This is a genomic window from Bacillus sp. LL01, from assembly GCF_001037965.1.
In genome coordinates, this window is the sequence record NZ_LFEL01000001.1 from 1,150,900 (window position 1) to 1,208,570 (window position 57,671).

Annotated in this window: 60 protein-coding genes (1 of these 60 running past the window's edge); 12 read left to right on the top strand and 48 right to left on the bottom strand. The window is 42.3% G+C overall.

What is annotated here, in order from left to right; all coding sequences use genetic code 11:
• Nucleotides 1-379: 379 nt before the first annotated feature.
• From AB685_RS05830 to AB685_RS05840, 3 genes are all read right to left on the bottom strand, one after another.
• Entirely contained in the window at nucleotides 380-1,864 is a 1,485-nt protein-coding gene (locus AB685_RS05830; protein WP_047969530.1) for a transposase, read from the bottom strand.
• Between the two features lie 17 nt (nucleotides 1,865-1,881).
• The gene (gene tnpA / locus AB685_RS05835) at nucleotides 1,882-2,280 is read right to left on the bottom strand and encodes an IS200/IS605 family transposase (RefSeq protein WP_047969531.1); all 399 of its coding nucleotides are present in this window, start codon (nucleotides 2,278-2,280) and stop codon (nucleotides 1,882-1,884) included.
• 171 nt (nucleotides 2,281-2,451) lie between these two features.
• Nucleotides 2,452-3,348, bottom strand: a complete 897-nt coding sequence (locus tag AB685_RS05840) for an NAD(P)/FAD-dependent oxidoreductase (protein WP_047969532.1) — start codon at nucleotides 3,346-3,348, stop codon at nucleotides 2,452-2,454.
• A gap of 160 nt (nucleotides 3,349-3,508) precedes the next feature.
• On the opposite strand from AB685_RS05840, the gene AB685_RS05845 reads away from it, so the two are divergent.
• Together AB685_RS05845 and AB685_RS05850 are read left to right on the top strand one after the other, a co-directional pair.
• Nucleotides 3,509-3,853 carry a general stress protein gene (locus AB685_RS05845; RefSeq protein ID WP_047969533.1) on the top strand — a complete coding sequence of 115 codons (345 nt, stop codon included), beginning with the start codon at nucleotides 3,509-3,511 and terminating at the stop codon, nucleotides 3,851-3,853.
• Between the two features lie 163 nt (nucleotides 3,854-4,016).
• Entirely contained in the window at nucleotides 4,017-5,411 is a 1,395-nt protein-coding gene (locus tag AB685_RS05850) for a hypothetical protein (protein WP_047969534.1), read from the top strand.
• 44 nt (nucleotides 5,412-5,455) lie between these two features.
• Here AB685_RS05850 and AB685_RS05855 read toward each other — a convergent pair whose 3' ends face one another.
• A complete protein-coding gene (locus AB685_RS05855) occupies nucleotides 5,456-7,183 on the bottom strand; it encodes a HAMP domain-containing sensor histidine kinase (RefSeq protein WP_047969535.1) in 1,728 nt (575 codons plus the stop codon).
• Nucleotides 7,180-7,890, bottom strand: coding sequence for a response regulator transcription factor (locus tag AB685_RS05860; RefSeq protein ID WP_047969536.1), 711 nt, complete (start codon nucleotides 7,888-7,890; stop codon nucleotides 7,180-7,182). Before AB685_RS05860 ends, AB685_RS05855 begins: the two co-directional genes overlap by 4 nt.
• A 92-nt stretch (nucleotides 7,891-7,982) precedes the next feature.
• Here AB685_RS05860 and AB685_RS05865 point away from each other — a divergent pair, with 92 nt between their 5' ends.
• Nucleotides 7,983-8,675, top strand: a complete 693-nt coding sequence (locus tag AB685_RS05865) for an ABC transporter permease subunit (RefSeq protein WP_047969537.1) — start codon at nucleotides 7,983-7,985, stop codon at nucleotides 8,673-8,675.
• Complete coding sequence (locus AB685_RS05870; protein ID WP_047969538.1) at nucleotides 8,675-9,598, top strand: ABC transporter ATP-binding protein; 924 nt, start codon at nucleotides 8,675-8,677, stop codon at nucleotides 9,596-9,598. The genes AB685_RS05865 and AB685_RS05870 overlap by 1 nt, the downstream gene beginning before the upstream one ends.
• Before the next feature lie 17 nt (nucleotides 9,599-9,615).
• On the opposite strand, the gene AB685_RS05875 is transcribed toward AB685_RS05870, so the two are convergent.
• From AB685_RS05875 to AB685_RS05890, 4 genes are all read right to left on the bottom strand, one after another.
• Nucleotides 9,616-10,812, bottom strand: a complete 1,197-nt coding sequence (locus AB685_RS05875; RefSeq protein ID WP_047969539.1) for a class I SAM-dependent rRNA methyltransferase — start codon at nucleotides 10,810-10,812, stop codon at nucleotides 9,616-9,618.
• A gap of 409 nt (nucleotides 10,813-11,221) precedes the next feature.
• Entirely contained in the window at nucleotides 11,222-11,452 is a 231-nt protein-coding gene (locus tag AB685_RS05880; RefSeq protein ID WP_047969540.1) for a hypothetical protein, read from the bottom strand.
• A gap of 18 nt (nucleotides 11,453-11,470) precedes the next feature.
• Nucleotides 11,471-11,746: a hypothetical protein gene (locus tag AB685_RS05885; RefSeq protein WP_047969541.1), complete on the bottom strand. Its 276-nt coding sequence runs from the start codon at nucleotides 11,744-11,746 to the stop codon at nucleotides 11,471-11,473.
• A gap of 159 nt (nucleotides 11,747-11,905) precedes the next feature.
• Nucleotides 11,906-14,644, bottom strand: a complete 2,739-nt coding sequence (locus AB685_RS05890) for a hypothetical protein (protein ID WP_047969542.1) — start codon at nucleotides 14,642-14,644, stop codon at nucleotides 11,906-11,908.
• A 334-nt stretch (nucleotides 14,645-14,978) separates the two neighbouring features.
• On the opposite strand from AB685_RS05890, the gene AB685_RS05895 reads away from it, so the two are divergent.
• On the top strand, nucleotides 14,979-15,356 hold the full coding sequence (locus tag AB685_RS05895) for a VOC family protein (RefSeq protein ID WP_047969543.1): 378 nt from the start codon (nucleotides 14,979-14,981) through the stop codon (nucleotides 15,354-15,356).
• A gap of 228 nt (nucleotides 15,357-15,584) precedes the next feature.
• Here AB685_RS05895 and AB685_RS05900 read toward each other — a convergent pair whose 3' ends face one another.
• The 12 genes from AB685_RS05900 to AB685_RS05950 form a co-directional block, all read right to left on the bottom strand.
• A complete protein-coding gene (locus AB685_RS05900) occupies nucleotides 15,585-16,100 on the bottom strand; it encodes a CBO0543 family protein (protein ID WP_047969544.1) in 516 nt (171 codons plus the stop codon).
• A 141-nt stretch (nucleotides 16,101-16,241) separates the two neighbouring features.
• Nucleotides 16,242-16,817 carry a hypothetical protein gene (locus tag AB685_RS05905; RefSeq protein ID WP_047969545.1) on the bottom strand — a complete coding sequence of 192 codons (576 nt, stop codon included), beginning with the start codon at nucleotides 16,815-16,817 and terminating at the stop codon, nucleotides 16,242-16,244.
• 13 nt (nucleotides 16,818-16,830) lie between these two features.
• Nucleotides 16,831-18,009 carry a ParM/StbA family protein gene (locus AB685_RS05910; protein WP_047969546.1) on the bottom strand — a complete coding sequence of 393 codons (1,179 nt, stop codon included), beginning with the start codon at nucleotides 18,007-18,009 and terminating at the stop codon, nucleotides 16,831-16,833.
• A 338-nt stretch (nucleotides 18,010-18,347) separates the two neighbouring features.
• A complete protein-coding gene (locus AB685_RS05915) occupies nucleotides 18,348-19,307 on the bottom strand; it encodes a PDR/VanB family oxidoreductase (protein ID WP_053073736.1) in 960 nt (319 codons plus the stop codon).
• Between the two features lie 21 nt (nucleotides 19,308-19,328).
• Nucleotides 19,329-19,802, bottom strand: a complete 474-nt coding sequence (locus tag AB685_RS05920) for a hypothetical protein (protein ID WP_047969547.1) — start codon at nucleotides 19,800-19,802, stop codon at nucleotides 19,329-19,331.
• Entirely contained in the window at nucleotides 19,799-20,788 is a 990-nt protein-coding gene (locus AB685_RS05925; RefSeq protein ID WP_047969548.1) for a DUF3445 domain-containing protein, read from the bottom strand. The genes AB685_RS05920 and AB685_RS05925 overlap by 4 nt, the downstream gene beginning before the upstream one ends.
• Before the next feature lie 71 nt (nucleotides 20,789-20,859).
• Nucleotides 20,860-21,663 (bottom strand): alpha/beta hydrolase, encoded by an 804-nt coding sequence (locus AB685_RS05930; protein WP_047969549.1) that lies wholly within the window; start codon nucleotides 21,661-21,663, stop codon nucleotides 20,860-20,862.
• Nucleotides 21,664-21,747: 84 nt separating this feature from the next.
• Entirely contained in the window at nucleotides 21,748-21,942 is a 195-nt protein-coding gene (locus AB685_RS05935; protein WP_047969783.1) for a helix-turn-helix transcriptional regulator, read from the bottom strand.
• Nucleotides 21,943-21,947: 5 nt separating this feature from the next.
• Nucleotides 21,948-22,472: a DUF6773 family protein gene (locus AB685_RS05940; protein WP_047969550.1), complete on the bottom strand. Its 525-nt coding sequence runs from the start codon at nucleotides 22,470-22,472 to the stop codon at nucleotides 21,948-21,950.
• A gap of 160 nt (nucleotides 22,473-22,632) precedes the next feature.
• Nucleotides 22,633-22,875 (bottom strand): hypothetical protein, encoded by a 243-nt coding sequence (locus AB685_RS32040; RefSeq protein WP_241773244.1) that lies wholly within the window; start codon nucleotides 22,873-22,875, stop codon nucleotides 22,633-22,635.
• Nucleotides 22,838-23,611: a zinc-binding dehydrogenase gene (locus AB685_RS05945; RefSeq protein WP_241773245.1), complete on the bottom strand. Its 774-nt coding sequence runs from the start codon at nucleotides 23,609-23,611 to the stop codon at nucleotides 22,838-22,840. Before AB685_RS05945 ends, AB685_RS32040 begins: the two co-directional genes overlap by 38 nt.
• 243 nt (nucleotides 23,612-23,854) lie before the next feature.
• A complete protein-coding gene (locus tag AB685_RS05950) occupies nucleotides 23,855-24,346 on the bottom strand; it encodes a lactoylglutathione lyase family protein (RefSeq protein WP_047969551.1) in 492 nt (163 codons plus the stop codon).
• A 120-nt stretch (nucleotides 24,347-24,466) separates the two neighbouring features.
• On the opposite strand from AB685_RS05950, the gene AB685_RS05955 reads away from it, so the two are divergent.
• On the top strand, nucleotides 24,467-24,781 hold the full coding sequence (locus tag AB685_RS05955) for a helix-turn-helix domain-containing protein (protein ID WP_047969552.1): 315 nt from the start codon (nucleotides 24,467-24,469) through the stop codon (nucleotides 24,779-24,781).
• Nucleotides 24,782-24,958: 177 nt separating this feature from the next.
• Here the strand turns inward: AB685_RS05955 and AB685_RS05960 are convergent, their stop codons facing one another.
• The 24 genes from AB685_RS05960 to AB685_RS06075 all read right to left on the bottom strand — a co-directional run bounded on the left by AB685_RS05960 (nucleotide 24,959) and on the right by AB685_RS06075 (nucleotide 47,367).
• Complete coding sequence (locus AB685_RS05960; protein WP_047969553.1) at nucleotides 24,959-27,001, bottom strand: catalase; 2,043 nt, start codon at nucleotides 26,999-27,001, stop codon at nucleotides 24,959-24,961.
• 363 nt (nucleotides 27,002-27,364) lie between these two features.
• Nucleotides 27,365-28,282 (bottom strand): N-acetylmuramic acid 6-phosphate etherase, encoded by a 918-nt coding sequence (gene murQ / locus AB685_RS05965; RefSeq protein ID WP_047969554.1) that lies wholly within the window; start codon nucleotides 28,280-28,282, stop codon nucleotides 27,365-27,367.
• A 32-nt stretch (nucleotides 28,283-28,314) separates the two neighbouring features.
• On the bottom strand, nucleotides 28,315-29,139 hold the full coding sequence (locus tag AB685_RS05970; RefSeq protein WP_047969784.1) for a carbohydrate ABC transporter permease: 825 nt from the start codon (nucleotides 29,137-29,139) through the stop codon (nucleotides 28,315-28,317).
• Nucleotides 29,140-29,148: 9 nt separating this feature from the next.
• Nucleotides 29,149-30,102 (bottom strand): sugar ABC transporter permease, encoded by a 954-nt coding sequence (locus AB685_RS05975; RefSeq protein ID WP_047969555.1) that lies wholly within the window; start codon nucleotides 30,100-30,102, stop codon nucleotides 29,149-29,151.
• 190 nt (nucleotides 30,103-30,292) lie between these two features.
• Nucleotides 30,293-31,537, bottom strand: coding sequence for a sugar ABC transporter substrate-binding protein (locus tag AB685_RS05980; protein WP_047969785.1), 1,245 nt, complete (start codon nucleotides 31,535-31,537; stop codon nucleotides 30,293-30,295).
• A 270-nt stretch (nucleotides 31,538-31,807) separates the two neighbouring features.
• Nucleotides 31,808-32,818 (bottom strand): serine hydrolase domain-containing protein, encoded by a 1,011-nt coding sequence (locus AB685_RS05985; RefSeq protein ID WP_047969556.1) that lies wholly within the window; start codon nucleotides 32,816-32,818, stop codon nucleotides 31,808-31,810.
• The gene (locus tag AB685_RS05990) at nucleotides 32,811-33,671 is read right to left on the bottom strand and encodes a MurR/RpiR family transcriptional regulator (protein ID WP_047969557.1); all 861 of its coding nucleotides are present in this window, start codon (nucleotides 33,669-33,671) and stop codon (nucleotides 32,811-32,813) included. Before AB685_RS05990 ends, AB685_RS05985 begins: the two co-directional genes overlap by 8 nt.
• 178 nt (nucleotides 33,672-33,849) lie before the next feature.
• Nucleotides 33,850-34,050 carry a helix-turn-helix transcriptional regulator gene (locus AB685_RS05995; RefSeq protein ID WP_047969558.1) on the bottom strand — a complete coding sequence of 67 codons (201 nt, stop codon included), beginning with the start codon at nucleotides 34,048-34,050 and terminating at the stop codon, nucleotides 33,850-33,852.
• Between the two features lie 296 nt (nucleotides 34,051-34,346).
• Entirely contained in the window at nucleotides 34,347-34,994 is a 648-nt protein-coding gene (gene deoC, locus AB685_RS06000; RefSeq protein WP_047969786.1) for a deoxyribose-phosphate aldolase, read from the bottom strand.
• A gap of 197 nt (nucleotides 34,995-35,191) precedes the next feature.
• Nucleotides 35,192-35,455, bottom strand: a complete 264-nt coding sequence (locus tag AB685_RS06005; RefSeq protein WP_047969559.1) for a EutN/CcmL family microcompartment protein — start codon at nucleotides 35,453-35,455, stop codon at nucleotides 35,192-35,194.
• Nucleotides 35,452-35,727 (bottom strand): BMC domain-containing protein, encoded by a 276-nt coding sequence (locus AB685_RS06010; protein ID WP_047969560.1) that lies wholly within the window; start codon nucleotides 35,725-35,727, stop codon nucleotides 35,452-35,454. Before AB685_RS06010 ends, AB685_RS06005 begins: the two co-directional genes overlap by 4 nt.
• The gene (locus AB685_RS06015; protein ID WP_047969561.1) at nucleotides 35,728-36,012 is read right to left on the bottom strand and encodes a EutN/CcmL family microcompartment protein; all 285 of its coding nucleotides are present in this window, start codon (nucleotides 36,010-36,012) and stop codon (nucleotides 35,728-35,730) included. It lies immediately after the preceding gene.
• Between the two features lie 15 nt (nucleotides 36,013-36,027).
• Nucleotides 36,028-36,483 (bottom strand): RpiB/LacA/LacB family sugar-phosphate isomerase, encoded by a 456-nt coding sequence (locus AB685_RS06020; protein WP_047969562.1) that lies wholly within the window; start codon nucleotides 36,481-36,483, stop codon nucleotides 36,028-36,030.
• Between the two features lie 3 nt (nucleotides 36,484-36,486).
• Nucleotides 36,487-37,320, bottom strand: a complete 834-nt coding sequence (tpiA, locus tag AB685_RS06025) for a triose-phosphate isomerase (protein WP_082153516.1) — start codon at nucleotides 37,318-37,320, stop codon at nucleotides 36,487-36,489.
• 10 nt (nucleotides 37,321-37,330) lie between these two features.
• Nucleotides 37,331-37,609: a BMC domain-containing protein gene (locus AB685_RS06030; protein WP_029326563.1), complete on the bottom strand. Its 279-nt coding sequence runs from the start codon at nucleotides 37,607-37,609 to the stop codon at nucleotides 37,331-37,333.
• A gap of 125 nt (nucleotides 37,610-37,734) precedes the next feature.
• A complete protein-coding gene (locus AB685_RS06035) occupies nucleotides 37,735-39,165 on the bottom strand; it encodes an aldehyde dehydrogenase family protein (RefSeq protein ID WP_047969563.1) in 1,431 nt (476 codons plus the stop codon).
• A 2-nt stretch (nucleotides 39,166-39,167) separates the two neighbouring features.
• Complete coding sequence (locus tag AB685_RS06040; RefSeq protein WP_047969564.1) at nucleotides 39,168-39,467, bottom strand: EutN/CcmL family microcompartment protein; 300 nt, start codon at nucleotides 39,465-39,467, stop codon at nucleotides 39,168-39,170.
• Nucleotides 39,468-39,553: 86 nt separating this feature from the next.
• Nucleotides 39,554-40,291, bottom strand: a complete 738-nt coding sequence (locus AB685_RS06045; RefSeq protein ID WP_128755802.1) for a hypothetical protein — start codon at nucleotides 40,289-40,291, stop codon at nucleotides 39,554-39,556.
• Nucleotides 40,263-40,952, bottom strand: a complete 690-nt coding sequence (locus tag AB685_RS06050; protein WP_047969566.1) for a phosphate propanoyltransferase — start codon at nucleotides 40,950-40,952, stop codon at nucleotides 40,263-40,265. Before AB685_RS06050 ends, AB685_RS06045 begins: the two co-directional genes overlap by 29 nt.
• Nucleotides 40,933-41,904: a sugar-binding transcriptional regulator gene (locus AB685_RS06055; protein ID WP_047969567.1), complete on the bottom strand. Its 972-nt coding sequence runs from the start codon at nucleotides 41,902-41,904 to the stop codon at nucleotides 40,933-40,935. The genes AB685_RS06050 and AB685_RS06055 overlap by 20 nt, the downstream gene beginning before the upstream one ends.
• Nucleotides 41,905-42,540: 636 nt before the next feature.
• Nucleotides 42,541-43,491, bottom strand: a complete 951-nt coding sequence (locus tag AB685_RS06060) for an ABC transporter permease (RefSeq protein ID WP_047969568.1) — start codon at nucleotides 43,489-43,491, stop codon at nucleotides 42,541-42,543.
• A 3-nt stretch (nucleotides 43,492-43,494) separates the two neighbouring features.
• Nucleotides 43,495-44,583, bottom strand: coding sequence for an ABC transporter permease (locus AB685_RS06065; protein WP_047969569.1), 1,089 nt, complete (start codon nucleotides 44,581-44,583; stop codon nucleotides 43,495-43,497).
• Complete coding sequence (locus AB685_RS06070; protein WP_047969570.1) at nucleotides 44,580-46,103, bottom strand: ABC transporter ATP-binding protein; 1,524 nt, start codon at nucleotides 46,101-46,103, stop codon at nucleotides 44,580-44,582. Before AB685_RS06070 ends, AB685_RS06065 begins: the two co-directional genes overlap by 4 nt.
• 157 nt (nucleotides 46,104-46,260) lie before the next feature.
• Nucleotides 46,261-47,367 carry a BMP family ABC transporter substrate-binding protein gene (locus tag AB685_RS06075; protein WP_047969571.1) on the bottom strand — a complete coding sequence of 369 codons (1,107 nt, stop codon included), beginning with the start codon at nucleotides 47,365-47,367 and terminating at the stop codon, nucleotides 46,261-46,263.
• A gap of 1,057 nt (nucleotides 47,368-48,424) precedes the next feature.
• Here AB685_RS06075 and AB685_RS06080 point away from each other — a divergent pair.
• The 5 genes from AB685_RS06080 (at nucleotide 48,425) to AB685_RS06100 (ending at nucleotide 53,164) form a co-directional block, all read left to right on the top strand.
• Nucleotides 48,425-49,132: a pseudouridine synthase gene (locus AB685_RS06080; RefSeq protein WP_047969572.1), complete on the top strand. Its 708-nt coding sequence runs from the start codon at nucleotides 48,425-48,427 to the stop codon at nucleotides 49,130-49,132.
• A 191-nt stretch (nucleotides 49,133-49,323) separates the two neighbouring features.
• Complete coding sequence (locus tag AB685_RS06085) at nucleotides 49,324-50,169, top strand: ABC transporter ATP-binding protein (RefSeq protein WP_047969573.1); 846 nt, start codon at nucleotides 49,324-49,326, stop codon at nucleotides 50,167-50,169.
• Nucleotides 50,120-51,061: an iron-hydroxamate ABC transporter substrate-binding protein gene (locus AB685_RS06090; protein ID WP_047969574.1), complete on the top strand. Its 942-nt coding sequence runs from the start codon at nucleotides 50,120-50,122 to the stop codon at nucleotides 51,059-51,061. The genes AB685_RS06085 and AB685_RS06090 overlap by 50 nt, the downstream gene beginning before the upstream one ends.
• Before the next feature lie 88 nt (nucleotides 51,062-51,149).
• Entirely contained in the window at nucleotides 51,150-52,163 is a 1,014-nt protein-coding gene (locus AB685_RS06095; RefSeq protein WP_047969575.1) for an iron ABC transporter permease, read from the top strand.
• A complete protein-coding gene (locus AB685_RS06100; protein WP_047969576.1) occupies nucleotides 52,160-53,164 on the top strand; it encodes an iron ABC transporter permease in 1,005 nt (334 codons plus the stop codon). The genes AB685_RS06095 and AB685_RS06100 overlap by 4 nt, the downstream gene beginning before the upstream one ends.
• Nucleotides 53,165-53,237: 73 nt before the next feature.
• Here the strand turns inward: AB685_RS06100 and AB685_RS06105 are convergent, their stop codons facing one another.
• From AB685_RS06105 to AB685_RS06115, 3 genes are all read right to left on the bottom strand, one after another.
• Nucleotides 53,238-53,915: an ABC transporter ATP-binding protein gene (locus tag AB685_RS06105; protein ID WP_047969577.1), complete on the bottom strand. Its 678-nt coding sequence runs from the start codon at nucleotides 53,913-53,915 to the stop codon at nucleotides 53,238-53,240.
• Nucleotides 53,915-55,555 (bottom strand): iron ABC transporter permease, encoded by a 1,641-nt coding sequence (locus AB685_RS06110; protein WP_047969578.1) that lies wholly within the window; start codon nucleotides 55,553-55,555, stop codon nucleotides 53,915-53,917. The genes AB685_RS06105 and AB685_RS06110 overlap by 1 nt, the downstream gene beginning before the upstream one ends.
• Before the next feature lie 338 nt (nucleotides 55,556-55,893).
• Nucleotides 55,894-57,000 (bottom strand): Fe(3+) ABC transporter substrate-binding protein, encoded by a 1,107-nt coding sequence (locus tag AB685_RS06115; RefSeq protein ID WP_047969579.1) that lies wholly within the window; start codon nucleotides 56,998-57,000, stop codon nucleotides 55,894-55,896.
• 224 nt (nucleotides 57,001-57,224) lie between these two features.
• Between AB685_RS06115 and AB685_RS06120 the strand changes: the two genes are divergently transcribed.
• On the top strand, nucleotides 57,225-57,671 hold the 5' portion of the coding sequence (locus tag AB685_RS06120; RefSeq protein ID WP_047969580.1) for a DUF421 domain-containing protein. It continues 267 nt past the right edge of the window; the window shows 447 of its 714 coding nt (coding positions 1-447); its start codon is at nucleotides 57,225-57,227; the stop codon falls past the right edge of the window.

Consider the following 57,671-nt stretch of genomic DNA (forward strand, 5'->3'; position numbering starts at 1 on the left):
ATTCTAACTTCAGAAGACCTGATAACCTATGTTTCGTATGTATGCTCGGAATTGCTCCTTATACATCCTATTCCCTGAAACCAACCTTCTATAAACATATTTTTCGAAATTTTTCAAAAGATTAAATTATGATTAATTGCTCCTGACAACTCCCACAGCTAAAGCAGTGGGGTTCTAGGGTACTTTTACGCTTCTCGATGGTGCCCTTATCTTTCCTTTCGAAAAGAGTTTCCACCAACGCACTGGCGTGCTTTCTCCTAAAACATTAACGGACGTATTGCGTATAGCAAGGCACCTCTCTCAACAAGCCTAGAAAGACTCTTGATATGCTTTTCGTTCCGACTTTTATTGGGCGTTGTCACGACCAATTCGATTTGTTTTATGCGATAAACCAACGCAACGTTTTGCTTTGAGATTGTTTTAGGTGTGCAACCTCAAGATTATGAAGTTTCACAAAATTATTCCACTGAGCATTGCATAATTTTATATCAACAGAATTAAGCGTTTCAGTTGTGTTACTTATTAAAAAGGCACTGTATAAATCCCGTTGGATAAGAATTTCTCCAAAAACATTCCAACGTTCTGAAAGTTGTTTTTTACTGCATTCTCCTGTTATATGGTTGAATTGACTTGCTTTTGTGGCGTGAGTATCTATTTTCTTTAAAGAACGCCCATGATATCCAAGTTTTCGGTCAATTATCGTTAACAACATTGCTGGAGCACGATTGGCGATTGATTTTCCAAACCTCTTTTTGCGATTGATTTTGCCATTTTTCTTATTGCGTGTGGTATTTTTCGTACGCTTTTGCAGAGATTGAAACCGCATGGTTTCCACTCGAACATCAGAACCAAGAGAAAGGATGTCATTAGCCATTTTTTCGTGTGACATTTTACGTTGAACAGTGATTTTACGATAAAGTTCTTTTCTTTTTTTGCGTAGTTTCTCGTATTTTTTTGAGTATATCCAAGTTTGCCTACCTTTTTTTATTGTTCCGTTTTCGTTGAAATTATTAGAATTTGTACTTCGTTTAGACCTATCCATTTTACGCTGAATTCGTTTTAGTTCTTTTTCGTTGGTTTTACATTCCGGTGCGAGTTCTTGCAGTTGGACCTTATCTTCGCTACATATCGCAATAGTAGACGTACCTATATCTATGCCTACTCGTTTAGTTTCATCGTTAGAAATCTCACGATTTCTTTTCGTTGGTGGATAACCTTCTTGAATAAGTTGAACAAAGTAGCGAACTTTCCCGCGCACTTCACGTTTTAATATACGAACGTACTTCGTCCTATCCATTAAAGCTAAATGTGCATATTCATCTTTAGGTTTCGGCGAAACAGGCATAGAGAGCCAATTTTTGGGTCTAGGATTATTCTTTGTTGGTTTATCTCCCCAAAGAATGTTGCCATCTACAAACCTTAATCCCGTTTTATTTGATTTATTTTCAACTGAAATATCATCAATGGATTTTTTAAAGTGACATTTTTTCGATTTCCTATAATGGAGTTTCTCCACCGTCTGAAATGCTCTGGTTGCAAGCTTTTGCGCTTCGAAACTTCCGATGTGTTCTTTGAACTTTCTTTGAACAGACTTCACAAAGCTATGTATTCCATATTCGGAAAAGCCATAATTTAGACGAATATCTAAAAGTTGACTATCACGTTCTTTAGACTTAGGTTCTTTAAGAAATTTACGATATTCTTTATCCGACTTTACAGCTTTGTGTCGTTTTAAAGCTTCACCTAGGCAAGAATTATATACCGTTTTAGCAATTTTGAATTTCTTTTCCAAACGGTCTTGTTGCCAAGTTGGAATATGTAGAGGAAATTCAATGGTATAAGTTGGTTTCGTTTTTCTTGCCATAGGATTTTCACTCCTCTCTAGTTACTTTTCTTTTGATTTTCAACGTATCGTTTAATAGTTTCGCTAGAAACATTACCAGCAGTGGACACGAAAAACGAACGTGTCCAAAGGCTAGGCAAGTGTTGAAGGTGAGGGAATTCATCTCTAAGTTTTTTTGAAGTGTATCCTTTAATTTTCGCCATGATGTCCGACGGACTTAGTTTGGGTAGTGCGTTAAGAAACATATGTGCGTGGTCCTTGTCACATTCAATAGCAACAATTTGTATTTCCACCTTTTCACAGATCTCTTGCACCAATTCTTTAAAACGTTTTTCTACCTCCTCCACAAGAAAAATTTTCCTTCTATAACGAGGGCAAAAAACGAAATGATAGTTTAATAACGAAACGGTTGTTTGAGTTCTTCTATATTCATTCATATATATAACTTTATCAGTTTAATAAACAAACTGCATGTGTAGATTAAAAAAGTAGCGAAATATTCAAATACTTGAAGATGTGGGCTTTCCCGTTCGGAAAATATGTAAACCCTTACATTTCATGTTACGCACTCGGACAATTAACTGTCAAGCTACAAATAAGCGGGGAGGTCAACTTTGGAGCAAGCTTTTATGAATCCAGATGGCAGACTGAATGCCGTCCCCCATTGCGATGGCCGCTTGTTCGGAGTGAACAACAATATCACCCGCAGCCCAAACATTTTCGACATTGGTCATTTTTGTCCGAGGATCTACCAATATGTGTTTATTTTTATCCAATCCCACTCCCAGTTGCAAGGCAAGTTCTGTTTTCGGAGAGTTGCCACCAAGCGCCAGGAAGGCATAAGAGGAATTGATGCGTTCCCCGCTTTCTAATGTCACACCAAGGAAGAGAGAATTATCAGCAAGTATTTCATTTATTGCGCTTGAAATGATGGGAATGCCTCTTTTTTCTAGTTTTTCCTTTGTGTTGGAATCAATTTCCCCTTTCCCATGGTTGATAAAAGTGAGGGCATCTGTCCAATGGGTGAGGGTAAGGGCCATGGATGCTCCTGCATTTCCTGAACCAATCACAAGGGATTGCCGTCCAAGGATTTCGTAGCCATCACAATCAGGGCATACGAATACACTTTTTCCAAGACACGGCATAAGGGCTGGAAACGGTGGAATATTGTCTTTGATACCTGTTGCGAGCAGAAGCCTTTTTCCGGTGAACTGCTGAGACGTTGTGGTGGTTGCGAAAAACAGTTCATCCAACATTCCCACTGTCTCCACACGTTGTTCTTCAAACTGGACTCCCATCCTCAGTGCATGTGCTTTCCCAAGACTCCGAAGTTTCTCGCCACTCACTCCCTCCGGCCACCCAAGAAGGTTGTGATAGCATTGGCAAATACTCGAACGCCCGTTATTGTCATCTAAAACCAGCACTTTATGTTGATACCTTCCCAATTGGATGGCTGCCTGCATTCCGGCAATTCCTCCCCCGATTATGATACAGTCATACACCAAATTAAGCTCCCCATTCTCTCATAATATGCTTTATAGTATTTGAAGTTTTCGGCGTATTATCAAATAAGTTATATTTGCAAATCAAAAAAAAATTTATAGAGCATGTTTCACTTTCTGTGAGCCGGGTATCTTAATTACATAACCAAGGAGGCGATAAAAAATGAAACCCACTTATAAAGAGTTTCAAAATGATGAACAAGTAGTAGGAGCAGTACAAGAGCTAAAGGTAAGAGGTGTTCACGAGAATGACATCTACGTCATTACTCATGATGATGACCGCACAAAACGTGTAGCTGATAACGCTGATGCTAATACTGTTAGCGCCGGTGAAGTTGGTTTGGATACGTACGTGAAAAATATTTTCCGCAGCAAAGGCGATGAGCTTCGTGCTCAATTCCAAGAGCTTGGATTCACAGCTCCGGAAGCGGAACAATTAGAAGAAAAGCTTGATCACGGTAAAGTGATTCTAGTGGTAAAAGATACAACTACCAGCACTACATTATAAGTGAAAAGACCCTGAACTAAGTTTGACCCCCCCTTAAATATATAGAGAAGAGGATGGCCATAGGTCGTCCTCTTCTTCGTTTTTTTCTTTTTTCCTATTTTCGTGTTACACTCTTACTAAGCAATCTCTCAAAAAGGTGTACGACCAAATAGGAGGGAATTACATGACAAATGAAACGATTATTACCATTCAGCACGAGAAAAAACAATTGCTCCTCAAGCCTGACAACGTGTATTTATACCAAGGATTTCAAGTTATAGAAGCTTTTGATGAAGATCACACAGAATGTTACTATTTATTTTTCTATAAGACTTCCTACCTCACCGGAAAATGCACAACCAAAATAAAGAGAAAATCCCAACTCAGCTCCATCTTGCAAAAAGGAATTCACTTTTCTTCAGATCATCCACTATTGACCTATTTACTCACTCACAACCGAATTCACACATTCCCTGCCTTGACCCCACTTTGGGAAAGAATACAAAAGAAATACACACCACTCGAAGCTTCCGTCATTCTTACCATTTTCGACTCCTATATGAAAAAAGACAAGATCATTAAAGTGATAAAAGAATTTGCGCTACAATACCGTAGAGAGGGCCAGCTCCTGCACACGTATCAACTTCTGCATTTTCTGACAGATATTTATCCGGCCAACAAATGGGCTCAAGAAATGTCCAAAAGCCTTCAATACCAGTCCTATCACACACTTTATACTTCCAATCCAGCTTCCCTGCTAACCAAAGATCCGCTTTATGTGGAAAGATACTGCTACGATCATATGGAACAGGAGGAATACCTCTCCCTCCTCCAGGAGAAATTGAAAAAGGAAGACAGGAAAATGGAACAACTCTGCCTATACACCTACTCCCTTATCACCAGTAAAAAGGATGACACTAACAGCTATAAACAAATGGTTGCAAGTTTTCCCCCGGACACCCTGAACGATGAAAAAGTGAATCTCCTCAGCTATATCCTAAGGAATAGAGGAGCTTATCATGAATTGTTGTACCGTGATCTACTAAGTTTACTGAAAGAATCCCAACGCTACGAAGACCTAGTAATCCTTCTGACAAAAAATAATGCTCCTATCTCTGCTCAAGACCTTCCCTACCTACATGAAGCAATGCTGCATGTAAAATGGACAGAGAGTTCCGATTGGCTTAATGACCTTTCCTTCCATTTCGACGACGACATATCACTTGCACAAGTTCAGTCACTCTTCCAAATCATTGTGCCGAACCTTCTTAACACGAAAGGGCTGGAATACACCGAGGAATGGATCTCACCCTACTGTTCAAGGTATCCAAGCATACCAATTTTAATGAAAATAAGAAGGATGGCTTCCCTGAAGGACGATCCGGACAAAATGTATGCGCTTGGAGAATTGTATTATGAATTTAAACAGCTATCAGAGGCAGTGGAATGCTTTAACTGGGAGCTGGAGCTGGATCCAACCAATATTCGCTCCATCAAGTGGTTATCGAAGCTCTATCTGGAGATGGGGATGGTGGAGGAATCCAAGTCGTATCAGTATATGTTGAGGGATAGTAGTTGAATAGTGCTAGGGTCTGCCATCTGTTATAGGCAGACCTTTTATTATTAATTTATTTTGTCTGAGGTGCTATCATCCAATCCGTTAGGTAAAGTTATGGTAATTGTGGTGCCTTTTCCTTTTTCGCTTTCTACAAAGACTTTTCCTCCGTGGGCCAAGACCAACTGGTGAGCGATGGCCATTCCAAGTCCGGTTCCGTTTGACTTATCTGTTGTGCTACCGCCTCTGTAATATCGGTCAAACAGTTTACTTTGGGTTTCTTCGTCCATCCCCACTCCGTTATCCTTAATCATAATAAAGGTATATTCCGGATTTCGTGAGACACTTAGTGTTATCTCTGTTCCTTTTGGATTATGCTTATGCGCATTTGCCAGTAGATTGGTGAGAATGCGAGTGAACCATTTGGAATCAACAGCCAGACGAACTTCCGTTTCCACGTTTTCCATGAGAATTATTGAGTCTGTGTTGTTCAGTGACTTGATGACATCCTTCATGAGTGGAACAATGTCTTGTACACTCTTTTCTATAGGCAAGGCGTTATTTTTTAGACGGTAGGTAAGATTCAGGTCCTCAATTAAATCGCTCATATAGGAAGCTTTTTCTGTCATGGTGCTCCCCATCACCTGTATTTCTTCCTCAGACCATTTGTATGATCCTGTTTCGAGTATTTTTGCATAGCCATATATGGAGCTTAAGGGAGTTTTAAGGTCATGGCTTAAGCCGGTAATCCACTCTTCCCTTGTCTGATCTACTCGCTTTTGGTATTGTTCATTCTTTTCGAGCGTGTTTGCAAGTTTTCGGATGGAGAAAAGTATATCCCGGAAGATTCGGAAGCGTTTGTGCAGCTTGCCCTTCTTGTTCCGGAAGGGGATTTTTCCCTTTTTGTTCCTTGGTACAGATAAGTCCCCTTTGGACATTCTTTTGATCCAGTCCATCATGTAAAGCAATGGCACCCCAAACGTCCTGCCGTACCATATAGAGAGCGCGATAATGATCACTAGAAGCACTACAATTACTAGTAGGAAGCTTTTGACCAAAGAGGCACCTACCAGACCATCCAGTACGTCATCCGGAGCATAATAGGCATTATCCATACCAACAACATAGACTTTGTCCCCTTCTAGTAAGGTGGATATGTCGTATGTGTAGTTCCACGGCCTTTCCTTAATGGATAGGAAGTCCCTGGCTGTAAGTGTAAGGTCTTCTGGGGCATTCCATTGCTCGACTTTTTCCCCAGTGGAATCATATACTTGTAGCCATGCTTTTTGGTTCTCAAGGAACTTTCTGCCTTCCTCTGTAATAGCGGATAGCTCACCTAGTTTTTGCAGCTCAGTAAGTATTTCTTCGCTCAGGTTCTTCTCCCCGTACAACACGACAAGGTCACTGTCGTTCTTGAACACCCTCCAATAAGAAGTCCGGTAACCGGGAACGTCAAAATCGGCGAGCTCTTGAAACGTGTATGCCTTCTTTAAACCTGCAGGAGCATTTACCTCTTTGACGACAATTCCATCTTTATTTATCAGTTGGAGCCAGCCGTCATTTTGGTGGACAGCTGTTTTTACAGTCTCACTAATTTGAATATTCTCTTCTGACTTGACATCCATTTCAAGCTCAAGAAAATATGGGTCCGTCCTTGTAAAACTTGCTTTCATTTCCGACTCTGTTAAGTGGGAGGCGAAGAATAATAACGCGGCGGTCAAAGCGATTATTATGATCACTAAGAGGACAAATAATTGCTTAACAAAATGAAAAGCCAGCTTTTTACTTACATTCATCGCTGATTACCTGCAGCAGGTACGAGTTTATACCCGATTCCTCTAACCGTTTTGATGTATTGAGGCTTGCTTGGATTTTCTTCTATCTTTTCTCTGAGCTTACGGATATGAACCATCACGGTGTTATCATCAACCAGGATATGACCTCCCCATACGTGGTAATAGAGCTGTTCTTTTGTAAAAATTCTATTTGGATTTTTACAGAAGAACACTAGTAAGTGATAAAGCTGACCGCTTAACACGACGCTCTCCCCTAGTACTGTAAGTTCTGCAGACTGGAGGTTTAGCTTAAATCTGCCAAATTCAAGGACGTCCTCTTCTTTGTTCGGAGTGGTCTTCAGATACCGATTTAGTTGCACCTTAATTCTGGCTACTACTTCTAACGGGTTGAACGGTTTGGTGATATAGTCATCTCCACCGTGTGCAAATCCCGTCAATTTATCCAGATCTGAGGTTTTTGCCGATAAGAAAAAGATTGGTGCCTCTGTCGTTTTTCTTATTGCCTGGCAAATTTCATAACCTGTCATATCAGGGAGCATGATGTCGAGTAATATCAGGTCATAGGAGTGATGCTTCAACTTATGTATGGCCATTTCACCCGTGCTGCATGTATCTACATGTTGAAACCCCTCTTTTGTTAGCACTAATTTCATCATATCTATAATGGATTGTTCATCATCGACCATTAATATCCTTGCGTGTTCCATTTGTAAACTCCTTTTTAAGGTAATGTTAAGGTTCCCTTAATTTTCTAATAAACTACCATTATTATACTAAACTATGAAGGGAGCGAGATGAAATGTGGGCAATTTGTTTAAATGAATTTAAAGGACATTTTAAGAGTTTTAAGTCGATTGTGGTCATTGCGATTATTTTTGGGGTAACCTATTTAACCGCCGATTTAATGAGTAACCTGATGGCAAACTTTCCAGAAGAAGCGGCAGAGTTAGGAAAGGATGGGTATGCTACCGGGATTATTATCTTAATCTTTGTGCTTGGTTTTTTCTTTATTACCGGTCTTTCTCACGACATCATCAACCGGGAAGTCAGCGAAAGAACCATGCGATTTCTAGTGACAAAGACTTCTAGATTAAATGTGCTGTTGGGAAAATACTTAGGAGTATGGTTCTTTTGGCTTTTCTGTATGGTTATCTGTTTTCTATTAATCACTATTAAATCAAAGGAATTTATGTGGCTGGGTTTGGTCGATACGATGTTGTTTCTTTCTGTAGCTTTGGCGTTAAATCTTGTGTTTTCCATTGTCATACCAAAGCCTGGCGTTACGATGTTTGTGGGGATTACCTTTGCTTTAGTATTTCCGGCTTTAAGCTTTTGGGCAATATTTTCAGGGAAGTTGTACATTTCATGGTTTAAATTTCTAACTCCTTATTATTATTCTTCACTAGCAGACTATTATATTTTGATAAATGGACTCTATACGTTCTTACTGCTTTTTATTGCATATTGGTTATTTAAAAGGAGGGATTTTTGATGAGTGTAATAGAGGCTGGACATTTAACCAAAGCATTTGGAGGAAAAACGGTAGTAAATAAGGTGGATCTAACCGTTGCTAAAGGGGAGATATACGGGTTTCTTGGTCGAAATGGGGCCGGTAAATCCACTTTTATCAATATGATTACTGGAATCATCCTACCAACTTCAGGAACGTTTCGGCTGTTAGGTGAGTCTGATCTACAGTTAGTGCGGAACAGGATTGGGGTGCTTCCTGATTATTCACAGTTCTATGATAGTATGACCGCCGTTGATCACATTAAATTTTTTGGTAAGATCAACGGATGCAAACTGTCTACCACTGAGACAAATGCTGTATTGGATCGAGTTGGCCTTTTGGAGCATGCAAAAAAGAAGGTAGGAAAGTTCTCTTTTGGTATGAAAAAGAAGCTGGGAATTGCACAGGCCATCGCTCATAATCCCGAATTAATTTTCCTAGACGAACCCACATCCGGCATCGATGCAGAGTCTGGGTTGAGCATACAGCAGTTGATACGGGATCTACAAGAAGAAGGAAAGACCATCTTCATGACATCTCATAACTTGAATGAGGTAGAGAAAATCTGTACTCGGATTGCGATTATGAAAGACGGTGTCATTATCAATGAAGGAACTCTGGAAGAATTGCGGGCTCATTATTCCTCTTCCATTGAGGTGAAGATAAAACATTCTGCTTTAAAAAACCCAAAAAGTGTGGGCCAAATGTTAAAGCGTTTTGCCACACAGGTTTCTGCAGAAGAGCAATATACGTCGTTTACGGTAGATTCTGATGATAAGATTGCTGCTGTCGTTAAAGCATTTACGAAAGAAAATATCGATGTTTATAGAATAAACGTGGAAGAGCCTTCCCTTGAAGAAATTTTTTTGGAGGAATCCAGTACGAAGATCAAAGGAGCCAGCTAAGAAGCTGACTCCTTTTCTTATCCTATTCTTTTTATAAACAATACCTTCAGATAGTTCCCTTCCTTAAACTCCTTGATGGTCGCGAAGTCGCTTGGTAGGGAGAACTCTTCTACGATTTTGTAGTCCACTTTGTTTTCTTTAAAAGCCTGGTCGATAAAGCCTTTGAACTTGTCCATGCCGAATGTAGCGGCGTTGGTGGAAGCGACAATCACGCCGTTCTTTTCTGTGATGGCAATGGCGTCTGTTACAAGACTTGTATAGTCCTTTTCAGCACGGAAAGTCACTTTCTTTGAGCGGGCAAAGCTTGGCGGATCCATAATGACTACATCGAATTTCAGGTTTTTCCTTTTCGCATATTTGAAGTAATGGAATACCTCTTCTACGAGAATGGATTGCGTATTTTCGTCAATATTATTAACGTTAAATTGTTCTGTTGTTTTGGGCAGACTGCGTTTAGCCAAGTCTACGCTTGTAGTTTTGACGGCACCGCCTAATGCTGCATAAACAGAGAAAGCTCCTGTATAGGAAAAGGTGTTAAGTACTGTTTTTCCTTTGGCATATTTATTCCGAATGGTTTTTCTTACTTCCCGTTGGTCAAGGAATATCCCTACCATAGCACCATCGTTCAAGTGCACGGCAAAATTGACTCCGTTTTCTTTGATGACAAGGGGTGATGGGGCTCGTTCTCCTTTTACAAAATCATCGTCCTCTACATATTGACCGTCCGTGTTAAATCGTTTCTTTTCGTAAATTCCTTTGTGCTCGATGACTCCTTCAATGGCGTCTAGAATTTCTTTACAGAAGGAATAGATCCCTTTGCTATACCAGTTGATTACCAAATAACCGTTGAAGTATTCGATGGTAAAGCCGCCGATTCCGTCGCCTTCTCCGTTAAAAAGGCGGAATGCGTTGGTGTCTTCTGCTTTTATAAGCGCTGTACGTTTGTTTACAGCTTTTTGGAGCGCACGTTTGAAGAAAGGGATGTCCATTTCTTCGTTAGGATCTTTGCTGACAATCCAGCCGTATCCTTTGTTCTGGTTCCCGTAGTAGCCTTTGCCGAGGAAGTTGTTCTGTTCGTCTACCAGCTTTACAAGTGTGCCTTCTTCTTTTAGGTCATTGCCGTTAAGGAGGGACTGCTTAGAGATAAGCGGGTATCCGTTTTTATAGGGTTTGGCGAATTTATTTTTCACTTTAAGGGTTAGTTGCTGTCGCATGCTTTCATCCAATCTTTTTGGGTTTTTAGTGTGGTTGTATTATAACGCAAATGAGAGTGGAAGACGAATGGATGCTTTTATTTAAATGGCTGTTTTCGTAAACTTTGTTGCTTTTTCGAAATGTTAAACCAACCGTTATATTCCTTACTGTCGTGCTCTTTTCCCGGCTGTACGGAAAAACTACATGCCTGTTTTAGAGTAGATATCCTGTAAAAGGTCCAATTGCCGACTTTTTACTAGTGAATAGCAACAATCTTTGAGAAAAGAGCCATTTAAATAGAATTATTCAGCTTAAAAGACTTCTGAAAAAAAGGATGATAGTCGCAATAATAGTTAGAAAATAAGAATGACCACAGATTAACTTTTTCATTCACTTAAAATACCCCTTTGTTAATATTTCTTATAAAAGTTATCCAAAGTGATTATGAAAAGACCAAATAATAAGGGTTATACTCACTATTCCCCAAGCTGTGGCACTCGCTATCCACCAAATGATGGATTTAGCTTTTTTTGAACTTTCCTCATCTTCCGTATTTGCTTTTATAAAAGCAAGTTTACTTTCCATACTTTTTTTCATAGAGGTGAGAACAACCAATCCGATTATGATGAATCCAATAGTTATCCAGAGTAATAAGTCCACTTTTTTTCACCTCTTTTTTTATAGTTTTTCTGATTTCAACTTATCAATATATTCTTTTCCTTCAAGTAGTGAGAGTCCCCACTCTTCTCTTACTTTTTTAATCGCTTTTACGTCTTTTCCCTCTTTTATTAGCTTCCGAAGCTCATCATTTAGTGGGTTTTCCGGTATTTCTGAATGTTTGGTTACGTGGTCTAAAATATATTGCATTTTTTTCATGCGCCCCTCTAATTTATTCACCTTAGCCGTTAAATTCACTACTATTAGTGAGATTAATAAAATTAGAATGTATTCCATTTCCTTTAACCTCCATATCAGTTGGTTCCTATACATTACATACGGATGATAAATGTATAGGTTTCAACATCAGACTAAAAGGTCAAATTTGGAATTTGCAAAATGGAGTCATATTAAAAAAATAACAGGTCTAATTCATGTGCGAATTAGACCTGCTATTTAGTGCGATGGGAGCATGGAGTTTTCTTCGCATGCTTTGACCATGAATTCGTATTGAAGTAGGCGTACTTCGAATAGTTTCAGTGGGTCGTAGTAGCGTTCTGGGCTTGCTTTCATTTGTTCGAGCTTTTTGTTGGCGTTGTGGATAGCAAGTTCTGTGTCTTCAACAGTTTGGTTTAGTTCTGTGAATGACGCTTCATAGAACATGTTGATGTCCGCTTTTAGTGCCTTTTCAAACAGGTCGAACTCCAGGAAGAACTTATCTACGACCGATTGGGAAACATCTGTGAAGCGCTCGTTTTCAATATATTTTTTATACTGTGAAAAGAGTAGCTGATTGCTCTGCTGCAAAGAGCCGAACAGGCGCCCCGCCCCTTTTAAAAGATATTGAGTTGTGCTCTGACGGTTCAGGATGTTTTCTTTTTCCACTTCGACTCTGCTTAGCATTCTGTTTATGTCACGGCGCCAGTCTTCCATGACCTTGAAGTCACAGTTAAGATGCATTTTTTCTTCCTTGTAAAGACCGTTGAACGTTTCACTCATTTCGTGAAGATATTCCTGGCTGTCTATCAGCTCACGGTTGGATGTATCCAGCCATAGCTGGAGCTCCTGACGCAATCTTGGAAGCAGGTCTGAGTGCATATAGGTACGAATTGTTTCGTTCATGCGCTCATTCAGTTCCTGGTGCAACGTTTTGAAGTTGCTATCTTCCTTCACGTAGCTTGAACACTCTCTTAATAAACGAGGAATTGCTTTACTTGCTTCCCGTTTCATCTCAATCGTTACAGCGCGATAGTTCTCTGTGATGCTGCGAATTTTTTCAGACTCTGCATCATGCAAGTGGTTGATGAAACCACTCAGCCTGCTTAGAATGTCTTCATTGAACGCTACCGTTCTAGTCAGGTTATCTTCCATTTCAATACGGCTATTAAGCAGCTCCGTTAACGTGGAACGGATTAGCTGAAGCAGCTTGGTCGTACGACGCTCCTCCACCGCTTTGGCACGAAGCTTGAAATTGGCTTCCATAAAGGTCGCCAACCCTTGATGCTGTTTACTTGCAGAACGAAGGGAAGAGTAAGGGAACACTCTCGCATCAGGGAAGAATTCATTGATGCGGTGCTTTGCCTCCTCCACAATCTGGGTAGCTTCCGCTTCATGGAAGGCTGTATCCATCTTATTGATGACAAAGTGTACCGGTACTTCCGGTGCTCGTTCTTTAATTTTTACCAACACCTTCAGTTCGTCCTCCGTGAATGGTGTTTGCGCATCTAAAATGTATAATAAGCCGTCTGCTAACGGTATATATTTCATTGTTTCATTGTTTTCTATCTCATCCGCACTGAATTCCGGCGTGCTGATCAAGGAATACTCCTCATCCTCGAGAAATTGGGAAGGCCACTTCAGATCAATCAAGGAACCCTGTTTATGCTCACTGATGTCTCCTAATGCGGAGGTACCTATGGTTGAGATTTCGTTCATTTCCGCAATATCTCCATTAGAAGAGACAAATACTGGAACCGTTTCATCTCCAAGAAGCTTCTCTCCAATAAGAGAATTGATAAAGGAGGTTTTTCCGTTTTGTACGGTACCTGTAACAACAAGGTGTTTTCTGTTCAGGTTGCTAAGTTGAGAGAAAAGCCACTTCTTCTGATGTGCCACTTCCAAATGGTTATCTTTTGCCCAATCAATAAGTGTTTTGAACAGTTCGACCGTGTAACTCAGCTGGATGCTGTCATGCTCGTAATGGAAAATTCTATTTTCTGCATCACCTAGGACATGGGCAGGCAGGGCTGTCGGAAAAACCTCATTCCAGGACATGACCGCTGCGGACGCGAATAAGGATTTGGATCTATTGGAGACCTTCAACCAGTTTCCTAGTAGTTCCGGAACAATACCTTGTAGTTCTTTAATCAAGTATTTTCCTTCGATGAGAGATAAGTAGGTATGTTGATGTAGCTGTTCCACTTTCGCCCATGAGACCTCTGCATCTCTGTCCAAGTTCATGAATAGGCTATTTGCCGTTTTCACCCACTCCAAGTAGAGCTGGTGACCCTCGTAGCTGTACCAAAGGGATGCGGTAAGGCTCTCGAATTTCTGTTGATTAATTTCCATCAACTGGAGTAAGACTTCTTGGAAATAGTCTGGAGCAAATTCTTTTGTATAGCCAGTATCTATATAATTTTTCAGGCAATCGTACCATGCTTCCGAACCGGTTCTAAGCGCTTCACTTACAGCTAACTCCACTGCATGTTGGCTGTCTTGTTGCTCTTCGTAGAATGTTCGGGCCGTCTGGGTGACGTGCGGATAGTCAGGGTTGATGGTAATCGCTTTTTTGATATTTTTATAGGCATGATCAAGCTTGCCTCGTTGGATGTATAGTGTAAACAATTGAAGTGCCACTTCAATTTTCAGGGTATTATTATCTGTTTTGATCTTGGAATATATATCTTCCGCCTCTACAAGCATTCCCAATTCATAGTAGGCATCTGCAATATTTTTCTTTGCCCAAGGCTCCAATTCATTGTGTACATTCTCCCATTTGAAAATGGCAGTTTCGTAATCCTTGCTATGAAAATAGACTTCACCTTGTGCATAACGAATAAACGAAAGATCATACACCTCGTTGGTCTGTTCAGCAAGAAAAGCCTCCCCAAGTACTTGTACAGGATGCTTCGTCTCAACATCGAGCATGAAAGTTTCAAAATACGTTTTACTAATAAATTTGTTTTCCTGTGTCATTTTACCCTCCACCAATCATTTCACATTATTTTTTAGGCTTTTATCGCATCCATATATGTCTTACGAAAAGCACTTTTTGTAATTAAAATGATCTAGTAACTTCGTCTCTTGCATTTATTTTAATTCCGCTGCCATATAGTTCGAACGTCTTTCGGATTTTTGGACCATTCTATTCTATACCCTTTTAACTGCAGCTATAACTAAACTCATGAAAAATTTATAGTCCTCATATTATCATATTTCAACCGGTAGAGCTTGAGTAATAGCTACTTGTTTGTGATAATTTAAATAGGCTAAATATATTGATAAATTAAACAACAAAGGAGTTTTTGATATGGAAATAAGTAAAATCAGCCAAATTGGTGTACCTGTCCAAGATATAAACAGAGCTACTTTGTTTTATAAAAAAACACTTGGGTTGACCCATTTATTTTCAAGTGGAAATATGGCCTTTTTCGATTGCGACGGTGTGCGGATCTTGTTGAGCGCCCCAGAGAATGAGGAATTTGCAGACGCAAGTAGTTCCGTTATTTATTTTCAAGTGGAGGATATACAGTCAAGCTACCAGGAATTGGTAGATAAAGAGGTGTTAATGATAGATGAACCCCATCTTGTAGCCAAGGTCGGCATTACTGAAACGTGGATGACTTTCTTTAAGAATTCTGAGGGTAATACTCATGCATTACTAAGTGAGGTATCTTCTGTCGTTTAGCATTGCTCAATTCAATAAGATTTTGCCTTTATTTCCCGGGAATAAAGGCAGTTTTATCTCCAAAAGTAAAAAAGATCCTAAACAATTAGAATTCTTTCTACTTCTGGCGCTCTTTTTTGATTTCTTGTTTGATATAGACCCACATTATGATGTAGATAGAAATCAATATTGTTAAAAAAACCGGCACTGACAATACGTCACGTATAATCATTGGTCCATCACCTCTAGTTATTTGAGACTTTCCATTGGCACAGGGAATATCAATATAAATAGTATTCCCAAAACGACGGAAACTATTAATGCCCTTACAGGATTCTTATCGTGCATTCTTAATACTAAAAACAATACCAAGTTCAGAATGATGTTAAACCAATTATTCCAGCCATTATCGTAAACAAACATGCCTTTTAAGGAGAACAGCCACTGTATTCCTGTATAAAAGGCAGCCCAAACTGCAAGATAGATAAGTTGATTGCGTTTTTGTTTCGGAAAACGCTGCAAGAAGATTAACAAACCTGCTGGTACAATGATAAATGTAAAACAAAAATTAATAATCGTATGGTTCAACCAATCCAACGTAATCCCTCGAAAAGCCCACAGTGTGTGATTGAAATAGATCATGTTGTATGTCATATTAATGACGATAAAAAACAGTACAGTCGAATAGTGCTTTCTCCAATCACTCCAATCAATAAACCGATATGCAAATAAGATCCAAACTACAATAACCAATAATAAATACATAGACTCCTGCTCCTGTCTCTAACTTTTTTTATTATCAGTTATGGCCAGTTTAAGGAGATTCTATTCTTTCATAAGCAAAAAAACATAGATAAAAAGGCCGCTAACTTCATAGCGACCTTTCCCTAGCTGTATCCTATGGATTTATTTGTTCATATGGGACAGGAAATCCCCCAAAAGCTGATCGACATCCTCCACATCCAACTCTTCCTCTTCTTCGGTGGATGCTTGCTCTTGAAGAGCTGCATCCCAGTCAAATGATTCCAAATCATCATCGTTTGCAGAGTTGGCCGAATCCACCTTATCATGTGCCACTTCTTCATGTTGGTAGCTCTTTTCCTCCTGCAGGTACAAGGCTTGATCTATATCGGTGGAATTGCTGTTCATCGCTGCTAGAATACTTATTGCCCGCACAGGATCAGACAGCAATTGGTACACAATATTGCCAAGCAATGCTTCCGAGTGCTGGTGTTTCAACCAATCTCTCTGTGTTTTGGACAAAGATTTTGGAAGGGGGATGGAAATAGTCTCTTTTTCACGGGCATGTGAACTTGTTACTCCCTGAAGTACATACTCGGCAATCTTACTTGAAAAGTTCCTTCTTTCCGTCTCTTTAAGGCGTTGTAAGTGCTTGATTAGATGGTCAGGGGTATCAGAGGGGATACGAAATGAAATAGCTTGTCCTCTCTGAATACCCTGACTTGAACTGGTATTCTTCATCAGATCACCTTACTTAAGCTTTCACAGGTTTATGGTCTTTTGACTCTTTCTCTTTGCCTGTTTTCTTTGCGTAGTCTGCAATCAACTTATAATAAGCATTTGCCATCATCCAGATGCTCTCTTTTTCATCTTCAAAGAAATCGATGTTATAGCCATCTAAGTTGTTGTTTAATGTCTTCAAGTATTCTTTCAATACTGTAGACCCACCGCCGACAAAATAGCAGATTTCCGACTGGGAGTTTTTCTGCCAGATGTTTCTCAATAAACGATACTGCTTTTTCGCCAAATCCAAAAGAATGCGGTCCGTGATATCATGTACACTTGTTCTGCTACCGCGCACCATGATGTGGTTACGGTCATTCTTTTTCGTAATGATTTCTACAACATCTCTTCTGCTATCAAGCTCGATACCATGCTTGGAACGGATCTCTTCACGGATCTGCTCAAGTGCTTCAGATACTCCAAGGTTAAAGCCTTGTGCTTTATCATCATCCACATTACGATTCTTAATTACCGCGATATCTGTCGAAAGACCCCCGATATCCTGGATAAGGATGCGCTTGTCGATCAAGTCCTTGTTAATGATGTTTCCGTTGTTGTCCAATACAAGATTTATGTAGGCAGCAAAGCCTTCCGGATAAACCTTGATTTCATCAAACTTGATATTCACTTTGATACCTTGGTATTTAGGAGTAATCAGGAATTCAACCTGATGGACAGAACCTAGTAGTTTGGAACGGTACCCGGCATCCTTGCCTTCTTTTACTTCTCTTAAAGGGAGACCTGTTCCTAATGTATAATTTGCATCCACCACATTTTTATTTCGAGGGAATGTTTTTTCATTTTGTCCACTTACCGCATCCAATGCTAAAGTAGCGAAAAGCATGACCAATGTTTGGTCTTCTTCCGATTTGCTGCTACCCGGGTCAAGCTCTGTTGCATTATTGCTCTTTGTTGCCAGGTTCCCAATACGATAGATGGCGTTATTGTCCATCAGGGCAGGGGAGTGAACACGAACATGGATACCATCTAAAGGATCCTTGCTGTCCAACTCTTCAATTCCAATTACTGGGCGATCTTCAATATCTCTAGCGATAACATTCGGAATGTTTAATTCAGAATCCATTTTTCCAAAAATAGCTTTAATAGAATCATTACCTACGTCAACTGCTGCAATTCTTGAATAACTCATTATTCATCTTCCTTTCTTTTCCTCATTACTTTATTTGTTTCCTTAAGTAGAAAATAAATCTAGTAAGTATACCTTAAGCGTACAGAAAGTTCCTCTACTATTCAATCATTCTCATGAAAAGTAATGAAAGTGTAAAAATGTTTACGTTTATGTCTACAAGTGTGTACTTGTGTACACTTTGTGTTTACTTGTATTCACAAATTGTACACATACCTCTAAATAAGCTTGTGTACGACTTTGTACACTTGTAAACATTTTTGTGTACTTTTGTTTACAATGTGTAAACATGTACACAGTTTTTGTAAACTTCCTTAATATCCCATTTAGACTGTCCTACTTCAACGACAATCAACCTTAAGTTTTTCCATTTTACCCCTGGATACACATGGTAAAAAACTAATTTGAGATTTCTTATGGTCTGTTGTAAAAAAGGAATCATGGTGTTCCGCCTCCCCTTCTAAAATGGAAAGCTCACAAGTTCCACAGCGGCCAACTTTACAGGAGTATGGAACAGTGTAACCAGCTTCCAATAAAGTTTCCAAGGTAGTTTTTTCAACAGGAACAGACAATAAACTACCATCTGAAAGTTCTAACAAGAAAGGATGAGGCTTATGTAAGATAGGTGGTGAAAAATATTCGTAATGAATGCTTGCAGATGGATAGCCATAAGAGGTAGCAGCATGAGAAAAAGAGGTAGTAAACCTTTCGGGACCACATAGATAAACATGTGTACCCACATAATGATCTAATAGAATGCTAGTATCCAACCGGTCCCCTTCTTTGGAAAAGTAGAAATGTGTTTGTTGAGGATACTCCTTTAATAGATAGGAGTAAAATGCACAATCTTCCTTTGTTTTTGCCGCATAATGAAGTTCAAATGACTTACCTTGTGCTTTTAATTCACACATCATGGATAAAAAAGGAGTAATACCGATCCCTGCAGCACAAAAAACATGGTGTCGAGCAGTAAAACTAAGAGGAAAATAGTTTTTTGGGAAACTAATTTTCAAGATATCTCCTACATTAGCACTATTATGTAAATAGGATGAACCACCTGCGGAATTTTCATTAAGTTTTACTGCGATTTGATAGTTATCTGAACTATCTGGATTTCCAACAAGTGAATAACGTCTTTCAAGCTCTTCTCCCCTCCCCTTCAGGTAAACTATTATATGAGACCCCGCACTAAAAGCAGGTAATGCCTCTTCATCTGTCCGAGAGAAAGTAAAATGCTTAATAGTCTTGGTTTCATTAGTGATAGTTTTTATCATCACTTCTAACCTGTTTTCCGGCACCACAATAATCTCCCCTTTTCTTCATTATGTTTGGGCTACATATCCTAAATAGGCATCTTTTATAGGAGAATAATGATCGGACAATTCCAGTTTCAATCCGCACCCACTACAGGGTATCCAGTCTCCTGTAGTGATGGAGCTTTTTAAAATTGAAATAAAGTGACATCTACAACAGAATATCCTCTTTTCTTCTTCTCCCACTATAATGAATTGCACATCTTCAGAAGAATACCCAAGCTTTTTAGTCAAACCCATGAATTCTCGCAAGGTTTTCCATTCTGCTGCAACAAATAAATAAGACCCTATCATCTGCCTACCAAGATGATTGTCCACCTCAGAAGAACACTCCTGAAATAGGTGTATTTCTTCAAAGGACACAAGTTGATCAGCTAAAATTTTCTTTACTGATTTCAACTTCTTCATTCCAGCCTCATCACCACAGAGAACGTAGTGCCTTTTTCCTGGATGGAAGACCGGATCGTTCTTAATATCGCTCACAGGCCGCTATCCCCTTTCTGTTCCATATACGCCATAACCTTATCCTTGTATAATGAAATCCCTTTATAGTCCGATATGTGCGGTGGTAGCTCCAATAAAATTTGATACAACTGTCGATGCCACTCTGGGATTGTCATTAATTTTTCTAAAGGTAAAAGGTGTGTATGTATGGTAAATAGGATGGCATTGGAACGCGGCAGTCGAAACAGTTTTTGAACCTCCACCCGCAAGTGCACGAACTTACCGGCATTTTCCACAGTTACCTTTCTCCTGTCCTTCCCCCACACATCAAATGTCTCCAAAGAGGTATCCATTCTGTTACCAGCCATGAGAGACCAGTTTTTTCTCCCCCAGGGATTTCCCGCTTCCAGCCCCAATAAAAATTGAAGTATCCGCTCATCCAAACCTTCTCCCTTGAATCCTGGAATAGGAAAATGGATGTTCCTGAAACTCATTCCATGATTAAAAGCTAGTGACCAATTGGCAGGGAAACATAGCTGGCCAGCGTCCAGATAAAGATCTCCGTCTTTTTGCATCATCAAGATTAGGTCTTCTTGCACATGCCTGCCTATAAAGTCTAGAGGCTCAGTAGCTAGAGTGAAGTCATCGCCCATTATAAATTCATGCTCTTCCTGAAGAATGTGGTTGATGAAGATGTGCTTTCCGCCTTCTTTCTTGAAAGAAAAGCTATCGGGAAAATAGGTAACCAAATGTGTCATAACGAGCTCCAGCGCCTCCCACTGCGCCCTCTTGGTATGCGGAAAAGAGTGATAACAACGTGAATGATGATGGGTTAATAAAGTTCTTTTTAGATTCATTTCCTTGTGATAGTCCTCCGCAATGTCGATGCTTTTGGGAGGGGTTAGAAGAGTCGAGTTATTGGAATAGCGATAGGTATCACCTTTAAAAGGATATGGAAACCTCTTTAATTCATCAGTCAGCTTCAAACTTTTCACCTCTTTTTTCAGAATATTACATACTTTCATTGTAAGGAAAAAGACCTGGTTCATCAACACGAAGGGCCTGGCCAGTCATTTCAACTGTGGCCAGGCCCTTATCAAAGTGAATCTATGAAATTGGATACTTCGTGGTTAAATCGTTCTGTCTCTTCCAGAAACGGACAGTGGCAACTTTCCTCAAAGAGAACTAGTTCACTATTTGCTATGGATTCCTTCAGATGCTCACCCGCAGCAACCGGTATCAGCTTTTCCTCTCTGCCGAAGCACAACAAAGTTGGTTTGGTTAAGGTGGAAAAAGTGGAGCGATAATCCACTACGGATTGGTCGAAAAGAATGGCACTTGCCACACCTGTCTCAGGCTTCATTGTTTCCTCAAGCATCCACTCCATCTCTTCAGGGGGCACATCCTCCTTGAACATGAGAGGAATAAAGCCTTTCAGAAATTCTTCCCTGTTATCCTGAACCTCTCTCATGAAATGGGTCAAGGTTGGTAGATCAAAGGCGCCAATGGGAAAATCTGGCCACTTGAAGTCAGACGCGAGTTCGTCTACTATGACCGTCCCTCTTACATTTTCTTCCCCGAATTGCTGCAGGTATTCCCAAATGACAAATGCGCCCATCGACCAGCCCACTAATATGACATCTTTCAATCCAAGCTTGGAAATGAATGCTTGTAGATCCTTCGCATACGTGGAGATGGTGTGGCCTACAGAAACTTGCGATGAATCACCGTGTCCCCTAAGATCTATGGTTATCGCACGATGTTCCTTGCTGAAATAAGGCAGCTGTTTTTGGAAGAACTTCCTGCTCATCCACACCCCATGAATAAAAATGACCGGTGTTCCTTTTCCCTGGTCGTCGTAATAGAGCTCTACACCAGGTTTCACTTCTATTTTTGACAAAAATATCCCCCCTATTGATTGCTATACCTAAGTATATTTTCGTAGGGGGGAAATTATCTCTTTTAATTGTGACTGTGTACGTTTCTATTCTTCCCAAAATAACTGATCTAGCGTTTTAGATAAGGCTTTGCATATAGAAAGGCATAGGCTGAGGCTTGGATTGTATTTGCCGAGTTCAATCAGGCCAATCGTCTGCCTGGACACCCCTACAATTTTAGCCAACTCCTCTTGAGACAAATCCTTTTCTACTCTAGCCAGTTTCATTTTTATGTTTTTCATCTTGTTCACCGCTCTATTTCGTCTTCATCTAGTTCTTTATCTGCCACCTTTTTGCTACGGTTCATAGCAGCAAGGAAGGTACCTCCTGATAATAATACTAAGAACGGTATATATATGATCAAGGAAACAAAGAACACCATGAAAAAGTAGGAATATGCCTGTGCAGTCGTGTCAGCATAATTAAAGGCGCTGTTTAAGCCGAAGAAAATTGCGATGATTACACCAAAAGCTAGCCCCCAAAGAAGAGTCTTCCACTTCATAGGTACCTTACTTTTTCGATCATGCATTTCTACTTCATCTGACAGCACGCCTAAACTCGATCCCCTTGACGTATAATAAACACCTTGCAGGAAAAGTATTGCTAGTTCCGTATAGATTGGACTAAAACCAAAACCGTAATGATAAAACTTGAAACCTATGGATATTAGACAGATTCCCAATACGAGAAAATAGATTTCTCTATAAATCTTGTTTTGAGCATTTACAATCCGCTCATCTTCCACCTTTGTTGCCCCGCCGAAAAAATTCATTTCCCATCACCTCTTTGTAAAATTTGGATTATACTCATTATTATACAAATATATATTACTTTATGCAATATATATTTGTCATTTTGCTATAAAAATATCGACATCACTTACCTCCGTCCAAACAAAAAAGCCGGGAAGAAGTTCTCCCGGCACATTGCCCCTACATTTTCACTATGATTTTCCCTCTTACATGCCGTCCTCTCAGCTCCTTCATTCCCTCCACTAACTCTTCCCGCGGGAGAACTTTCGTTACAAGTGAATCAAGTCGACCTTCTTTTACCATTCCCATAAGCTCCTCTGCCATGAAAGCCAGATTGCTGACTGCTCGATCATCCCCGCTGGCGTGTGCCGCTCCCAGAGCCACTTCATGGATCGAGGGAGATAAGGAGAATGGGTTTGACACCGGATAGGTCTGGAGCGCCTGCAATGTACGCCAGGTGACCTGAGAAGGCCAAGCGCTGCAAATCCTCTGTAGCGACTTCGCTGCCAACCGTATTAAGTATCAGGTCGGCACCACGCCCTTCTATTTCTTCCATGATGCGCTCCGTCACATCTTCTTCTTTATAGTCAATGGCAACATCCGCACCAAGCTTCTTCACCCATTCATGATTAGCTGTTGAAGCTGTGGTGAACACTTTTAGCCCCTGCATTTTCGCCAATTGGATGGCAAAACCACCAACTCCACCGGCACCTGCATGGATAAGGATGTTCTTCTTATGCGTGGCATTTAATTTTTGCACCACTGCCTCATATGCTGTCATCCCTGCACATAAAATCGCTGCTGCATCTTCAAAAGAAACTTCCTCAGGAATACGGCCTGCTGCTCTGGCATCTACTACCGCCAGTTCTGCAAATGCACCTTTTTTCGCCAAGCTTGTGTGAACTGCGACACGGTCGCCAATTTTAAAATTCTTAGCGCCCTCTTCAACTGAAACTACTTCACCAGCAAGATCTACACCGACTATATATGGGTAGCTCCAGGTCGGGTTGCCGTTTAAGGCTACTTTATAATCAACAGGATTTAACGCAACCGCTCTTACTTTGATTAATAGCTCGCCTTTCTCCTCTTTCGGGTCAGCAATTTCTCCCCATTCCAAGTGATCCAGACTTCCTGCTTCCTTTAACAACCATCCTTTCATTTCGTTACACCACCTTCTTAAATTATGGTTGTTTTCTAAAAGACGTTGTATTGTCTACAAAGTTTAACCGTTCCTTTTCTCTGCAGGCACTCGCTTTCCGCGGGGCGGTGCTTGAGCCTCCTCACAACGCTTCAGGGGTCTCAAGACTACCGCTACCTCCCGCCGGAGTCGAGTGCCTTCCGCTTCAATCCACTCCTTGGTCTAAACTTTTCCTAAGTATCAAACTTTGCGAAAAAAGCTTTATTAATAAGCACCTTCTGAATAGGTAAGCTCGTATGAATGTGAATAGATTTCTACCAAGTTACCGAATGGATCTTCGCAGTAGACCATGCGATATGGTTTTTCACCAGGGTAGTATTCACGTATTGGCATGCGCTGTTTGCCTCCATGCTCAACAATTTTTTCTACCAGACCTTCTACATCAGGGTCTTGAACGCAGTAATGGAAAATACCTGTCTTCCAGTATTCAAAATTATTTTGCGGTTTTTCATTTTCAGGAAACTCAAATAGTTCAATCCCAATTTTGTCTCCAGTTGCAAGATGCGCGATGCGGAATTTCCCCCAGCCTTTTCCAAATACATCCGTACACATGATACCAATTGCAGAGTCATCTTCCACCACTTCTGCTGGTTCCATGATAACGTACCATCCCATCACTTCTGTATAAAATTCCACTGCCTGTTCTAGGTTGGGAACCGATAAACCTATATGTGAAAACGTTCTTGGGTATCTCAATTTGCATCCTCCTCGATTAATTTTGCTAATAATGATAGGTTAAAATATAATTCAGAAATAAAAAAGTACGCACTTTCAGGTAACTGACCTGATGATTTGACATAGAAAGGACTGTTTCAAGTGGAACCGACAGAATTCCCAGTAAATCGCGCTTTGAATGTAATAGGTGGTAAATGGCGACCGCAAGTTTATTGTGCCCTCGAAAACGGTCCTAAACGCTTTTCTGAGCTGGAAAGAGAGATCCCGGAAATTAACCGGAAAGTTCTGACTGACCAGCTTCGAGAGCTTGAGCAATTAAAGATGGTAAAACGAACAGAATACCCCGGAAAGACCTTACATGTGGAGTATGAGCTGACAGAAGAAGCTCTCAGCCTGCAGCCGACCATGAAATCTTTATGCAAATGGGGGACGGAGAGTTGTGAAGAGGAAGAGTAGAGGCCAATTAAAATCATTCCTCCTTCGCGGACTGGCTACTCTTCTTATAAGGCATTCTTGTGGTCCTTCTACCTCCTTCTAATTCTATCCTCCCATCCAAAAAGAACAGCCCAATTATGGACCTAATTGGACTGTTTCTGTTCAAAATGAATGCTATTTTTCCTTAAACTCAGAACTTTAAATTTCTTCCCTGTTCCAATGTCTATGTGCAGAAATCGCTTCAACAAAGCTCTTCACAAATTGATCTGGTTCGTCTCCACTAACCACACCTGGAGCATTCGAAATCTCCAGTTTCTCCAACCATTGTTTCCCTTCATGTGTAGCCCCGATCGGCTTGAAGTGATCATAGGCTTCCTCAAGGAAATAAGTAGTTTCACGGTGGAATTTCTTGTCTAGATCCTTACCGCCGACTGCATAAAGCGCATCAAACAGAACGGAATCACAAGTCAGGAACGTATGGTCCACCTCAAGCTCGACGCCACCGGTACCTGTCACCGTACCAAGCTTACTGCTGATAAGCTCAGGTTGCATTCCCTCCGCTTTCAAGGATTCCACGACAGATGCTACTTCCTTGCCGTGGAAGTCATTAGAAATGATAACCCCCACTTTTCTAGTGGCAGGCTTCTTCACGGTATTTTCCTGACTTAGTGCTGGTGATGATTTGGTGACAGTGGATCCTGCACCTTTTGGTGGAGTTGCATCAATCGCCTCTGCCACCGTTTCAGCAAGCTCCATGCTTACATTGGCAAACATGTCGACCACCTGCTGTCTCACGTCATCACTCTTCACTTTTCCAAGTTCGAAGCTGAACGCCTCTTTGATATGTTCTTTCTCCGGCTTACTCATGCTGTTCCAGAACAAGGTCGCTTGTGAGAAATGGTCCTTGAAACTGTCACTTCTCGTTCTCACTTTCCTTCCTTCCACTTTCTCCTGATAGTGAACATAGCCTCCTTCTTCTTCACTAGCTGGTCTAGGGGTATTGGAAGCTAAAGAATTTTTATGGTAGCTTACCGGACCTTTATTAATGGTTTGACGTCCATATCCATCCCTTTGGTTATTATGGAACGGGCATACCGGTCTGTTGATTGGCAGCTCGTGGAAGTTGGGACCGCCTAAGCGGATAAGCTGTGTATCTGTATAGGAAAACAGACGTCCCTGCAATAATGGGTCGTTGGAAAAATCAATGCCGGGTACTACATGGCCAGGATGGAAGGCTACCTGTTCTGTTTCGGCAAATACATTGTCGACATTGCGGTTCAAGGTCAGTTTTCCAATGAGTTTTACTGGAACATCTTCTTCCGGCCAAATCTTTGTCGGATCGAGAATATCAAAGTCGAATTTGAACTCATCCTCTTCTGCTAATAGCTGGACACCGAACTCGTACTCCGGGTAGTCCCCGTTTTCAATGGACTCCCAAAGGTCGCGACGATGAAAATCAGGGTCTTTCCCGTTGATTTTCTGTGCTTCGTCCCAAACAAGGGAATGAGTCCCTAGCACCGGCTTCCAATGGAATTTTACAAAATGGGCTTTCCCTTCTGCGTTAACAAATCGGAACGTATGCACACCAAAGCCTTCCATCATGCGCAGACTTCTCGGAATGGCGCGGTCTGACATCGCCCACATCACCATATGAGCCGCTTCCTGGTTGTTGGCTACAAAGTCCCAGAATGTATCATGGGCAGAAGCCGCTTGTGGCATTTCGTTGTGCGGTTCAGGCTTTAATGCATGGACAAGGTCGGGAAACTTCATCGCATCTTGGATGAAAAATACAGGAATATTGTTTCCCACAAGGTCGTAGTTCCCTTCTTCCGTATAAAATTTTGTTGCAAAGCCTCGTGCATCTCGAACCGTTTCCGCAGATCCCCTTGAGCCCGCAACTGTTGAAAAACGTACAAATACAGGGGTTTTCACGGAAGGATCCTGCAGGAATTTAGCTTTAGTATATTTCTCCATCGATTCATATAATTCAAACTCACCATGTGCCGCAAATCCCCGTGCATGGACAATTCTTTCCGGGATGCGCTCATGGTCGAAGTGTGTCATCTTTTCTCTAAAGTGGAAGTCCTCCATTAGGGTCGGTCCGCGTTCGCCTGCCTTTAAGGAAAACTCGTCCTCTGAAACCTTGAGTCCCTGATTGGTGGTCATCTTCTTTCCTTCATCATCCACCCGATACTGATCTAATTGGTCATGTTTGCTCTGCTCGTTCACTTTTTTACTCACTTAGCCGCTCCACTCCTTAAATTAGATATGTAAAAAAGACATACCTTTTTTCCGTACCCTATAAAAAAGAGGAGCAAACTGGATAATTGGAAAAGTTAAGAAAAGTTGGACAGGGCAGACATACCTTATCATGGGGGAAGGGTGGTGAGGGCGTAGGGATGGGGGATGTCACTTTTTGTGATTTTGTGTCGAATGGCATTTATATCACTTCAAATGGCTTATAAAATCAAAACTTGGATTATAAAATCAAAAGTTGGCTCAAAAAATATAGCAAGTATCAAAAGTCGACAGGTAAAATCCCTCCAAAGATCCTCTGAATTAACAAAAGGCACACATCCCCCACTCGGAATGCATGCCTTTCACCTATTTTCTCTTCTCAAGTGCGTTGATCGCCCTCGGAAAGTGGTCATGGTTCTCACGAATAGCGTTCTGTGCTTCCTGGACATCCAATCCATACAGAATCATCAGAATCGCCACTCTCGTGTCCCCATTTGCCTTGATGTTCATCTCTTTTGCTGTCGCTTCATCCGTACCAGTAATGTCCTGGATGATGGAGATGGACCGCTTTCTCAACTTTTCATTCGTTGCCTGCACATTGACCATTAAATTATTGTAGACCTTACCAAGCTTGATCATGGTCGCTGTAGTAATCATATTCAGAACCATCTTCTGAGCGGTACCCGCCTTTAGCCTAGTCGATCCTGTCACTACCTCTGGCCCTACAGGAAGATCGATCGGATACTCAGATAAGGAGCACAACACAGAACCTTCATTACAAGAAATACCCACTGTCGGAATGCCAAACTCATTGGCCTTTTTTATAGCGCCAAGTACGTATGGTGTTCTCCCGCTAGAAGCAATCCCCACAAGCACATCATGCTTTGTCAGGAGGGAGGCCACCTCGTCCGCTCCTGCCTCTTCGTCATCTTCTGCGTTTTCAATTGGAAAGCGAATGGCTTGCTCCCCGCCTGCAATTATTCCGTTGACCAGTGTTCCAGGTACACCAAAGGTAGGAGGGCACTCAGACGCGTCCAGTACCCCAAGACGGCCGCTCGTCCCTGCTCCGATATAATAGAGTCTGCCACCTGACTCGAGTACTTTTGTGATGGCATCAATGGCCTTCCCTATTTGTGGCAGCGCTTGTTCTACGACATTGGCTACCGTTTTATCCTCTTGATTCATCACTTTAATAATTTCCATGGTCGAAAAATCATGAAGATTTTCCGAGTGAAGATTTTTCATTTCTGTTAAATGTATAGGGTTAATATCAAAATCATTCATTACGTTCCTCCAATCCGGTTAAAGCAGACACTTTATTTCACGGCCCCGGCTGTCAGGCCATCCATAAATTGTTTAGATGCGATAAAGAATAAGATGATCATAGGAAGGGAGGATAAGGTCAATCCGGCAAAAAGCGTCCCCCAATCCGCGGAATATTCCCCAAATAATGAAAGCATACCCACAGGGATTGTCTTTTTCATTTCATCGGTTATAAATATTAACGGGAAGAAGAAATCATTCCATGAGGAGATGAAGTTAATAATCATTACAGTCCCTAATGCCGGTCGTATCAAAGGTATCAACACGCTCCACAGGATCCTAAGATCACTCGCACCATCCATTCTTGCTGCTTCCTCTAACTCCACCGGCATCGTCCGGAAGAAACCGGTCAATATCAAGATGGATAGTGGAATTCCCCCAGCTGTGTACATAAAAATAAGAGACCATAGGGAATTTAACAAACCAAAATCTTTCATCAGGATGAATAAAGGTACAATCCCCAATTTAATAGGAATCATCATTCCCATCAAGAAAAAGAAGAATAAGATATTATTCCACCAAAACGTATATCTAGCAATATAAAATGCAGCTAACGAGGTGGTAATCAATATAAGAAGAACTGAAACGACACTTACAAAAACACTATTGAAAAAGTATGTACCAAAAGGCACTTCCTCCAACAGCCTTCTGTAGGTATCGAGGCTGAAACTCTTCGGAAAGGAAAGAGGGTTCATGAATATCTCAGCACTTGGCTTAAAGGATGAAAGAACCATTAACACAATCGGATACAAGCTGATGGTGGCGAATGCAAAGGCAATGATATAGTAAATTGGTCTCGTCCATAATGTCTGTTTCACCTTTTTCACCTACATTTCCACTTGTTTTTTCTGCATGAATTTAAGCAATAGAGCTGTACATGTTGCAATAAATAAGAACAGTACCACGGCAAGCGCGGAACCTAAGCCTACTGCAGTTGAACTGCCAGCTGCTGAACCACCGAATGCTAGACGGTAAAAGAATACTGCCAGCAAGTCTGTGGAGTAATAGGGCTCCCCTTGTGATCCCTGCATGGCATATACGAGTTCAAATGCCTCAAATGATTGAATGAATGTTAAAACCGTCATAATCATGATGGATGGAACCATTAAAGGAAGAATGATTTTGGTAATGACCTTCGTACCATTAGCTCCATCCAACTTTGCCGCTTCAATCAGCTCTTTTGGAATGGATTGAAGCCCAGCCAGGAAAATTAACATCGCAAATCCGATGCCAAACCAACAATTGACCAAAATAATTGCCATAAGTGCTGTTTTAGGGTCACCAAGCCACGCTTTCTGTAAAGATTCCATGCCAAGTTCACCAAAAATGACATTCAGTGCACCAAAGTTCGGATTCAAGATTAGCTTCCACAGGAAACCAACGACAATGACTGACAATAATCTCGGTAAAAAATAGGCAATCTTAAAGAATTCCGCCCCTTTAATCTTCTTGTAGATAATAAAAGCCAAGATAAATGCAATCCCATTTTGAACGATCATCTGCACGACGAAATACAATACATTATTCTTGGCTGCATTCCAGAACATACTGCTGAATGGCTGCAGTGTGAACAGGTCGATGAAATTTGCCAACCCTACAAATGCCCCTCTAGTAATGCCGTTCCAATCGTAAAAACTATAGGATATGGCAGCAACTAAAGGATAGACGATAAAAATACTGAAGATAAGCAGGGCGGGAATAGGGAAAAGATGGATAGCCCATCTTTTCCAGTTTCTCGTTTTCTTTTGTTTGACAATGGTTGTATTGGTTTCGATTTGCATATTCTCCGCCACCTTACTTATTATTGTGCTGTTTTGCTTGAACACCGCTGTTGATTTCCGCCCTGGGCTTCGCTTTCCGCGGGGCGCCTGTCGAGCCTCCTCGGCAAGCCTGCGGGGTCTCCACTACGCGCTACCTCCCGCCGGAGTCTTCGCCCTGGGCTCCAATCAACAGCTTGAAAATTAGCAATACTTATTGAAACGGCTCAAACCAAGCCTCTGTGTTTTCTTGCAATGTTTTGACGACGCCGTCTACGTCTTGTTCGCCGATATACATACCTTGCAGCTCTGTTTCGATGGTTACTTTGGAGGATGGGTTACCGCCAGCAAAGTAAACAAGCATCATATATGGTGTAGAGTAGTCAGTTACCGCTGCGCTAAGATCGTTTACCAACTCATTGTCGGATTGAACGCCTGGGATCGCACTAATCATCTTGAAGTTTGTTGTGAACATTTCGCCGAATTCCTCTGTTGTTAAGAACTCTAGGAATTTCTTCGCTTCTTCTTTATGCTTGGAGTTAGCGTTGATACCAAAGGATCCATCCACCCAAGTTGTAAGCGTAGGCTCTCCACCAACTGCTGATGGCATCGGGAAGAAACCAAGCTCCAGATCAGGGTTCATGTCACGTAATACTTCAATCTCCCAGCTTCCTAGAGGGAACATTGCTGCCTGTCCTGTAAAGAATAGAGTACGAATATCTTCCATGCCAAGCCCTTCCGAGTTGTTAGGGAAGTATTCTTTAAGATCTTCCATTACTTGAATGGATTTCACAAACTCAGGGCTTGTAAAATCAGTGTCACCTTTAGAGATTTTCTCTACGAATTCATTTCCACCCCAGTGTGCAGGACCGAAAATACCGTGAGCTAGAGATAACAACCAGCCTTCTTTTGTTCCGAATGCAAGTGGTGTAACCCCTTCTTCTTTCAGCTTGTCATTGATTGCCATAAACTCATCCCAAGTTTTCGGCTCTTCTAGACCATGCTCTTTGAAAATAGCTTTATTATAAAATACTTGTGTTGTACTTAAGTTCAAAGGAACGCCATATTGTGTGCCATCTTCCCCTCTTGATGCCTGCAAGGTTTCATCTGGGAACGTATCCAACCCGTTTAAGCCATCAATCGGCTCCACATAGCCTGCTTTGGCTAATTCAAGACCTGGTGCATATGGACGAAGGTGAATGATGTCCGGGCCCTCTCCTGCTTGCAGGGACGTGTTTAGAATCGTGTTATACTCCGTGTTTTTGGATGGTTTGAATTCCACTTTGATTTCTGGGTGCTTTTCGTTGAATGCCTCAATCACTTTTTTATAGTTTGGTCCATCCTCTGTTCTCCAGCTACCGATGGTCAATGTGACGCTGTCTTCGTCATTATTATTGTCGCTGTTTGATCCTCCAGATTCGTTGGAACATGCTGATGAAACGACTAGCATTAGTGCCATTAAGCCTAATAAACAAACTCTCCCTATACCCTTCACTGTGAATCCCCCTTGTTTTTTAAAATATGGCTCTGTTCGTACACCGCTGTTGATTTCCGCGCCAGCCTTCGCTTTCCGCGGGGACCTGCTGGAGCCTCCTCGGCAAGCCTGCGGGGTCTCCACCAAGCTCTACCTCCCGCAGGAGTCTTCGACTATCGCTCCAATCACCAGCTAGAATGACTTCAAACCAACGGCATGCAATAAAAGAGCCTAAACTATTTATGAAATCTCCTCCTAGATGGAGGAGTATATCATCGTGTGTAATGTTTTTCTGATGGTTCTTATGTTGGTGGCCCTTCCGTAATGGACCGCATTGGTCAGGAATACCACTACAAGTTCCTTCTGCGGTTCCACCCAGACGCTGGTACCAGTGAAGCCTGTATGACCGAAAGATCTAATTGGCCAACTACCTCCACAAGAAAGCGGGTCCCCTTCTCCGTTCCACACTTCAAAACCGAGTCCCCGGTTTGATTGCTTATGGTGAGTGGCCATTCTCATCAGGTCTGGTGGAATGACATCCTGTTCTTCCGGATACAGAAAGTGTGTGGCAAACCTGCCGACATCTTCGGCTGTGGAAAATAATCCGGCACTGCCACTCACTCCTCCCAGATGGAAGGCCTTTTCATCATGCACTTCCCCTTGCACGAAGCAAGAGCCAACCTTTTCCGTCGATGCAGCGAGCGCTCTCAATTCTGGTTTAATATTGTAGCTTGTATTATGTAATCCCCATGGTGTAAAAATGTGTTCTCTCGTAAAGTGATCCAGTGATTGTCCGGCAATTTTTTCAATAATTTTACCTAAAAGGATCATCCCCAGGTCACTATACGCAACCACCTTTCCTGGAGCTTGCTGAAGCTCCGTTTGATAGATGACTGCCATCACATCCCTTTGCCCATCTCTTGGCACAAATGGAAGGTCCGGTGGCAGTCCAGAGCGATGTGTCAGCAGATCCTCCACTTTCACTTCGGCATGCTTGAAATCAGGCAGGTAGTGTTGCACTTCTTTTTCGAGGTGCAATTCCTCTCGTGCCATTAACAGTAGACTCGCTGGCAATGTTGCCACCACCTTGGTCAGGGAAGCAATATCAAACAATGTCTTTTCCGTTACTGGATAATTCTGCTCATCTGCACCAGTGAAACTACCGACGGCCTTGTAGCACAAAGGTTGCTTCTTCCTGCTCACATAAAGGACTGCACCTGGCAGTTCCTTGTTTTCTATCAAACTATCTATATATTTTTTATACATTCTGCTTGGACGCCTCCACTGCCTTACGCGTTTTATCCAATGCCTTGATATTCCGGTTCTGATCCAGCTTCATCACACCGAAAAATAAAATATCGATGACATTCAGCTGAGCAATCCGGGAGCTCGTTGCGCCGCTCCGGACATTTCTCTCTAAGCTTGTGGTGTTCAATTTCACATCTGCCAGGGCCGAAGTCGGATTCTCCCCCGATCTTGTGAGGGTAATGACAGATGCTCCATTTTCTTTTGCCACCTTCAGCGATTCGATGATATCTTTTGTCTGGCCGCTATAAGAAATGCCAAATGCCACATCCGCTTCTGATAAATTTGCCGCGATGGTTACCTGGGTGTCCTTGTCATATGCCGCTTCACACCATCTATTGATGCGTGTGAGTTTTTGCTTGAAGTCCATCGCAATAAGCCCTGATGCCCCAATCCCATATACCGCAACAATTCTGGCTTTTGAAATCAGCTCAATGGCTTTTTCCAGCTCGGATTCATCTAATACATCCATTGTGTTGTGAATCGCCTGAATGTTATTGTGTGAAACAGAGCGAATCATCGAGGAAACCGAGTCATCCCTTGGAATATCCTCATAGCCTTCCAGATTCTTTTCTGCTTTTGCTTTTGCTAAGTCATAGGCAATTTTCAATTTGAGCTCTTTGAATCCCCGGCATTGAAGCGAGCGGGAAAGGCGAATGATGGTCGCTTCACTGACCTGGGTACTCTCAGCCAGCTTTTGAATGGAGATATTCACCACTTCAGCCGGTTTTTCCAATATGAATTCCGCTACTTTCCGTTCCGATGGCTTGAAAGTATGCAGGCTTTCCTGGATAAAAATCAATTCTCTATTCATAAAGGTTTCCTCTTTTTCAGATATTTCTTACTTTTCATTCTATAAAATAAAGTTTCATAAATCAATCATTATTTTGTAGTTTTGTTTCACGGGGCTTTTTGTCTATAGATAGGGGGATGCTGAGGAAAAACCTAAAATAGAAAAGGAACCGGAGTTTTCCCGGTTCCTTAGGAAGTTATTATATGGACATATCTCCAACAGCGAATGAGCATCTTAACGCTTCTGAGAGTTTATGTAAGGTGGATACTTGCACATCTACCGTCCCCGCTTCAATCGCAGCAATGGTATCTGACGGCAGCCCCGTCAGCATGGCAAGTTGATCAATTTCTATCTCTTGTCTTGTTCTGGCATTCTTTAGTTGATTTCCGATATGTTTCACCTTAATCCCCCTCTAGATTTACATTATGAATGAAAACGCTTGCAATTAATTATATTAAAATTTTTAGAATTTTTCAACATTAATTGTTATACACCGCTGGTGATTTCCGCACTTGGCTTCGCTTTCCACGGGGCGCTTGCGGAGCCTCCTCGGCAAGCCTGCGGGGTCTCCTCTAAGCGCTACCTCCCGTAGGAGTCTTCGCCATGTGCTCCAATCACCAGCTAGATTACTTTTAACTTTTAAAAACAACAGGATGCCAAGGAGTTATCCTTATAGCATCCTGTTCTGTGAAAGTTTTAGTATCCAGTCCCTTTACCGCCTGTTACAATGGCGATTCCGGAGCTTGCGCCGATTCTTGTTGCGCCTGCTTGAACTAGCTTTCTTGCTGTATCCAGGTCACGAACACATGCAGAAGCCTTGACGCCTAAATCTGGTCCAACTGCTTCGCGCATGAGTTTGATGTCCTCTGCTGTTGCACAGCCTGGTCCGAAGCCTGTAGAAGTCTTAACAAAATCCGCTCCGGCCATTTTTGCCAGAATACAAGCCTTTTTCTTTTCTTCCGTTTCCAAAAGACCTGTTTCAATAATGACTTTTACCGGTGCATAACCTTTTGCAGCAAGCACGACCGCTTCAATGTCTTTTTTCACCGTTTCAAAGTCACCGGATTTTAGGGCTCCGATGTTCATTACCATGTCAATTTCCGTTGCACCACTTGCAATCGCATCGCGTGTCTCGGAAACTTTTACAAAACTGTTTGTAGCACCAAGTGGAAAGCCGACAACCGTTGTAATCCCGACATTGGAGCCTTTCAATTCTTGTGCAGCTGTGGAAACCCAGTAAGGATTGACACATACTGTTGCGAAGTTGTATTCTTTCGCTTCCTCACAAAGCTTTACAACCTGCTCTTTCGTGCTTTCTGGCTTTAATAATGTATGGTCGATCATTCTTGCGACGGACGGGCCTGTAATTAGGTTGGAAGCTGCGTTTGCATAGCTGTTCCCGTTTGAACTTGTCGTATTTGAGGCTGCAGGTTTCCCTTCTGCCAGCTGTTGTTTATTTGTCAGTTGTTCCATAATTTGATTCGTAATTTGTTCCACCAATGCTTCCATTTGCATTGTGTTCACCTCGCATTAATTAGCTGTTAGTTTAATCGGTCGACAATTCCGGCAATAACTGCATCAAAAGAGCCTTTTGGGTCTTCTAAAATATCTCTTGCCGCTCCACCTTCTTCGAGTATCAGTACATAGTCCCCGGCTCCTGCGTGAAAGCGGTCGAATGCAATCATAGCGTCGCCACACTCTTTTCCGCTTGCATCTACAGGAATGACAACCATGAGCTTTTTGTTTTGATGACTTGGTGTTTTAATCGTCGAAACGACATTTCCAACGACTTTTGCTAGTTTCATAGAGTGGTAGGTAGAATTTTTTCGATATCGGAATGTGGTCTTGGGATCACATGCACAGATAGGAATTCGCCTACACGTTGAGCTGCATCCGCTCCAGCTTCTGTTGCTGCCTTTACAGCTCCTACATCACCGCGTACCAGGACAGCTACCAATCCGCCACCAACTTGTACTTTTCCTACAAGAGAAACGTTTGCAGCCTTCATCATTGCATCTGCCGCTTCGATTGCACCTACTAGACCTTTTGTTTCAATCATACCTAATGCGTTGCTCATTTATATTTCCTCCATTCGTTTTACGTTGTAATAGTCGATAATTCCAAGAATTCCTGCGTCTGATGGGACGAGGTCTTTGTTCAATGGCAGAGAGGATTCCCGGCTTTTTGCAAGATAAACAAGGTCCCCTTCTCCCGATTGACCGATTGTGTCAATAGCAACAAGTGGTTTTCCTTTATCCTGCAACTGACCATCTACTGGTTGGACGATTAACAGCTTCAACCCTTTTAGGTTTTCGTCTTTATGTGTACAGATCATATTTCCAATCACTTTTGCTACAAACATGTTTTAAACCTGCTTTCAGCGTTTAATAAAACGACTTTCAATCTCCATTACTTTTGTAACGCGACGGTCGTGGCGGCCGCCTGCAAATTCAGTTTCCAGCCATTTCTTCACCAATTGCTTGGCAAGGCCTTCCCCGATAAACTGGCCACCGATGGATAAGACATTGGCGTTATTGTGTTCACGGCTGTTAATGACAGAAGACAAGTCCCAGCATACAGCTCCTCGGACACCTGGTATCTTGTTCAATACCATGCCACTCCCGACGCCGACTCCATCAATCATGATGCCAACGTAATCTGGATTGGTCGCTACACACTCTCCAACGAGGAATGCGATATCCGGGTAATCCACTGCTTCTTTGGCCTTGCAGCCGAAATCGAGGTATTCGTATCCAAGTTCCGTCAAATAGCCTTTTAACGCTTCTTTCAGCTCGTATCCACCATGGTCGCTACCGATTGCAACTTTTTTCATTTTCTACGCTCCTTTGGCAAATACAGCGATTATTTTCTGAAAAGAATCCACCTGTAAGCTGGCGCCACCGACAAGGACTCCATCGATATCCGGCATCGACGAGAATTCTATTGCATTGTTTTCATTGACAGATCCACCGTATAAAATGCTGACCTTCTCTGCGTTTTGTTCATCGAGATGAGCGAGAACGGCCCGGCTGTATGCGTGGATGCGCTGCGCTTCTTCCGCTGTTGCGGATTCCCCGGTTCCAATCGCCCAAACCGGCTCGTAGGCAAACACCACTTCCGATGCATCGATTCCGTCCAAGGCTCCAAGTATTTGGGTGGTTAACACTTTTTCTGTCTGATTCAGCTGCTTTTGTTCCAGCGTTTCCCCAATACAGATGATAGGGGTCAGACCCTTTTTTAATGCCTGTTTAGCCTTCAGGTTGATAAGCGCATCATCTTCTTTTACATATTGCCTTCTTTCAGAGTGGCCGATGATGCAATAGGAGCAGCCGATGTCTTTTAAAAGACTCGCAGCCGTTTCCCCTGTGTAGGCGCCTTTTTCTTCCTGGTGGACGTTTTGCGCACCAATTTGAATCCCTTTGTTCTGTCCCTGAACATAAAGCTTAGCGGGATAGAGGAGTGGGGATGGCGGACAAACCACCACTTCCACCCCATTGTCTTCATTTATCTGCTGTAAAAACTCCATCGTTTCTTGGATGTTTTTGTTCATCTTCCAATTGGCGATGACGTATTGCTTCCTGCCGGATGGCAAGCTGTTCAATGGTCCTGCGAATTGCTGTAAAGCCTCCTGGACAAGTTGTTTTATATAGGCTTTTATGGATTGATCCATCCTTATCTACCTATTTCGCTGCCGGTAAAATTCCGTTAACTTCTGAGTTTGGACGTGGAATCACGTGTACAGATACCAGGTTTCCAACTCTTCCGGCTGCATCTGCTCCAGCTTCAGTTGCCGCTTTAACAGCTCCTACATCACCGCGTACCATTACTGCTACAAGACCGCCACCAACAAATTCTTTTCCTACAAGTGTTACGTTTGCAGCCTTTACCATTGCGTCCGCTGCTTCAATTGCCCCGATTAGACCTTTTGTTTCGATCATTCCTAATGCTTCTTGACTCATTTGAATTCCTCCTAATGGTTGTTTAATAGTTTTGGATTTGGATTGCTTTTTCGTTTTTTTAGGTGGTTCCACAGGCTGCCCCTCTTGAGGTAGCTCATTCAGTTCTGCCATACTTCATCCCCCTCTTAAATAATTCTGAAGCCGTCTACCAACACGCAGCGTCTTTGACGGGTGAAAGTTTTGGCTGACGTCAGCCCTTCTCCCGTTGGACCTGCGATGGTTAAGGTGGTAAACCCTTCGCTCTGATAGCCGAGGCCAGCAACAGATGGACCGTTTTTCACAAAGATAGTCGCTTGAATTTCTTTTGCCATCTTTGTCAGGTTGGTGACATTCTGAGAATGCATGATGGCAGTATGTCGATTGCCTTTTTCGGCTTTGACCGCCAAGGCGATTCCCTTATCGACATCTGCCACTCTTACGATAGGCAGAATCGGCATCAGCATTTCCGTGTTGACCAGTGGGTGGTCTTCCTTTGTTTCGGCAATGATCAGCCTTACATTGGCGTCTGCCCTGATACCTGCCGCTTCGAGCAGAACGGATGCATTCTTTCCGATATAATCTCGGTTCGGATAGTATTTTTCGCCTTTTTTGACTAATATTTTCCCGAGAAGCTTTTCCAGCTGGTATCCTTTCAGTTCGATGGCGCCGTTTTTGGTCATCTCACTTTTCAGGGAGTTTGCCACTTTTTCGACGACAAAGACTTCTTTTTCCGCTGTACACAATACATTGTTATCAAAGCTTGCGCCGGTTACGATGTCCTTGGCCGCCTTGGAGATGACCGCTGTTTCATCCACGACAACCGGGGGATTCCCGGGTCCTGCTGCGATCACTTTTTTTCCTGAACTCATTGCGGCCTGGACCACCACGCCACCGCCGGTTACGACAAGCGCTCTAACTTTCGGATGCCTCATCACTTCGTTGGATGTCTCAATTTTGGGACTTGCAACAGAAGTGAGTGTGTTAGCAGGTCCCCCTGCTGCCACAATCGCCTCGTTCAACAGCTGCATCGCTTTGATAGATACTTGCTTGGCACTTGGGTGCGGGTTGAAAACAACCGCGTTACCTGCTGCTACTAGAGAAATAGAGTTGTTGATTATGGTCGCCGCTGGGTTGGTGGATGGAGTAATGGCACCATACACGCCCATAGCTGAGTATTCCACAAGGGTCAGACCCCCGTCACCTGAGTAGGTGGTGGCAACAATGTCCTCTACCCCTGGAGTTTTATTGGCAGCCAATAAATTCTTTGCCACTTTGTCCTCCACTCGTCCAAGTCCTGTTTCCTTTACCGCGAGTTCTGCTAGTGCATGAGCATGATCACGACTCACTTCACGCATTTTCTCTATCATTCTCTTTCGTGTTTCAAGCGAGGTCGCTCTCAGCTTGTCCCACGCTTCTGTCGCAGCATCTGCCGCTTCATCGACGGTGCGGAACACGCCATTTCCAAGTGGAACCTCACTGCTTCCCTGTTTAGAGGATGATGAAGAATTGCTTTCATCACCAAGCTTGGCAAGCACTTGGGCAACCATTTCCTTTATGTCGCTTTCCTTGATTTGCACGATTAATTACCTCCTTTTGAAAAGGTCTGGGATCCATTCAGTTCAATCTGATCCACGATGCCTACGATGGCTGCGTCGACGGGTACCCCGTTTGTAATTTCCGTCTGTCTGGCGGAGCTTCCACTTACGATTAACACGACTTCTCCTACGCCAGATCCGACAGTATCAATGGCAACAAGGGGCTTTCCATCCTCTTCGATGGTTTTCATATCAAGCGGTGTGACGATCAGCAGCTTTTTGCCCTTGAGCTTTTCCGCTTTTGTGGTTGCGACGATGGAGCCTGTCACTTTTGCAATAATCATGCTTCGTTGCCTCCTTTCTAGGAGCCGCTTACTTTGGGCTGTTCTTTGTTAAGTTTGGCCGCTCCAATCCACTGTCCCTGTCAGCCTTATGTTTCTTTTTGAATATGAATCTTTAACTCTCTGGCCATGTCTTTGGCAACTGGTGTAATTTTGCTATCTTTCGGGACCGTAATGGCTTTTACATTTTCCCTGGATGCATGTTCAATGTGCTTTGCCAGTATAAGTGGTTGCTTTTCCTGGTACAGCTGATGCTGTTCTTTTGCTGTATGTAAAAGCTGATTCAAGGGTACCCATTTAACCTGGTCTTTTTGTGTGGTACGTAAATATCCTTGTAATTTTTCCTGCACGGAATGTGGTGCCAGAATTTGTTGATACACCCCAAGCTCCACTTCGTTGTTGGCAATGACAATCGGCTTGCCTAACAGCTGAAACTGGATGGCTGTTTGTGCGGCCCGATCGTCATCCACCATTAATGCAAGCTTCGATACGAGCTGGAAGGAAGCAACCGGGAGGATAAGCAGGTCTGTTGATGTCCAAAGTGCCTGCACTTCCTCATAATCGGTACTCTCAAGCGGAATCACACCTTCTGTATCCTTGAGCATCTCCACCCAATCCCTTGAAGTTACCAATGTCACCTGAAAAGAAGCTTTAATATCCGAAACCGCTTTCAAAACACCTTTTGGATCGGAAGATGGATAGCTTAAAAGAACGGTAATGGATGGCTTCGTTTTTTCCTTTGAGGAGAGATTGCCTTGTTCAGCCATGTACGCTTCGACAGCCCGCTTGACCAGCTCTCTAACCGTTTCCTTTACATCCACAGCCACAACCTCCCTCCCTTTCCGGAGAACATTTGATTGCGGTGATTTCTCCAAGCTGCCCATTTTTTATGTTGGCTGCATTGGCCTCATCGAGATCGATATGCATCTCCAGCTTATATTTCGGGGAGACCCTGATAAGGACGTTGGAGTAGGTGACGCCACGAGGACCATCTACTTTAATGTCTACCATGTCTCCGTCCTTCACGCCAAAATTATCTCCGTCATCCGGATGCATATGGATATGCCGGGAAGCGCAAATCAATCCTTCTTCTACTTTAATTTGTCCTCTTGGTCCCATGATGGTGATGGATTCCGATCCTGCAAGATCTCCTGATTGGCGGATTGGCGGTGTCACCCCGAGAGTAAATCCGTCAAACAAGGAAACTTCGACTTGGGTTTTCCCCCTTGCAGGGCCAAGTACCCGTACATTCTGAATTCTTCCTTTTGGACCTATTAGTGTAACGGTTTCCTTGGCAGCAAACTGGTTAGGTTGTGAGAGGTCCTTTTGCTTTTTCAGTTCATACCCCCTACCAAAGAGCCGTTCTACATGCTCGGGAGACAGATGGATATGCCGGTTGGATACGGCAATCGGGACCTGTGTCTTTGATGTTTGCAGGGTGTTCTGAACCACCTCTTGCACCAACGCCTTAATAGTCGCTCGATCCATTTTTTCTCTCCCCCATTTCCAACAATGCCTTTGCTGTATATTGATCTGTAATCAGGACATTGGCATATTGGGCGTTTAGTGCCCCCAAAATGCCTTCCACTTTCTTGTTTCCACCTGCCACAAGGATGCTGTACTCTTTTTCCGCCAGATGGGAAAGTTCGATTCCAATGGTGCGGTCATTCAGTGATTGGTTGCTGATATGGCCTTTGATGTCGATGAACCTTGAGCAGATATCTGCCACTGTTTCATTCTTCTTCAACGTTTCCACATCACTGTCCAGAAAGTACCCCGCCCGCATCAAGGTCGACTGCTCCCCAGCTTCTCCTACCGTATAGATGGCAATATTGGCTTTCCTCCCAAGATCGAGCACTTTATTGATATGCCGATCCGCGACAATCGCCTGCTTTACGACAGGGTGATCGACCACTGCCGGAACAGGAAGAAAATGTGGCGTTGTATGAAAGGCTGCAGCCAGTCCATTAATAATATCGGATGCGTGGGTATTGAGCTCTGAATAGCTTACTCCGCCATTCAGTTGCACGATTTCCACATCGTGGACACTTTTGGGATTAAGCTGGAGGGACAATTGATATAAAGTCGTTCCCCAGGTAATACCGATTGTATCTCCATTTTTGACGATGCCGTATAAATACTCGGCTGCCGCCTCCCCGATTTTATTTTTGATATGGCTATCTTCATAGGCAGGAACGGAAGTGACGATGCAGTCTTTCAGTTTGAATCTTTCCTGGAGTTGCGCAGCCAGTCCATTCACATCTTCTGTTGGATCACAGATTTTTATATGTACGACTCCATCTTGTTTCGCCTGATCCAATAGGCGTGATACGGTCGGACGAGATACACCAAGCTTTTTGGCGATCTCCTGTTGGCTGTAATTGAATAAATAATACATTTTAGCCACTTCTACTAAACGGGCTATTTTTTCATTTTGCATGCTCGTTTCACCCGATTTTCAAATTATGTTCATCGAAAATGTACGAAAGTGCTTAGAAACATGATGATTTTTGTAGAAAACTAGGTTTTTTCTATGGTGGTAAGCGCTTTAATAAACTTTTGTAAATATACTTTTGAACATATGTTAACTTTATTATAAACCCAGCAAAAATTCTGTCAATATACTTTATTTAAAATAGTCAGATTTGTAAGCGTTTTTTCAGTGAGGGTTTAAATGGTTCCTTCGTGTGGAGATTTCTAGAGTAGATGTTTTCAGATCATATATAAGAGCAATACAGTAAAAATTAAAAGCAAGTAGACTGTTTTTCATCATCCTAGTAAATAAATTGATCACAAAGTGCTTCCCTGACGATCGAAACCTCTCCCAATCCCATCTACCGCAACTTACTCTCCGAAGTCAGTCATTTACTGTCCGTTTAAGGGAAATACTGTCCGAACTTTTGAAAATACAAGCCAAACTGACTCATTTACTGTCCAAACTCACTACAATACATGCCAATCAACAAATGACATCAAGATTCGACACCTCTGCCTCCCTGACAGTCGTCCCATTCCTCTACACAGAAAAACACGCTCCCATCAAGAGAGCGTGTCGTGTCCAAAACTATTATAATCCTTATCGTTTTCCAGAATCAAATGGCTCTCCGACTGCTTTTGGAGCCTGAGAGGATTTGGAGAAAATAATCAATGCGATTAATGTAACGACATAAGGGAATACCTTCAAAAATACCGGCGGAATCACGGCCAAGGAAGGTACAACCTGGGAAACGTTCGCAACGGTAGTCGCAAAGCCAAAGAATAGCGTTGCTGCCAGGATGCCAAGAGGCTTCCATTGACCGAAGATTAAGGAAGCAAGCGCCAAGAAACCAAGACCCGCAACCGTACCATTGAATTCTCCACCTGTTGTTACGATAAATACGGCTCCGCCAAGTCCAGAGAAAGCTCCAGAGATCATGACTCCGATATACCGCATTTTATATACGCTGATACCGGCCGCCTCTGCAGCATGCGGATGTTCCCCGCAAGAACGCAAGCGCAGCCCAAATGGCGTTTTGTAAAGTAAAAACGCGCTAAGAAGCAAAATGGCTAGAACTAACCAAGTAGTTGCATACGTTCGTGTGAAAAATAAGCTACCTATCACAGGAAGATCCGATAGAAACGGAATGTTGAATGGTTTTAACGTACTAATTTGTATGTTACCGCTTCCGGTGATATTACGTGCCAAGAATACCGTGATGGCAGCAGCGATCATATTGATGGCTGTACCACTGATAATCTGATTGGCGTGAAGATTGATACTTGCAAAGGCATGAAGGAGGGAGAACAATAGTCCCATCAAGGTTGCCAGGGCAAGACCAATCCAGATCGCTTTTTGCTGACCGGGCATCATCGCCTGCATTTTCAGGATGACAAGGGCACCTGTGAAAGCACCGATGACCATTAACCCTTCCAAACCGATGTTAACGACACCACTTCGTTCACTGAATAATGCTCCCAGCGCTGTGATCAAAAGAGGGATAGTAAAGATAATTGCATACGGAGCTATCTGCTGAATCGTTGTCCACATACCTTATACCTCCTCCTTCTTCTCAGTCGTGTTCTGAATGATTGCTGGTTGTTTTTTATTCTTCTTTTTATTGATGAAGTAGCGAATCATTCTATCTATCAGGATACTTGTCGCAGCGAAGTAGATAATGATCGCAATGATAGAATCAGCAATTTCAGGTGGAATGTCTGTCATGGCATTCATGAATCCACGGCCGGAATAAAGAAGACCGAAGAAGATTGCCGCCAATAATACCCCGATTCCCGTGTTTGCTCCAAGGAGCGCCACAGCAATTCCGTCAAATCCCTGTGTTGGCAAAATCCCGATCTGGATGCTTGTCGCATTCCCTGTATAAAATGCCACCCCGCCAAGACCAGCAAGTCCGCCGGAAATGACCATGGATGTGACGATACTTCTGTTTACAGCAATTCCTGCATATTCAGCAGAATTACGGTTAAAACCAACTGCCTTCAACTCGTATCCAAGCGTTGTTTTATTAATAATAAAAGAGAAAATAATAACGGTTATTGCTGCAATAAATAACCCTAAGTTAATGTAAGAGCCATCAAACATGTCCGTTAAAATCGGTGTGCGTAAAGACGCAGATTCCGATAGCTTTTTAGATTCTGTTTCTAAAAACTCTCCTTTAAAGTAAGCCGGCACCGCGTAATAGACCGTCCAGTAAGCAATCCAGTTCATCATGATGGTGGAAACTACTTCGTGAACATTGAATTTAGCTTTTAAAAGACCAGGGACGAACGCCCAAAGAGCTCCTCCGATAAAACCAGCCAATACCATACAAACCAATAATAGAGGTCTGGACAAATCAAACGTCAAGCCCACTGCTACGGCACAAAAACCTCCGAAAAGCATTTGGCCAGCAGCTCCGATATTAAATAATCCAGTCCGGAATGCAAAAGCTACCGATAATCCGGTGAAGATCAGTGGAGTCGCTGTAGCTAGCGTATTTCCTATTCTGGACAGATTCTTCAATCCGCCTTCAAACAAGTATTTATATCCTTCAACAGGATTGTTTCCTGTGACTGCCATCAATATCGCACCTGCAATTAAACCGAAAAGGACAGCAAGCAACGAGATTATGCCATTTCTCATTCTTCTTCCCCCTTCATCACGCCAGCCATCATCAGGCCCAGTTCGTTTTCGTTTGTTTCTTTTGCATTCACGATTCCGACTAATTGGCCATTATTAACAACGGCAATGCGATCTGAAACATTTATTACTTCATCTAATTCCAAGGATACAAGCAGAACAGCCTTTCCTTTGTCCCTTTGTTCCACAAGTCTCTTATGGATGTATTCAATCGAGCCAACATCAAGGCCACGAGTTGGCTGAACAGCGATCAAGAGCGTTGGGTCTAGTTCAATTTCCCTTCCGATAACTGCTTTTTGCTGATTTCCCCCTGATAGGGAACGGGCAATCGATTTCCCACCTTCTCCTGAACGCACATCAAAGCTTTTAATAATGTTTTCTGCATGCTTTTTGATAGCGGGAAAATTAAGGACGCCACGCTTGGAATATGGCTCTTTATGATACAGCTCAAGCACCATGTTCTCCTCAATCGTATAATCAAGGACAAGTCCATGCTTATGACGGTCTTCTGGAATATGGGCAATTCCGCTTGCAATTCTAGAGCGTACTGGCATTTTGGTAATATCTTTTCCTTCGAAAAGGATGGATCCGGTGTCAGCTTGCTTCAATCCTGTAATGCTTTCCACGATTTCGGATTGGCCGTTTCCATCCACTCCTGCGATTCCAAGGATCTCGCCTTTTTTCAGTTCTAATGACATATTCTTAAGGGCGATTACATCCTTGCCCTTCTTCACAGACACGTTATCCATTTTCAGGACGACTTCACCTGGTGTTGCTTCTTTTTTGCTGACTTTGAAGTTGACTTCACGGCCTACCATCATTTCAGCCATTTGTTCTTTACTTGTTTCTGCTACGTTTACTGTGCCAATTGTCTTTCCTCTTCTGATAACGGTACAACGATCTGCCATCGCCTTGATCTCTTTCAGCTTATGGGTGATGATGATAATCGATTTACCTTCTGCAATCAGGTTTTTCATGATTTTCCCAAGTTCTATGATCTCCTGAGGAGTAAGAACTGCAGTAGGCTCGTCCAAAATCAGCACGTCAGCTTGTCGATAGAGCATCTTCAGAATTTCCACACGCTGCTGCATCCCAACGGAAATGTCTTCAATTTTGGCATGGGGATCCACGTTCAACCCATACTTTTTAGACAAATCCTCAATTCTTTTGCTGGCAGTCTTTTTGTCGAGTACATACATCTTATGCAACTCAGAACCTAGCATAATATTTTCTGTTACCGTAAAGTTACTGACCAGTTTGAAGTGTTGGTGTACCATCCCGATTCCAAGCTTTGTCGCGACGTTAGGATTGGCAATTTTCGTTTCCTTGCCATTAATTTTTATAGATCCTCTATCCGGTTGATACATCCCGAACAGTATCGCCATCAACGTTGATTTCCCGGCACCATTTTCCCCCAGAAGGGCGTGAATTTCCCCTTGCTTTAGACGAAGTGTAATATCATCATTGGCAACTATTCCAGTAAACTCTTTCCGGATATTGAGCATCTCCACTACATAGTCCATAGAGCGATTCTCCCTTTTTTGTTTTTTTATCCCAAGAGGACAGACAACTAACCTCTTACATAGGCATTAAAAAAGGCGGGACTCCCCGCCTTTTTCTTTATTAATTTGAAACATACATAAACGTGGCTCAGATAGACATGCCAGGTATTAATATATATTACTTAATCAAATCGCCTTGCTCAGAAGAAACTTCTACTTCACCGGATTTAATCAGTTCAAAGATTTCATTCACTTTAGAAGTTGTTTCATCACTTAGGTTTGGATTTTCTTCAGGAAGTCCAACTCCGTCGTTTTTCGCATCGAATGTAAGCGTTTCGCCACCTGGGAACTCTCCATCGATTTCTGCTTTGATCATGTCAGCAGCTGCAGTGTCAATTTTCTTCATAGCAGAAGTTAAGATAACAGAATCGCCATTATCCATCTTTCCTTCTTCGTACTGGTCAACGTCTACTCCGACCATCCATACATCGTCTCCGCCTTCAACACGAGTTTTCGCTTCGTTGATTGCCCCAACTCCAACTCCACCCGCTGCTGCGAAAATAACATTTACTCCACGATCGAACATTGCTGCAGCAATTTGCTGACCTGCAGCTACTGCATCAAACGTACCTTGGTACACTACGTTTTCTTCTTTAATGCTTACATTTGTATCTAAGTTCTCATTTGCATAGGCAATACCTTGTTGGAAGCCCCAGTTAAATTTTTGAACTGGAGGAATTTCCATACCACCGATGAATCCAGCTTCGCCCTCTTTAAGTTCTAAAGCTGTTGCAACACCAGCTAAGAAACCAGCTTCGTGCTCAGCAAAGAAGATGGATACTGTATTTTCCCCTACTACCGGGTTGAAATCACCGTTATGTGGTGATCCATCGATAAGAACGAACTTTGCATCTTCAAATTGACTTTGCGCCTGGAATACCGCTGTTTCAAATTTAAATCCAGGAGTAACGATAAACTTATATTCTGCATCATACAGGTTTGTAATCTCTTGCATGTAATCAGCTTCTGTTGTACCAGCCGGCTTTAAATACTTCTCTTTAATGCCGAATTCTTCTTTAGCTTGAAGAATCCCATTCCAAGTACCTTCGTTAAAAGACTTGTCATCAATCGTTCCAGCATCCGTAACCATTCCAACTAACATGTCGGAACCGCTGTTATCGCCTGATGCAGATTCAGAACCGCCTTTGTTGTCCGTTCCACAACCTACCAAAAAGACCATCGTTGTTAAAACCATGATGATCGTTGTAATTAATCCCTTTTTCATGCCCTAACTCCCCCAAAATTTAAAATTTATAGTAAATTGAAAACCCTTACTATCATTACTATATTCGTAAACTTCCAATATTTCAATATATGTTTTTCAAAGATGAACATATTTTCATGAATAAAATTACCTAGTTAAGAAAATTGTCGAAAAATTGCAGATAAATACTGACTTTCTAATATTTGCTTTGGTAGATATGGTAGAAATTACTACAAAGGGGTCTGACCCGCTCTCCTTTAAAGCATGAAAGCATTTTAGTTTTTTAATATTTTGTACATAGAGGAATAGAACACGACAACAAACGATTATACGACTGATATAAAGAGACAGAAAACAACCTTGACTAATCACTTTTAGATAAGTTTTTTTGCCCAAAGGCAGTGGAAATCAATCTTTCTCTCGACTTTCCACCGGCGTAAAGTAATATTTCACCTCCAAATTCCACATTCCATCCTTTTTCTTTATCATCCCCCCACTCAAATCGTCTTTCTCGTTATCATAGGTACTTATTCCAACCAGCAATAGAGGGGAATCCCCCCATATATTACAACAATTCCCCCATCGTCATCATAATCCCCCCAAAGAACAGATTATTCCCCCCATACCAGAATGGAATTAAACCATAACTCAAGATAATCCCCCCACAAATGAGCTTTTTCCCACCATTACTCTTTAATTTAAAAATCTCACAACCACTGGTGTAATCGGCCAATCACAATTTCCTACCTAGTTGAATCCACTTTTCCCATCCATTTGTAAGCTGTTCATCATTTATTGTATGATAAGTGTACAAAAACAAAAACTTTGTTAAGCACCGCTGGTGATTTCCGCACCGGGCTTCGCTTTCCGCGGGGCACTAGCGGAGCCTCCTCGGCTTTGCCTGCGGGGTCTCCGCTAAGCGCTATCTCCCGCCGGAGTCTTTGCCCTGAACTCCAATCACCAGCTAGGATATTTAAGAATCTACAATTTTTCTATAGCAAAGAAAAAACAAAAATAATCCCTCACTTCTTCTTATATAAGAGTGAGTTCTATTTCTACTTTTAAGGACGTGTTTTGATTGCGAATAAACAAATTTATAAGTGACTCCGGTGTTGCCTCTAGACGTGGAGCCGATAAGCTGATTGAAGAGGGCAGAGTGAAGATCAACGGGAAAGTCGCGAAGATTGGCGGACAGGTTAATCCGGGCGACGAGGTGTTAGTTAACGGACAGCTCATTCGAATTGCTCGGGACAATGTCTATATCGCCTTGAATAAACCAATAGGCATTACCTCCACTACGGAAAAACAGGTGAAGGGCAATATCATCGACCTTGTAAATCACCCTCTTCGTCTTTCCCATATCGGGCGCCTGGATAAGGAATCGGAAGGACTGATTCTGCTTACCAATGACGGCGACATCATCAATGAGATTTTGCGCCCTGAAAATAAGCATGAAAAAGAATATATCGTTTCTGTCGATAAGCCGATTACCCAAGACTTTGTGAAACAGATGTCCGAGGGTGTCCGGATCCTTGATACAAAAACCCTTCCTTGTGAAGTGGAGCAGCTATCGAAGTTTGATTTCAAAATTATCCTGACCCAAGGATTGAACCGTCAGATCCGCCGTATGTGTGCCGAACTCGGGTATGAAGTCCTGCGCCTGCAACGTACCCGGATCATGAATATACAGCTTGGAAACCTTCCAATGGGCCAGTGGCGTGACCTCAGCAAAAAGGAAAAACGCCAGCTGTTTGCAGATTTGGATTATGAACCTAAAGAATGGTAACTTAAAAAGCCTGTCCCCGCCGTCGAAATGACAGTTAAAGGACAGGCTTTTTTTATTGAGTGCACCCATCAGTGATTTTCTTTCTCAATTAGTCATTGACATCTTTCATTGATAGTCTTATAGTAATATTTGTAACGAAATTGATAATCATTATCACTAGTGTAAACTTATTATAAACTGGAGGTTACATAATGGTTCGCCTACACACAAAGGACTTGAACATTGGCTATGGTGAACGTCTGATCATAAAGGACTTATCGATTGAAATACCAGATAAGCAGATTACTACCATCATCGGATCCAATGGTTGCGGAAAATCCACCCTATTAAAGGCCATTACCAGAATTATTTCCCACCAATCGGGATCCATTTTGCTGGATGGTCAGGAAATTGCCAAAGAAAACACCAAATCATTGGCAAAAAAAATGGCCATTCTCCCTCAAACACCTGAAAGTGTAAGCGGATTAACAGTTGGTGAACTAGTTTCTTATGGTCGTTTTCCTTATCAAAAAGGTTTTGGACGATTGACCAAAAAAGATTACGAGGTCATGGACTGGGCCCTTGAAGTGACAGGGACAACAGAATTCAAATACCGCCCTGTGGATGCACTATCCGGTGGTCAACGACAACGTGTCTGGATTGCGATGGCACTGGCGCAAGAAACGGAAATTATCTTCCTTGATGAACCTACCACCTATCTGGACATGGCTCACCAATTGGAAGTGCTGGAGCTATTACAAAAGTTGAATAGAGACCAGGAACGCACCATTATTATGGTCCTACACGACTTAAACCAGGCTGCCAGGTTTGCCGATTACCTAATTGCCTTAAAGGACGGAAACATCATTAAGTCAGGTAATTGCGAAGAAGTAATTACACCAGAAGTGCTAAGAGAAGTCTTTCAAATCGATGCTGAAATTGGCAGAGATCCAAGAACACATAAACCTATGTGCTTAACCTACAACTTACTTAAAGGGGAAAACTACAATGAAAAAATTAATGATTCCATTCTTATTCCTGCTCTTGCTGGTCGTTAGTGCCTGCGGGAACACCACTAATAATACCGATAATAACGATGCTGAAAATTCCAATGAGGGAAATGCTTCCTCCTCTGAAACGATCACGTATGAAGCGGAAACAGGACCAATCGATGTACCTGCAAATCCTCAAAGAGTCGTTGTAATTAACTCTTTCGTAGCTGGAAATGTCATGGCTCTTGGAACCAATATTGTTGGGACGGACTCTTGGGCAATGGCAAATCCCCGTTATGAAGAATACTTAGGAGATGCAGTTGAAGTGACTGATCAAGATCTAGAGAAAATTATTGAATTAGACCCAGACCTTATTATCGCTGCCTCCAACGCAAACAATCTAGATAAGCTTGGAGATATTGCACCAACTGTTGCGTACACATACGGAAAAGTCGACTATCTTACCCAGCATGTGGAGATAGGAAAATTATTGAATAAAGAAGAAGAAGCTCAGAAATGGGTGGATGACTTCAAGACTCGCTCGCAGGAAGCTGGAGAAGAAATTCGAGCTAAAATCGGTGAGGATGCGACGGTCTCCGTTATTGAAAACTTTGATAAAGAGCTTTACGTTTTCGGCGACAATTGGGGACGTGGAACAGAAATTCTTTATCAAGAAATGAAGTTGAAGATGCCAGAGAGAGTGAAAGAAGAAGCTTTAGCAGCTGGATATTATACGCTTTCTTTTGAAGTGTTGCCTGAGTTTGCTGGAGATTATATGGTTTTCAGTAAGAATTCTGATGGAGATACTTCGTTCCAGGAAACGGATACGTACAAAAATATTCCGGCTGTGAAGAATGGTCAGGTTTTTGAAGCGGATGCGAAAGAGTTTTACTTTAATGATCCGATTTCCCTTGATTTTCAGTTGGAATTCTTTAAGGATAGCTTTTTAGGAAACTAACATCAAACAGAGGGATTCTTCTTTTATAGGAGGGTCCCTTTTATTCTATTGTTACCACTCCCATTCTAATACAGAAAAGATGAGGAAAATGAAGATTGCGTTGGAACGAGGCATTCCTTTTATAATTAAATTTATCGGGGCACTCATCGTCTTTGTGGCGGTGTTTTTTGCTGCCATGATACTTGGGGCAGCTGATACTACTATTCGGGATGTGTGGTTGGCCTTAACATCTCCTACAACGAGTGGAGATAAAATTTTGATTATCCGCGAAATCCGGCTTCCACGTGAAGTTGCCGCGATCTTTGTCGGTGCCGGGCTATCGGTTGCCGGTGCCATTATGCAAGGGATGACCCGGAATCCTCTTGCAGACCCCGGTTTGCTCGGTTTGACTGCTGGAGCAAATGCTGCCCTTGCTATCACCCTTGCATTTTTTCCTTCTATTAACTATTACGGCATCACTATTGCTTGTTTTATCGGGGCAGCAGTCGGGGCCATCATGGTGTTCGGTTTAGGTGCGATGAAAAAAGGTGGATTCTCTCCTCTTCGCATCGTCCTTGCCGGAGCAGCCGTTTCTGCCTTTCTTTTTGCCGTGGCTGAAGGGGTCGCATTAACATTTAAACTTTCCAAGGATGTATCCATGTGGACTGCCGGGGGGATTATTGGAACAACCTGGGGACAGTTGCAGTTGATTATTCCGTTGATTACGGCAGGACTGTTGGTGGCACTCTACCTCTCCAGACAACTGACCATCCTTAGTCTCAGTGAGGAAGTGGCTGTCGGTTTGGGACAAAAGATTGCAGCGGTCAAAGGGATATTGTTTGTCGTCATCATATTGTTGACGGGTGCTTCTGTGGCACTCGTCGGGAATATGGCCTTTATCGGATTGATGATTCCACATATCGTGCGCGCCATCGTCGGAACGGATTACCGCTTCATATTGCCTATGTCGGCAATAGTGGGAGCCACCTTCATGCTTTTTGCCGACACATTGGGGCGCACCATCAACGCTCCTTTTGAAACGCCTGTAGCTGCTATCGTAGCAATGGTCGGCCTCCCCTTCTTCCTTGTTATTGTCCGTAAAGGAGGGAAAGCATTCTCATGATTCATCCGTCTATTATAAAAAAGCAACGTATTATTGTGTTTTTATTAGCTTTGCTTATCTTGCTCACCGTAGTTGTCGGTATAGGAGTTGGACCAGCATCTCTGTCATTCGATCGGTTGATACCAACGATTTTGGGTCAAGGTAGTTTTAAAGAGGAGTTTGTATTGTTTTCCATCAGGCTTCCACGCATTGTGATCACCATTCTTGCAGGAATGGCGCTCGCATTATCAGGGGCCATCCTTCAAGGGGTGACTCGTAATGATTTAGCGGACCCTGGGATTATCGGAATTAACGCAGGGGCAGGTGTGGCTATATCAATTTTCTTCCTATATGTCCCTATTAACGTTGGTTCCTTTGTTTATATGTTACCAGCGGTTGCCTTTATCGGGGCACTAATCACAGCCATGTTCATTTATTTGTTCTCTTATCAGAAAAATGGCGGGCTTCAGCCTGTCCGGCTTGTATTAGTAGGGGTCGGATTTTCCATGGCACTTTCCGGTATGATGATCATCTTAATTTCTTCTGCAGAACGTGTAAAAGTGGATTTCATCGCTAAGTGGTTGGCAGGCAACATTTGGGGTGCTGATTGGCCTTTCATATTGACTTTATTGCCATGGCTGCTTGTGTTGGTCCCTTTTACCTTATATAAAGCCAACCGGCTAAACCTCCTTGGCATGAGTGAGCCTGTGGCGATTGGGGTTGGGGTATCCCTTGAAAAGGAAAGGATGATTCTGCTTTTAACTGCCGTAGCTCTAGCAGCTTCTGCTGTTTCCGTTACAGGCGGAATTGCTTTCATCGGATTGATGGCACCTCATATGGCAAAATCTTTAGTGGGACCTAGAAATCAATTATTCCTACCTGTAGCGATTTTGATCGGGGGCTGGCTGTTACTGTTTGCAGACACGCTCGGACGTAATCTGATAGAGAGCGGAATCCCCGCAGGTATCATGGTCGCGTTGATAGGGGCGCCTTACTTCATGTACCTGCTTCTGAAGAAATAAACTTTGTACAAAAAGAAAAGGGGTCTGACCTTCACCGCTGTAAAGCGGTGATGGTCAGACCCCTTTTATCCCTTTAACTCATCACCAAGTCACAGGCTCTATTCACTAATTGCCCCTCATCAATGTAAAGAATGCGGTCGGCAATGGCTTTGGCGTCTGCAAAGTCATGGGTGACGAAGATGGATGTGATGTCGGCTTTCTTCAGTATCTCTTTCAGTTCGTCTCGAATTTTTTGCTGAAGATGGGCATCTAAATTACTGAACGGTTCATCAAGCAGCAACAGGGAAGGTGCTGGTGCCAATGCACGGGCAAGTGCCACACGCTGCTGCTGTCCTCCACTCAGTTCATACGGATAACGGTGTCCATAATCGGCCAGATTAATCAGGGACAACATTTCCTCTAATCGCTCCTGCTTTTGCTTCCGGTTCATCTTTCGCAATCCATACTTGATGTTTTGGGCAACGGTCATATGAGGAAACAAGGCATAATCCTGGAACACTACGCCGATTCCACGTTTCTCCGGAACGATGAATGTTTTTGAATCGAACATAACATCACCATTGACTTTCATGCTCCCTGCCGTCGGATTTTCAAGCCCTGCTATAATACGTAACAATGTGCTTTTTCCGCTCCCGCTCTTCCCGAGAATGGACACTATCTCTCCACGATTAATATCCACATTAATACGATCGAGTGTATTGCTATTCGTATTTTTATATTGGAACTGCAAGTCTCTAATCTGGATAAACATTAGTTTGCCTCCTTATCAAGTACGCGATGAAAAATAAAGATACATAACGCACTTATGAAGATGATCATCAGGGAAGCGATGGAAGCCTCCTGCACTCGTTCATCATTTGCATATTTAAAAGCCTGTGTGGCAAGCGTCGAGAAATTGAACGGCTGTAAAAACAAGGTTAACGGTAATTCTTTTAGAATATCCACAAACACTAGAATAAACCCGCTTGCAATCGCTCCACGTAACAACGGAAGATCGACAAGAAAGAATGTCCTCAATGTCGATGCTCCAAGCATCCGTGAAGTTTCCGAGTATCTGTTTCCTATCTTTTCAAACCCAGCCTCGATATTATTAAACCCGATGGCAAGGAATCTTATCACATAAGCAAAAATCAACATGACCAGGGTTGTTCGTAAAACAAATTCCGGCTTCAAGTTAAACTGCGCCAAGAACGTCACAATATATTGGTCCAACGACATGAATATTGTAATGACCGCAATGGCGATCGCTGCTCCTGGTATGGAGTAGCCAAGAGTAGTAACCCTTGAAATGAACTTGGTCAAAAGCCCTGACTGCAATCGCGTATAGTTAGAAATGATCAACGCGATAAAAATGATAATAACTGATGCAATGGTGGCAACAAAAATCGAGTTTTTGGCAAGGGTAATAAACTGTAAGTTAAACACTTTTTCATACGTCATGAACGCCCATCGCAACAATTGAAGCAACGGAATGATAAATGCAATGGTGAAAATTCCGAAACAGTAAGCAAATACTCCCCAAGCCTTCGCACCGGTAAGCTTTTTTGGCTGAATTGGACGTACTTTAGAGGAAGGATCATAAAATTTCTTTCTCCCTCTGAGAAATCGTTCAAACATCAAGACAACCATCACTAAAATCATTAAGGTTCCAGCAAGTTTCAACGCTGAATCCAGATCCATCATGCCATACCATGTTCTGAAAATGGCGGTACTGACTGTTTGAATTCCGAAATAGCTTGTTACCCCGTAGTCATTTAAAACTTCCAGTATAACAAGTGTCACACTTCCGACTATCGCCGCCCTTGAAATCGGCAATGCTATGCGGAAAAAGGTATCGATATCGTTTCCGCCTAGTAATCTCGCATTCTCCAATACGGACGCAGATAGATTCTGGAAGAAGCTTCTCGTAATGGCATACACATATGGAAACAGAGTAACCGTAAAAATGAAAATGGCTCCCTGTATGCTCATGATGTTGAAATAAGACTGATTCACCTGCATATCAAACGAGTTTCGCAGGGTGGTCTGGATCACACCGGTATAGTTCAGAATACCGTGAAATGTATAAGCAGCGATATATGGCGGGATCGCCAAAGGTAAAATTAATGCCCATTTCAAGAAATTCCGCATCGGAAATTGATAGATGGTAATTAACCATGCAAGACTCGTGCCTATCAGCATCGTGGCCAAAGCAGTAAAAATGATGATCACTGCCGAATTCTGAAGATAATCCTTCAGTAAGTATTCTCTAATATGAAGCCAGTTATCATTTCCTTTTGTAAAGAATTCAACGGCTATAAGTAAATTTGGAATTAAAATAATCGTTATAAAAAGAAGACTAGCAAGAGCCCAGCCTTTATGGCGCACCCTTGACCAATGGAACCGATTCACAGATGACACATCCTTTGTTCTTAGAGGCCGTTTCGCAGTTTTTGTTTTATTGAATTTTTCAAACAATCGTTAGACTTGTTGCTGTCGTGCTCTTTTCCTGAGTGTACAGGAGAAATTGCATGCCGTATTTAGAGCAGATATACCGTAAAAAGTCCAAATACCGACTTTTTACTAGCTATAGCAACAATCCTATAGAAAAGAGCCTCAAAGAGCCTGTTGCCTTTGTCTTTCTCCAAGCTAAATTATAACGAAAATCATTCTCAAATGGAACAAAAGATTGCAAATAAATAGAACCGAAGCACTATCTGATGTGCTTCGGTTCATGGTTTGTTCATATTTTATTTCCAGCCAACCTCGTTGAAGATACGGATTGCTTCTTGTTGGTTTTCACCTAGTTTAGAAAGGTTAATGTCCTGTTCTTTGAACTCACCCCAAGATTTTAGAAGTTCGGATGGTTCTACTTTCTCATTAACAGGGTATTCAGAGTTTGCTTCAGCAAATTGACCTTGTGCTTCTTCGCCACTAAGGAATTCAATGAACTTGATGGCATTCTCTTTGTTTTTCGCATGTTTTGTCACACCTGCACCACTGATGTTGATGTGTGTACCAGTCGTTTCCTGGTTCGGGAAGAATACGCCTACGTTTTCAGCTACTTTCTTCTCTTCTTCGTCCGTTCCGTTTAACATAACACCGATATAATAGGTGTTCATGATGGCTACATCCGCTTCTCCTGCTACTACAGCCTTCGCTTGGTCGCGGTCTCCGCCTTCAGGATCGCGCGCCATGTTATCTGCAATTCCTTGCGCCCATTCTTTCGCTTGATCTCTACCCATGATGTCAATAAAAGATGCTAGTAATGACATGTTGTACATGTTTTCAGAAGATCTAACAACCACACGGTCTTTCCATTCTGGTTCTGTTAGTGCTTCGTATGTGGAAAGTTCCTCAGGGCTTACACGTTCTTTATCATAAACGATAACACGTGCACGCTTTGTTAAACCGAACCATTGATTATCAACGTCACGTAATTTTTCCGGAATATTTTCAGCTAGAACATCACTTTCAACAGCTTGCAATAATTCACGCTCTTTCGCCTGGTGAAGGTTACCTGCATCTGCTGTAATGTACACATCCGCATCTGTATCTTCCCCTTCAATGTTCAAGCGCTCCATTAACTCTTCGCCTTTTCCTTCTACCACGTTCACTTTAATTCCAGTTTCTTCTTCAAACTTTTTGTAAAGCGTTTGATCCGCTTCATAATGACGGCTTGTATATACGTTCACTTCGCCGGATTCTTGCTCATTTGTCGCTTCTTCGTTGTTTTCTTCCCCTGTATTGTTCTGAGAAGCTGTATTTCCGTTGTTATTTGTGCTGCTTACACAGCCTGTTAAAGCTAGCATTAATGCCAGCATCATGCTCAAAATGATCGTAAACTTTTTCACCATTGACACTCCCTATGTATGTAGTTTTCATTAGAAATGATAATCACTCTCAACTACTATTGTAATGATAATCATTTTCAAGTCAATACTATTTTGACATATTTCTGAAAAATAATGATAAATAATTTAATATTTAGTGTTTCACGTGAAACCAAACTTTCCATTTTAGAAGATTAAAAGCTTCTATTATCGTACAAACTGATAGTCAGAGAGAGATAAAATGAAGGATGGCGAGGTTATTAAAAGTGGAACTTAATTGGATAGAAATTTTATTAAAAGTTGTAATCGGCTTCTTTTTACTTTTCACGATTACTCAAGTTCTCGGAAAAACTACCATTAAGCAACTGACACCCTTTGACTTCATCTCCGCAATCGTCCTCTCGGAGCTACTTGGGAATGGAATCTATGAAGAGAGTGTTCATATAGCTTATATATTTTTCACTATTTTTGTATGGGGATTATTGATGGTAATCGTTGAAAAATTACTATTGAAATTCAAAAGCCTGAGAGGTATTTTAGAGGGAAATCCTGCCATTATCATCCGAGATGGGCAGATTGACCGGCATCAACTGAAAAAGAATCGTATGAATATCAACCAGCTGTTAAGTGTATTAAGGCAAAGTGAGACTTTCTCCATTAGGGAAGTGGCATATGCAATATTGGAATCCAATGGT

Coding starts and splice junctions, on each gene's coding strand:
- AB685_RS05830 (WP_047969530.1), bottom strand. CDS start 1,864: ATGGCAAGAAAAACGAAACCAACTTATACCATTGAATTTCCTCTACAT.
- tnpA (WP_047969531.1), bottom strand. CDS start 2,280: ATGAATGAATATAGAAGAACTCAAACAACCGTTTCGTTATTAAACTAT.
- AB685_RS05845 (WP_047969533.1), top strand. CDS start 3,509: ATGAAACCCACTTATAAAGAGTTTCAAAATGATGAACAAGTAGTAGGA.
- AB685_RS05850 (WP_047969534.1), top strand. CDS start 4,017: ATGACAAATGAAACGATTATTACCATTCAGCACGAGAAAAAACAATTG.
- AB685_RS05855 (WP_047969535.1), bottom strand. CDS start 7,183: ATGAATGTAAGTAAAAAGCTGGCTTTTCATTTTGTTAAGCAATTATTT.
- AB685_RS05860 (WP_047969536.1), bottom strand. CDS start 7,890: ATGGAACACGCAAGGATATTAATGGTCGATGATGAACAATCCATTATA.
- AB685_RS05865 (WP_047969537.1), top strand. CDS start 7,983: ATGTGGGCAATTTGTTTAAATGAATTTAAAGGACATTTTAAGAGTTTT.
- AB685_RS05870 (WP_047969538.1), top strand. CDS start 8,675: ATGAGTGTAATAGAGGCTGGACATTTAACCAAAGCATTTGGAGGAAAA.
- AB685_RS05875 (WP_047969539.1), bottom strand. CDS start 10,812: ATGCGACAGCAACTAACCCTTAAAGTGAAAAATAAATTCGCCAAACCC.
- AB685_RS05885 (WP_047969541.1), bottom strand. CDS start 11,746: ATGGAATACATTCTAATTTTATTAATCTCACTAATAGTAGTGAATTTA.
- AB685_RS05890 (WP_047969542.1), bottom strand. CDS start 14,644: ATGACACAGGAAAACAAATTTATTAGTAAAACGTATTTTGAAACTTTC.
- AB685_RS05895 (WP_047969543.1), top strand. CDS start 14,979: ATGGAAATAAGTAAAATCAGCCAAATTGGTGTACCTGTCCAAGATATA.
- AB685_RS05900 (WP_047969544.1), bottom strand. CDS start 16,100: ATGTATTTATTATTGGTTATTGTAGTTTGGATCTTATTTGCATATCGG.
- AB685_RS05905 (WP_047969545.1), bottom strand. CDS start 16,817: ATGAAGAATACCAGTTCAAGTCAGGGTATTCAGAGAGGACAAGCTATT.
- AB685_RS05910 (WP_047969546.1), bottom strand. CDS start 18,009: ATGAGTTATTCAAGAATTGCAGCAGTTGACGTAGGTAATGATTCTATT.
- AB685_RS05925 (WP_047969548.1), bottom strand. CDS start 20,788: ATGAAAGTATGTAATATTCTGAAAAAAGAGGTGAAAAGTTTGAAGCTG.
- AB685_RS05935 (WP_047969783.1), bottom strand. CDS start 21,942: ATGAAAAACATAAAAATGAAACTGGCTAGAGTAGAAAAGGATTTGTCT.
- AB685_RS05940 (WP_047969550.1), bottom strand. CDS start 22,472: ATGAATTTTTTCGGCGGGGCAACAAAGGTGGAAGATGAGCGGATTGTA.
- AB685_RS05945 (WP_241773245.1), bottom strand. CDS start 23,611: ATGAAAGGATGGTTGTTAAAGGAAGCAGGAAGTCTGGATCACTTGGAA.
- murQ (WP_047969554.1), bottom strand. CDS start 28,282: ATGAATGATTTTGATATTAACCCTATACATTTAACAGAAATGAAAAAT.
- AB685_RS05975 (WP_047969555.1), bottom strand. CDS start 30,102: ATGCAAATCGAAACCAATACAACCATTGTCAAACAAAAGAAAACGAGA.
- AB685_RS05980 (WP_047969785.1), bottom strand. CDS start 31,537: ATGGCACTAATGCTAGTCGTTTCATCAGCATGTTCCAACGAATCTGGA.
- AB685_RS05985 (WP_047969556.1), bottom strand. CDS start 32,818: ATGTATAAAAAATATATAGATAGTTTGATAGAAAACAAGGAACTGCCA.
- AB685_RS05990 (WP_047969557.1), bottom strand. CDS start 33,671: ATGAATAGAGAATTGATTTTTATCCAGGAAAGCCTGCATACTTTCAAG.
- deoC (WP_047969786.1), bottom strand. CDS start 34,994: ATGATCGACCATACATTATTAAAGCCAGAAAGCACGAAAGAGCAGGTT.
- AB685_RS06005 (WP_047969559.1), bottom strand. CDS start 35,455: ATGAAACTAGCAAAAGTCGTTGGAAATGTCGTTTCGACGATTAAAACA.
- AB685_RS06010 (WP_047969560.1), bottom strand. CDS start 35,727: ATGAGCAACGCATTAGGTATGATTGAAACAAAAGGTCTAGTAGGTGCA.
- AB685_RS06015 (WP_047969561.1), bottom strand. CDS start 36,012: ATGTTTGTAGCAAAAGTGATTGGAAATATGATCTGTACACATAAAGAC.
- AB685_RS06020 (WP_047969562.1), bottom strand. CDS start 36,483: ATGAAAAAAGTTGCAATCGGTAGCGACCATGGTGGATACGAGCTGAAA.
- tpiA (WP_082153516.1), bottom strand. CDS start 37,320: ATGGATCAATCCATAAAAGCCTATATAAAACAACTTGTCCAGGAGGCT.
- AB685_RS06030 (WP_029326563.1), bottom strand. CDS start 37,609: ATGAGTCAAGAAGCATTAGGAATGATCGAAACAAAAGGTCTAATCGGG.
- AB685_RS06040 (WP_047969564.1), bottom strand. CDS start 39,467: ATGATTATTGCAAAAGTGACAGGCTCCATCGTCGCAACCACAAAAGCG.
- AB685_RS06050 (WP_047969566.1), bottom strand. CDS start 40,952: ATGGATCGAGCGACTATTAAGGCGTTGGTGCAAGAGGTGGTTCAGAAC.
- AB685_RS06055 (WP_047969567.1), bottom strand. CDS start 41,904: ATGCAAAATGAAAAAATAGCCCGTTTAGTAGAAGTGGCTAAAATGTAT.
- AB685_RS06060 (WP_047969568.1), bottom strand. CDS start 43,491: ATGTGGACAACGATTCAGCAGATAGCTCCGTATGCAATTATCTTTACT.
- AB685_RS06065 (WP_047969569.1), bottom strand. CDS start 44,583: ATGAGAAATGGCATAATCTCGTTGCTTGCTGTCCTTTTCGGTTTAATT.
- AB685_RS06070 (WP_047969570.1), bottom strand. CDS start 46,103: ATGGACTATGTAGTGGAGATGCTCAATATCCGGAAAGAGTTTACTGGA.
- AB685_RS06075 (WP_047969571.1), bottom strand. CDS start 47,367: ATGAAAAAGGGATTAATTACAACGATCATCATGGTTTTAACAACGATG.
- AB685_RS06085 (WP_047969573.1), top strand. CDS start 49,324: ATGGTTCGCCTACACACAAAGGACTTGAACATTGGCTATGGTGAACGT.
- AB685_RS06090 (WP_047969574.1), top strand. CDS start 50,120: ATGAAAAAATTAATGATTCCATTCTTATTCCTGCTCTTGCTGGTCGTT.
- AB685_RS06095 (WP_047969575.1), top strand. CDS start 51,150: ATGAAGATTGCGTTGGAACGAGGCATTCCTTTTATAATTAAATTTATC.
- AB685_RS06100 (WP_047969576.1), top strand. CDS start 52,160: ATGATTCATCCGTCTATTATAAAAAAGCAACGTATTATTGTGTTTTTA.
- AB685_RS06105 (WP_047969577.1), bottom strand. CDS start 53,915: ATGTTTATCCAGATTAGAGACTTGCAGTTCCAATATAAAAATACGAAT.
- AB685_RS06115 (WP_047969579.1), bottom strand. CDS start 57,000: ATGGTGAAAAAGTTTACGATCATTTTGAGCATGATGCTGGCATTAATG.